Below are 57,671 nucleotides of genomic sequence, written 5' to 3' on the forward strand. Positions count from 1 at the left end.
ACCGTCAGTTCGCGCCCGGTCGCCGGTATGCCGGGCAGGTCCCTGGTGTGACGCCCGTACGCGGTCAGCCGCGTGACGACCCGGTCGCCTTCCGCGACTTGGTCCTCGATCTCGTGCCGCCCTGGAGTGGCGGCCCAGAACATGCGAAAGGCCTGCTTCAGGCCTTCTCGGCCGGGGCCGATGCCGGGAAACGGCGGCGGCGAGTGATCAATGTAGTCCTCCGCGACGAGGTCGTCCATGGCGTCGATGTTTCCCTCGTCGATCTCCCGATAGAACCTGCGGACCAGTGCCTTGTTGGTTTCCAGCGACATGATCGGGCCTCCTCCTCGCGGGTCGAGCGAACCGTCGAGGCGGTTCGCCGAGTCTCGCGTCGCGTGGCAGCAACCTGTCTCATTCGAGATGGGCATACCCAACAAGATTTATTGCGAACTATCAGCAAATGTAGTGCGCCGCGTCAGACCACCAGCCCGTGGCGGTCGAGGAAGCGCTGTTCGAACGCGGCGACGAATTGCCCATGATCGATGGTCGACGACGAGTGCACGAATTCGCCGTCGTCGGCGATATAGAACACCGCTCGGTGGGCTGGTGTGTTCTCGGGAGCGGGCACGTGCACCATCCAGCCGAAGCGCAAGCGGTCGGCGGTCAGCTGCGCCAGCGGGTATCCGGTGGTGTCCAGCTGCCGACCGGTGACGTAGTCCCGTACCCGGCTGATCGCCTGTTCGGCGGGCATCGGCTCGGGCGCCGTGGACAGCAGCCCGGCGGCCGAGAATTGATAGAGCGCGCCGTCGATGTCGAAACGGCTGTCATCGCCGAAGACAGCGATCAGCGCCGCTCGCGTCACCCCTCCCGTCTCGGCGGCGGACAGTAAGGCTCCGATGGCCTCCGACGCGTCCTGGTTCGGGACCAGGCCCGCCACGATCTTGATGGTCGTTTCCCGCGTCCACACGCCCGGCACCGCGGGCGCGCATTCCTGCGCGGACGGTGACTGCCCGCGGTACCAGCGCCCCGCTTCCCACCAGTAGCAGAAGGACAGCAGGCCCGAAGCAGCCCGCGGATTCAAAACCGGGTCGGCGACCCAATCCGGCGCGCCGCCGTACAGCTCCGGCATCGGTGCGCCCGCGTTGTACACGGCGTCCAAGATCGGCGCATTCCATACTCCGCCGGACAACACGGCTCGCCCGGCCGGAAGCGCGTGCAACGTCGACCCACCGCGTGCGGTGCCTTCGAACACGCCGACCCAGGGCAGCATCCGCGGACCCCATTCCGACTTCGCGGCCACGAAGGCCGCCGCGATGGTCGTCCATCGGGCCCACATCTGCGGGAACGGCGGGAACTCGTTCTCCGCGAGCACCGCCCACACCTGTTCGGCCCGGTCGGCACGCGCTTGGGCGGCGGCCTGCTGTGGAGTGCGCCGCTGCCGGTCGCCGTGGCCGATATAGGCGGCCAACCACACAGGTACTTTCCGGCGCGGATACGCCTCGAGATCGGCCCGATATGCCTCCGGGACGAACAGCTGACCGTCCGGGAAGGGCTCGTCGCCGTAGTCGTATTCGACGTCGATCTCGCCGGAAATCCGCAGCGCGATCGTCATCCGCCACCACGGTTCCCGACCGGAGCTTGCGGCGACCGCACGATGCTCTCGCACCAGGGCAAGCGTCGGCTCCGGCGGGTCCACCGGCATCACTTGCTCGCCGACTGTGTACACGAGCTGGGCGAGCTCACCCGCCACCGTGACCGCGAACACCGCGTCCACCCGCTGCCAGCCCGTCGGCGCGTGCGCCGCCAGCGCACGAGCAAGCGGGTGTTCGGCGGTCAGCCCACCGGGTTCGTCTGGCACATCGTCCTCCGTATCGATACCGAGCTACTGGTCGCGCCGCACACGGCCGGGTAAGCAGTATCCGTCTGTGCCGGCGACGCGAACGTCGAAGATAGCCGGGCGCGACGGGTGTCCTCCGCCTTTCTTCACGGTCGCCATGAACGGAGAATCTCGAGGTCCGCGCGTGGCGGCAGTAAGTTGGTGTGGCCGGACAGCTGACGCATCTGGATCACGGCCTCACTGAATTCGGTGTCTATGAATTCGATCAATTCGGTGTCTATGAATTCGATCAGTTGCGGGGTGAGTTGTCCGGCGGCAGCGAGCGGCGCCAGTTCGACGGTGTCGTTCATGACCCGCTTGAATTTTTCGACCTGGGCGAATCTGACCATGTCTTGGGTTAGTGTGCGGCGGGTGGCTTCTGTGGGCCGGTGGCATGCGCATCCGCGTCCGGGGGCAGGTCCGGATCGATGGCGAACCAGGTACCCGGCCCCCGGTTCCGGCCGGGACGCTTCGGCTGCCGTGGCTTGCGCCACGGGAGGCCGAGTGAGTAACCGCGCACATCCCGGGGTGGTTCAGGCTGTTCGCGCGCTTCGTCCTGGGCCGCCTGTTCGGCCTCGAGCGCACGATCGATACGTCCGGTGAACTGTTCGTGAGACTCGCCGCGCCGCCGCTGCGGCCACGCTGCCTCGATCGGCACCGGGGATTCGACCGGGTTGCCGTCGGTGGCGGTCTTGATGTCGTCGGGAATGTAGCCCAGATCTCGAATCCTGACGAACCTGGCCACGGCGCCGTCGGCGCTACTGGGGTGCATACCGGCGTCTTCGAACGCTGCACGCAGGTGGTTTGTGTCCACATTTCGCATGGCCTCGAGAACCTCTGGTTCGAGTGGGTGTTGCTCGCCCTTGTGGGCGGCGACGAAGGGGGAATCGATCTCGATATCGAATGGATCGGTGGAAGCGGGAAACGACCAAGCGTGGTCGATGAGGACCAGGTCGCGGTGGTCGCCGCGCTTGACGGTGCGCCAGTTGCCCCGGCGGTCCATCATGCCGATGGTGGCATCGATGACAGCCGCTTGCTGCTGCTGGACGACCGAATACTTGTCGATTGCCTCGCCTGGTGTGGAATCGATGAACTGCTGGATCATTCCCGGCCCTGAGCGATCTTTCGGGCCGCTGACTCCCTCGGTGCGCGCGGTCGCAGGGATTCGGCCGAAGCCGACAATTTCGCTGAAACGGTAGGCTGCAACCTCGTTGGCGGTGTACGTGTCCAGTTCGGGGTTGGCGCTCTCGGCCTCCTTGTCCGCCCCCGCTTCGGGCTTGTAGATGTTGATCTTCCCGTCGCTCGAAAGCATCTTGCGGACCACCGAGCTGGTGTAGCCCTTCTCGGGGAAGTCGACATCGGTGATCAAGTGCCGGGCCGCCATGGTTGCTTCGGCATCGCTTGGGTTGTAAATGCCGCGCGGTGCTGGGGTGCTCGGGGATCGTGTCGTTGTCGCGGGGTCGATCTCGTTCGGTGCGTCCGGCCCGGTTCGGTCGACTGAAGGGTTTGCGTCGGCCGAATTTCCGGCCTGTGGTTCGGCTTGCCGGTCAGGTCGGCCTCCGATTCCCCATCCCTCCGGGTTCGGGCCTTTCACATGGATGGGGCCGAATGGTTGCTCGGGTGGCTGTGGCACCACATCCAGCTGGTTTTCCCATGCTCCAGGGCCGAGCGCATCGAGTCCGAATGCTGCGCGGTTCTCCGGTATCCCTCCCGGTGGCAGTTGCTTCGCCGGCGCTCGGTCGGCGACCGGGTTGCGGGCAGGTCCGGCGGAGCTGTCACCTCCGGGCGTCTGCGCCGACGGCGCCGGTCCGGCCGGTGGCTGGTCTGTGGAGTCATGCGATCGCATGGACATGGAGCGGTCTTCGGACCGGATCGCGGTGTCGGGCGCGTGGCGACGCAGCCAATCTTGGAGTTCGGCTTCATAGCGCTGGCCTCCGCGCCCCCACGGCCCGGGTCCGAACTCGACGTGGACCGCGTCATCGTTCGGCGCGGTCGGATTGTCGGTCAGCTGGGCGATCTCGGCGTCGACGGTTGACACTCGGACGGTTTCCAGCATCGGCCAGGAGTGGTATGGCCAGAACGTGAACAACTCGGGCGATCCGTCGACGCCCAGTTGCCCGGTTGCCACGGCCACATGGCCCAGCCCGTTGAAAAACACCAGATCACCACGCTGCGGCAGCGAGATGTTCGAACCGTCGGCGTGATACTCACGCAAACCGTGCGGGGCCAAGAACAGCAACGACAAGTTACCGTGCTGGCTACTCTCGTCCGGGGTGATCTCCGAACCGTCCTGCCACAGCATCTGCGTGCCGCCTGGCTCCGGGACGACCCTGCCGTTCCACCACTCGAATCGGATGTACGACCGGAGATAGTCGCGGTCGAGAACGTGGCCGAGGACGCCACCGTACAGCGCCAATTTGATGCAGTTCATCGTGGTGTTCACGGTGAGTCCCGGCGGCCTGGAATCGGGTGTGGCCGTGAGTGCCCAGCGATCGAATCCATGGAACTCTATGGGGAGCTTTCCGCTGGCCCAGATCGCTTGCCTACCGAGCAACTGTGTTTCTATGACGTCCGCGACGATCGCTCCCGCCTCCGCCGGAGTGAAATCTTCGGGCCGGGCGAGGATCGGCATCTCGCGCATGACGAGAGGGCCGGTACCGACGTTTATCGGCAAACCCGCTGCGTGATGCTTGGCCGCCGCCTGTTCCAGGGTCGCGATCAGCGACATACGATCCGTGGCAGTCGACCCGGATGTCGACGCCTCGAACTCTCGCCACTTGACCGGGTCATCGAGATAGCGCCGATACGACCCGGAAAGCACGTCTTCGGGACCGAACGGCAAACCGTTGGTCCTCTCCTGCAACGTATTCCACGCTCGCTCGCGGGCTTGGCCCGCAGCCTTCTTCAGTTGCTCGGTGAGCCATTCAGCCCGTGTGTCGCGCTCGTCTCCGCCATCCGCGGCGGCCTTGCCCGGGCTGAGTTGCGGGGCGGTTCCGGACGGTTGTCCTTCGCCGGTAAGGGCGTCGCCCAGAACGGCACCGGTAGCCTCCTTCGCCGGGTCGGATTGCCCGCCGCCCCGGGGCCACCCACCGCCATCAGCGTGGGGTTCCGCGAGCCGCGCCATTCGTTTGTGTCTTGGCACCGGGCCGCCGCGATCCCAGGGTGCGCCGCGGTCGTCGAAGGGGTTCATCAGGTCGGGGACGCCACCGATCAGACCTTTGGGCCGGGCAGTGGCGGGTTTGCGTCTCCGGTCCGCGTCATCGGACGCCCCGGTCCGTCGTCCGGTAGACGGTCCGCCCTCGACCCGCTGTTGCGGTTGTGGGGCGGAATCATCGGTCGAAGCGGTGTGGTCGGCCGGTGATGCAGTTCCGTCGATCGGCGCGTTCTGCGTCGCGGGCGTCCGCGTAGGCGACGTAGATCGGTGCCAGGGTGTCGGCCTGCTGGGCTTGTACTGGACACGCGGCGAACTACCCGGCTGGGGCGAAGGCGCATCGCCGCTCCACGGGGTCTGTCGGCGTACAATCTTCGAGTTCTCGGGCCGACCTGAGCGAGATTCCGTCGGTGCGGCATCCTGGGCCGCAAGCCTGCGGCATTGAGCCTCGAAGATGTCCCGCAGCAGCCCCGTGTTTCGGGTCGGTAGCCCCCAAAGTCGGCGAGCTACGGTATAACTCGCCGCGTATTCCGCGATTCTATTGGGGTCCGGTTCGCGCTGTGCGGCAAGTTCCATCGCGCCGTGGATGACATGACGGACATCCAGCAAGCTCTCATAAATGGTCGTATTCGGTGGTCTGAGGCGCGATGGCACATAATCACCAGTCCCTCGGTGATTCAGCCCCGCCCAATCGAACGCCGGATCTCCGATCAAGGCTCCCGCCCAGCCCGTTATCCCGGTTATTCGGCCTCGGTCGATCCAAATGTTCTCTCTGCCGAGACGCCCGTGGAGCACCTCGAACCGTGCCGGAATCATGAAGATCGCGGTCTCGAGTACCGCGGCGAATGGGTCTCGGCCAGGAATCTCGAGATCGGTGAACATCTCGGCCCAACCTGCTTGCCGATTCAGTGCGAACTGGTCCGTCCATTCAGCGGCGAGAAACCGTAGGAATCCTTCGGTGTCTCGATCCTCCGGAAATTCGGGAAGCCACTGTCGCAGCGGTTCCACCGGTACCTCGCCCAGCGCCCGCCGCAGCCCTTCCACACTCCGCAGCACCATGGCCCGCAGCCGATCGAACTGGAAATCGGACGGAACCGCGCCAGGCGGTCGCTGCTCGACGAACACCGGCGTCGACGAATCCAGAACCCGGCCATCCGGTAGGCGGACGTCCGTCAGCAGATGCAGAACCTTGCGGAACCGCTGAACGTGCGGCGGCATCATCTGCCACAGCCGATGCTCCGGAAGGAACGGTCTGCCATCGGCTGCGGTCGCATCCGGGATGCGCACGACGAAATCGCCGACCGTTGGATTTCCACTGCGCACTGCCGATTCGAACAGCACGTGGGCCTCGTATCGAGTCATTCGGTACCCGGAATCGCCACCCAGATACCGGTACTGGTCCGCCGGCCCGACAACGCGCAGCGGCGGCGCAACTCCCTCGCGCTGCGCGAAAGTGACCCCCTGCCGGTCCGCGGCTTCGAGCACGCGACGTCTGGTTTCCGGCGCGAAAATCCCTGCGCCTCGCAGCACCTTCTCGGCAGTACTCTGACTGACCCCTGCCTCGCGAGCGACGTCGCGCGCCGTGGCCGCTTGGAGCAGTCCTCGACTCACATAACTTTCGCGCAGCTCACCGGGAACCTTCTGCGCCATGAACTGCGCCACCCGGTACACCCGCATGTAGATCGTCTTCGGCTTGATGCCTCGCGTTGCGGCCATCTCGTTGACGGTCCGTCGCCGCATGAAGAACTGCTCGAAGGTTTCCCTGTGAATTGGGTCGAGTCCCGACACGTATGGTGCCAATACGGCTGGATCGTGCCGCTGCGCTGCTCGGGTGAGCATCACCGCCTCATGGTCGGTGAGCAGCACCCCACCCGTCAGTAATGTTGCCAAGGCGGGGACGATTTGTTGGTACAAGGTGTCCCTGAGTTGTCTGGGTGAAATGCCGAGCGCCTTCGCCGCCTTTCGATGTGACGCCGTCCGCAGCAGGAGGCCCGCGATCTCGCGCTGTCGCTCGGGAAGCATGTGGATATGCCGCTCGAGTTCGCCAGGATTCGCCTCCTGGACCGTCCGCCATTGCTGCTGGCGCTCGGCACTCCGTCCGCCCACGACCACACCGAGTTCGGCGGCGACCACCTCGACCACGCGCTGCGCGGCCCTGCGCTCTACGCTCCGAACCGTGCGCGATCCCCAAGAGGACGGCATCGATGCGGCGATCTGCGTCGCCGTCTTGTCCTGCTCGAACCGCCAGACGAGGACCTTACGATGATCCGACGGCAATCGGTGCACTGCACGTAATACCGTCGCGCGATCGGCTTCTGCGAGGAGGCCGCCCCGCGGGCCCGATTCGGCGTTTCGAGGGCCCGCGTAGGAGGCCCATATCCCGTCCCGTAGTCGCTCGTATCTTCGGTGCTCGACGAGGATATTGCGAGCGATGACACCGAGCCACTGCTCGATGTCCTGTCCTTCACGCAACTGTCCGATTCCGGTGGCGGCACGGGCGAAGACCTCGTCGGTCAATCTTTCTGCCGCCGCTCGGTCACCGTCCGTCTTGGTCGACATCCACCGGACGATCGGATCCGCCAAATCCGCGCGCAGCCGGTCGAACGCCACACCGTCGCCATTTCGAGCCGCGCGTACCAGCGCTGGCCTGGCGGGCGCTTCCTGGCCATGGTCGCTCGACGTCGTCTCCGATTCGTTCTCTCGAATCCCCTCCTTGTCCGGTGCTCGGTTCGGTGCGCCACCTTGCCCTGGCTTCTTGAAGGCCCACGCCTCCGGGCCCACCTTGTCACCGAAGGCGTTCATCATGCCGGGATCGGTCCGCTGCCCACCGGTTCGGTTCGGGCGGTGGACGTCGAGTGCGTCCTCCGGACGGACCGGATCGTGCCGGACCGGTGTGGCCGTGGGCTGTGTGCCGGGGCCGCCGATGGTCGGCGGCCGCGCTGTTTCGTCACCCTGGCGCAGCGCTTCTCGACGCTGAAACTCCGCTTCGGACAGGGCGACGAGATTTTGGTGCATCACGCGCTCGGGCTCGGTCGGAGGCGGACCTGGGTCCTCAACGGCGACGACCGCTTCCGCCTCCGCTTCCTCCGGAGCCAGCGTGTTGTCTCCGGTGAAGCTGTAAGAGCTGAGCAGAGCTCGCAGTACTCGGATCAGCTCGTCGAAGTTCGTCAAGCCGTAGATGTCCGCGTAGTGCGCGCTCACCGCGGAATAGGCGTCCGACCCCGAACCCGGTAGTAGCCGTCGAAGCAGATGCGTCATCTCGTGGATACCGATGCTGTAGAACCAGCGATGCGGGTGGCCGCGCATTCGTCCGCTGGCCACTTGCCGCACCGCATCGGCGTACGCCGCGGCCGGGGCGGTGGCCCAAACCTCGTTGAAGACGACGCCTCCGTCGGCGGACTCTTGGGCGAGGGTGTCCACGTCCAAGGGCGCCATTTCGATCTGCGACACGTCGAGCACCCGGAACTTGGCGTTCATATGGAGCGCGGCCGCGACGATCTGAAGCATGGTATCCAGGCTCAGGCCTGGGTTGTCGAACCCGACGAGCCGGATACCGTGTTCGGCTTGCGTCGCGGCGATGCCGTCCAGCTTGGCTTGTTGCTCCGCCGGAGATACCGGGTGGTACTCCATCGCGAGATTGTGCCGTTTGCGGTGCTCTTCGGCGCTCTTCTCGGCGGTGCGTATCAACAGATCGTGCAGCATCTGCTCCGTGACCTCGGCGGTGGAACGGTTGTACGCAGTGGCTGCGAACGCGCCGCTGATCGACTTCGCCGAGTCGAATTGCCCTTCTTGATCCTGGCCATAGGCCCGGAATTGCTGGTCGCGCCATGCGACCATCTGCTCGACCGTGGACCCGTAATGCTTCGCGAGCACCGATGGTGCCTGGCGTTGCGCGGCTAGACCGCCCGTCACGTTCAGCGCATAGGCGAATTCTCTGAGCAGCAATCCACGCACCGGCTGATCGGGTGCCCCGACGGCCTTTCCAGCGTTGATCATCGAGGTCCACGCCGGATAGAGCATCTCAGGATAGGTGAGTAGCGCCTCGCTCAACATGAGCGACCGCGTATGCGGGTATATCGTGTCGCTTCCGACGACGTTGTCGCTCATCGCGAACAAGCGATCTCTGGAGGAAGTGGGCCCGATGCCGACCTGCTGCAATTGCACGTGCGGATATTTCGTCAGCAGTTCATCGATCGTGCGTGCGAACTCCCGAAGTAGCTCGATCGGAACGTCCGGCAGGCCGAATCCGACCACGTCGACGTGCTGTCTGCGTCGCAACACCGCGGCGATTTCCGGGCCGGTGGTGCAGAGCTCGTACGGATCGATTTCGGAGCCGTCGGTGGAGTCCGCGCGCGCCCGTTCCGAGAGTACGAACTCGCGCGCCACGCGCACGACGTCGCGATGAGGTTCTCGCTGTTCCGCGGGGAACCCGGGGTCGTCGTACGGTAGTCGCTGTTGTGGCGTGGCTTCGTGCCAATTGCGCCGAAGCCAGTCGTCGTGCATCTTGCTGCTCGCGCGTTCGAGAAAGTCGTCGTCGCGAATGTCGGCGCCTGAGCGCAGCGCGCCGAACACCACGGTGAGCGCGACCTCGGCATCGTGGACGTAGCCCGCCTGAGCCTCGCTCGGCAGGGCATAGAAGGACGGCGAATCGGCGGTGGATGTGGTGCCGTTGCCGTGAGCCTCGTACAACCGCGCCGCCAAACCGACGATCACCGAACGGGGAAGCGCTGATGCATCGCTGTCCCGGATCGCAGATGACCCGATCTTGGAACTTTCTGCCGGCTGGCCGGGTACTTCCTCGACGGGTTCGGGATGCCCTGAGCTCTCCGATGCGTCGCCCCACTCCGCCCCGGTGTCGGGGTTGCGGTTGAATCCCATCGCCCAGCGCGGCACGTCGCGGGGGACGTACGATGCGGCGCCCGGATAGCCTCTGGGCGATAGTCCGAGTGCGGCCGCCGGATCGGCGTCGTAATAGCTGTCGACTGCACCATGCGGTCGGGTCGGACGTCGTCCGCCATGGGAACCGCCACCCGCCGTTTTCTCGGCGGGGACGACTGGCGCGGTATCCGTCAGTGGAAGGTTGCCTGTGCGTAGCGCGAAAGCCGCCATCCCCGCGCGGTGATGGGTACCGAACTTCTGGTTGATGTTGAAGACGTAAGTTTTCGCGCTCTGCCGGGTCAGACCCAGCGCAGCGGCTATCTCGGTGTCGTTCTCGCCTTTCGCTACCAGCTCGAGCACTTCTCGTTCCCGAGGCGTCAGCTCGGGCCGGGCGGTGCCACCTGACGCAGTCGCTTCGATCGGGGGGATGACGCCGGTGCGGATGACGATCGCCACCGAGCCGGCTCGGGTGTTTGCTCCTAGTTTTCGGTTGATCCTCGACGCATAGGACTCCACAGTCTGCGAGGTCAGTCCGAGGTCGTCGGCTATCTCAGCGCTGGTCTTGCCTTTCGCGATGAGGGTGACCACCTCGATCTCGCGTTGGGTGAGCCCAGGAAGACTCTGGCCCGAATCGCCTCCCGGTGCGGTGCGAGGAAGGACGCCGGTGCTTACGGCCACCGCAACCGTTCCCGCTCGGGTGGAGGAGCCGAGCTTCTCACCGGCCCGCTCCACGAGCGAATCCACTGCGGCCACCGAAATGTCGAGTTGCGTGGCTATCTCGGGGCTCGATGCGCCCTCCGCGACGAGGGCGAGGACCTCGGTCTCGCGCTGGGTCAGCACAGGCAAGGGGGAGCGAGTTCGATCCGCGCGCTCGTCGAGCGTCTGCCGCAAAATGCCCTTGCGGATCGCCAGCACCACCGCCGTTACCCGGTCCTCCGCTCCCAGTTTGTGTTCGATGCGGACGAGGTGGGCCCGGACGGTGGTTTCCTTCAATCCGATCAGAACGCCGATTTCCCGGAGGGATTTATCCTCCGCGACCAGCCGAAGTTCGGTGAACTCTAGGTCGGTCAGCGTGCCGGTGCTGTCGAGTGGCTCCATGGGCAGCAAACGGACGAATGCTTTGATCGCGTCGCTCTGCAGGGGTGAGAGCTCTTGGCCCTTCTCGACGGCGGATACGACGTCGATGACACGTCTGCGTACCAGCGGACTCAACTGGCTGAGTATGGCCAGATCTCGTGGATGCATCCGCCCCAGCGCCTGGCTCACCGGGTGCAGCTCCCCAGTACCCTCGATTTGCCGGTAGGCGGCGGTGATTCCATCCCGTACGCGAGTGAAGTCGCGAGGAGGGCTGGCTTTTTTCTGGTTCGTGTTCTGCCCCGGCTGGTTCGTGTCGCGCGGGTGACCGGCACCATTGCCGGGATTCTTCGCATCAGACCGTACGTCCGGCGTCGGCACCATGGCAGGCGTCTTCTTCGCGTCTTCCAACGGCGGTGGGGGTGAGGGCGGTGGTTGTTTCTTGGGTCGTTCAGATTTGCCGCCTGGCACGCCACCCATACGGGTGACCAGGCGCTTTCCTTCCCTCTTTTCCGGTTGCGGGGCAGGTAGAAGGTGGGGCACTCCGCCTATGGTGGGAAGGCGGCTGGGGTCCTCGCTGTATTCGAGGGAGTGCGGGTTCAGTTGTGGGGCGACAGGTTTCTGCGGAGTGCCCGGGGTTTCGGGGTTTGGTTCGGTCGCGTAGCGGGACGGCATCGCGAGTGAGTCGGGCGTTTTCCCCAGGCCGGCGTCCAGACCGGTTTCCGGTGCGGCGAAATGGCGATCCGACAGGGGGTTGGTGATGTCCGGGGCGCGCGGCGATGTGGGGCCAGGGGGGTTCTCGGGGTCGTCGGGGATTTGGAAGAGGCGGCCCAAGCCGACGGAATCGTTGGGCAGGGGAGTCAGAGAGGGCGTGCGCGGGATGACCGGTATCGCGTCGGCGGGTGGTTCGTTGTCCAGCGGGTAGGAGACGCCGGGGATGGTTACGTAATCCCCGGCGGGCATCTTCTGAACGCTGTGCTCCCGGGGGTCTTGTTGAACGCTGTACTCTCGGGGGTCTTTCTGGATGTTGTGCTCGCGGGGGTCGTCGACGACGGTTCCCGGTGGGGTGGGGAACTCCTCTGGGGCGGCTTCGGGTTCGTCGTCATCGCCGGGCTGGCTGGTTGCGGCAGTGGGCGCAAGTGGTGGTGTCGTTGTGTCGGGATCGGTCGACGCGAATCCCGTGTACGGGGCGGTGCTGTCCGAGCCGTGCGCGCCGTCGGGCGGCGTGGGCCCCGGCGGTGGTTTCGGCACGCTGGTGTGTGCGGTGCCGCTCGTCGTCGCCTGTGCGGCGGCTGCGGGCGGTGTGGCGGCTGCGGAAGGCGGTGCCGATTTCGACGCGCTCGCCTGGGCGACGGGATTTCGGGCTTCCGGCATGGCGGAGGCATGCGGCGGCGCGGGGTCGGCCTTCGGGCTCTGAGTACTGGTCTGGGCGGCGGGATTGTGCGTATCGGACCCGGCGGACACCGCGGGTAGGGCGTCCGGAACCGACTGCGCGTGCCCCGCGACGGCGTCGTCCGTTCCGGTGTGAGCCGCGGGCGACGGTGTGACGTCCGCCGCTGGAATCGGCATCTCCACCGATGGCGCGGTGGTATCCGCACTCGCTGACGGGGAGTTCTGCGCCAGTTCCGCTTCCAGCTTGGCGAACTCCGCGTCGAAATCGACTTTGTGAAGTGGTTGTCCCTCTTGGGTGGTCGTTCCCTCGTCCAGTGTTTCACCGGCCGGTCGGGGTCCCGTGGTCTCCGGGGACGCGTTTCCGGCCGTCCCCTCCGGCGCGAGCAAGCGCATGTCTCCGGCCCGTCCGTGCTCGATCATGTACGGACTGGTGCCGTCGACGAGGACTTCGGTGCCGAATGCGGGGGTGCCCGCTCGGGTGCCGGTCCCTACATCGATGCCCCGCTGCTCCGGACGCACCTGAGGATCGCTGATCTGATGTTGACGGGCCGTAATGGGTGCGGCCGGACCGCCTTCGGAAGGTGCGGCCACGGCGACCGAGCTGCGCGCGACGCCGGTGTCGCCCCAGGCGGGCCATGCGCCGCCGCGTCCGGAAGATGACGGTGACCAGGGGTGCGACGGTCCACCGGACGGGTGGTCCGGCGCACTCCATGTGGTTCCGCCGCTGCCGTCCGGCAGTTGCCCGGGACCGTCGCCTCGCATGAAACTTACGAGGGCGTCGCGATCCGCTCCCTCCGCGTTGTCGAACAGGTCGCGGAAGATCTGCTCACCCTCTGCCATCATCTCGGGGGTCAGCTCGGGTGGTCGGCGGACGGAACCATCGCCTGTCTCGGAGTTGGGACGCCGCGGCGCGTCCACCTCGCTGGTCGTGGAGACGTGTTCTGGAGTCGCTGTATGCGTCTGGGGCGGCTGACCATCCCCGGGCGCGGAGATCCTGGCTGCCGGTGCGGCGTCAGGAGGACGGCCCGAGTCCCCGGACGCCACCTGTTCGGGCGGACCTGTATACGCCCCGGCCCGCGCGGCTCGCACCGATGCACCGACCGAACCGACGAGTCCCGAGCCGAACCCGGTCCACACCATGGTGGCCAGGTCTCTGCCGCGCAGTTCGCCGCCCGTCAACCCCCATGCGGTCAGACCACCCGCCAGACCACCGGCCATACCGCCCACGCCGCCCGCCGCCACGGTGCCGAGCACACGCCCGCCTGCTTTGATCGCCATGGGTGCGAAGCGACGGCCGACCTCGACGCCGACCAGACCACCAACGGCGCCCGCCGCCGCTCCGATCCGGACTTTCTGCCAATCCACCGTCTCCCGGTGGCCCTGCGCGATCTGTACACGTTGCGCGACATAGGGAACTCCGCCGCCGACCGCGGTCCCGAGGAACACACCCTTGGTGGCCAGCATCAGTCGTGGATGCTCCGCGACGAACCGCGCGGCCCTGCCCAGCATGGTCAGCACCAGGTCGCGTTGGGCGAGTTCCATCCCCACCTTTGCCTCGGCGCGGTCGGAGATCGCCTTCACGATGCTGCCGGGCGGCGGCATCGCCATATCGATGATCACTTGGGCGAGCAGCGCACCCGCGATGCCGATGATGACGTACTGCTGGTACTCGATGGCCGTCGCGTTGTCGTACAACTGCCGGGCGGTGGCGTTGTTGAACTCGATCTGGGCCCGGATCTGGTCGATGATCTTCCGGTACTGCTGCTGCATCGCCGTACCGGTCTCGCCCTCGACCGCCTTCTCCAACCGCTCCGCTGCCGCCTGAACCCGATGCAGCACCGGGACGAGCGCGTTCGCGGCGTCCGACCACGCGTCGGCGTCACGCCGCATCGCCTCCGGGTCACCCTCCGGAAAGTGCCCCAGCACGATGGCGGTCAGCCAGTCGGGGAAATAGTCCGGGATCTGCACCATCAGGCTCTCGACTGTCCGCGGGCGTGCTCGACGACCAGCCGGTGCAACACTTTCGCGGGTCCGCAGGCGCCGTCGCCGCGCAGCTCGACTTCGGTGAAGGCTTCCACCACCGCCACTCGGGGATCCAAGCGAGCACCGGAGAAGCAAGCGCGGGTCAGTTGGGCGCGCCACTCCCGGTAACCGCAGACGATCGAGGCCAAGGTGTCCCCGCGATCCCACGGCCCGCTGATGCGTTGGTACTCCATGAGCAACGATCGATGCGCCGACTGCCGGACATGGGGACCGGCCCCCGCTTCGAGGATCCGGCCGAGGTCGCGCACGATGGTCGAATACATCGGCCGCTCCTCGGATCCCGCCACCCGCTCGCCGAAGCGGATCGCGGTCTCGACTTTTTCGGCGAGCAGCGCCGGATTCGCCGCCGTGACCCGGTCGAGCAGGATCCATCCGCCGGTGGCGGGATCCTTACCTTCGTCTGCCCCGCGGTCCAGCACCACATGCGACACCGCGCCGTCGGTGAGGTCGGTGATCTCGATTCCGGCCGGCTCGATGAAGGGATATTTGCCGAGGATGCCGTCGACGGCCGCCGCGATCTCATCGACCGTACGTCTCGACACACCGGAGGTGTCGAACCCCTTGATCCGGAGGCCATGGCGGGCGGCGAGCGCCTGCACGGCGGCCACCGCACCGGGATCGGTCCGTACGCGCGATCGCTTCGCTTCCTTCGCTTCCTGCTTCGGCTTGCGCGGTTTCGCTTCCTTGCCAGGTTTCCCCGGCTCGACTCCGCCGGGCCGGGGACCCTTGCGGCGCGGTGGAAAGACCTGGCCCGGTGACGAACCGGGACCACGCGACCACGGCGTACCGGGTGAGTTTCGCATCCAAGGCGAATCGGCCGGTGGTCTCGTCCATCGGTTTTCCGGTGGCCGCTGGACGGCCGGTTCGGATCCGCCGGATTTGGGTGTCGCCCCGGCAGGGGCCGCGTCGGCGGCGGAAGGTGTCGCGGGGGCGGGCGACGTCGGGGTTCGCGCGGTCGGCGTGGCGCCTCGCGCGGTCGGCGTCGCGCGGTCCTGGACCCATGGCGTCGAGGCGGAGTTGGGGTACGGTTCCTGGCCGGACGAGTCGGGGCTGCCGGTCGTGCCGTAGTCGCCGGGGTTCGTGGAGCCGGGGACGGTCGGTTGATATCCGGGTTGGCCGGTTCCCTGCGCGGCAGTCGGGTCATTCGCCGAGGCGGTGGGATCGTATGCCTGAGCGGTGGGGTCGTTCGCCGAAGTGGGCGCAGTGGTGTCGCCTGTGGAATTCGGCTCGGCGGCATTCGGCGTGGAGACCGGCCGATACGGCGCCGGATTCTGCCATTTGTCGTACGGAGCGCTGCTGACCGGATCGGAGTCGAATGGGTTCTGCTTCCGGAGCTGGGAACCGATGTTCTGGTCTTGGTCTTGCAGGACGTCGCCGGCGTCGGCGACGCTGGTGCTCATCCCGTGCAGATTGTGGACCAGGTTCTCGAAGCCGGTGATCCCCTTGTCGGCCGCGGGTTCGTAGCTGTCGCCGAAGATCCGGCCCGGCTCGTCGTCGCCCCAGCATCTACCCTCGGCGGCGAGCCTCTCCTTCAGACGTGTGAGTTCTTCCTGTGCCGCGTCGGCGATGGCGGCGAGTTCCGGGTTGATGGCTCGCAGCAGGTCCGTGTCCACCCGCAACGATCGACCCATGTCCCGGCAAACCCTTCACCTGTGTCTACGACACCGAGAGAGAACATTGTCCTCTGGAATCCTCCTCGTCACCGTGTCTTCTGTTCTCTGAGCTGGGAATTGACCGGAGGACGGAATCAGTTGTCGCCGGAAGCGATCAGGCGGGCAGGGGCGTGTGCGCGCGGCAGGAAGCTTCGGCGTCGCGTTCGGTGATGCGGATGTACAACCGGATCAGCACGTCACGCAGAGTGACGCCCAGTTCGGCCGCGTGGATGGCGGCCAGTTCGAGTGCGAGGTCGTTGGTGAGCGTGCCGGGATCGCTGAGCATCTCGTCGAGCACCATCCCGCTCATGGCCTGCTCGCGGGTGAGGCTGACGGAGGGCAGCCAACTGAGTTCCCAGGCGGCGCCGGAGGGCAAGGGAAGCAGCCACGCTTTTTCCGGAGTGATGTCGCTGGTGATGATCGAATCGGTGATGTCGAGTGCCATGATTCGCTCTCATTCACTCTGTTTCGGGAGGACGCGGAGGCGCCGCTCGCTTGAAGGGCGGTGACCGTGCTCGGCCACGGCCCGAACGCGGTGGTTTCCTCCGTGCCTGAATGACTAAATGCCCGATTGCTTTCGGAGAACAGGCGCGAGCGCTGCGGGCGGGGTGGTCATGTCTGGCCACGGGTGCGGCCTGCTCGAATCGGCCCGCGCGGTAACGAGGTATCCGTATCCGGCACCTCCTAGAGTTGTCGAGCCGCCGAGCCGGGCCGGTGGGAAAACCGTTGCGCCGATGTCGAATTGCGGTGGCTTCGAGAACCAGGCTAGGTAGTGACACGTCGTGCTGTCAACGAAGCTTTAGCGCTTCGTGATGATATTTGATACGCGTTGATGCCTTGAAGCAGATGTGTAGCCCAATATGTGTCGAAGATCGACGGAAATGTTCCTAATCTCTGCTGGCTGGAGCCCGAAAAGCCTGTTTCTGAGCGCATGTGGCAACCTTCGATCGCGCGGCGGCGGGCGAATGAGCGCGCGGCCGGATTGCTGGTTGACAACGAAATTCGGCGAACGCGATACATCCGACACCGCTTGACACTTGGTGACTAAAATGTCGCATCGTGATACTCCGTGAGCATGCGTATGCAAGGCGCAGAATGGGAGGCGCGGAATGGCTGACTCGGGCTCGGACGAGCAGGTCGGCAACCTGGTCCGCAGGCTACGACTGGAGCGCGGTTACACCCAAGCGTCGCTCGCCACCAGAGCGGGCTGCTCCCGCAGCCTGATTCAGCAGATCGAGAACGGCAGCAGGATTCCGCCGCTGGCGCTGCGCGAACGTCTGAGTCTGGCGCTCGGCGCGGAGTTGCCGACCGATGGCAGCGCCGATCCCGCGACCGATCCGACCAGCAGCGCCTACTACGACCTGCGGATGCGATTCAACGTCCTGCTCGGCAAGGACCCTCAATTGGTCTCGCGCGCACTGAGTATCGCGCAGAGCCTGATCGATGCCTCCGGAGCGCGGGCGGAGATCGAGCCGCTGCGCCTGGTCGCCGATCGGCAATTGGAGCGCGCCGAGGAGATCCTCGCGCAGATTCCCTCGCGCAGCGCGACGGTATGGGAATGGAATACCGTCACCGACTGGCTGACGATCCTGGAGCAGGCCACCACGTCGGTGCGCGCGATTCACACCGCGGACCTGGGCACGATCGGCGGCGACGTCGGCGACGACTATCACGCGGCGATTCTGCGCCTGGCCGACACGACCCACCCACCGAAGATCGATGTGCGGCGGATGTATGTGCTCGACGACATCTCGGACGTCTGGCCCTACGACGACAAACTGTGGAAGCAGGCCCGATCGGGCGTGGAAAGCGTGCTGGTCAAGCGCGAGTATGCGCGCAACGCGCAGAGCATGCTCGTAGTCGATGATCGCTACGTCGCGGTGGGCGAGTACGACTACTCGCGTCAGGCCCGGGTCGCGACGCGCTTCTCCGCGCTGAAACACGATGTCGCGTTCGCGGTCCGGCGGTTCGAGAAACTCTACGACCTCCGGCGCGCCGGTTCGGCCATCGTGGTGGACCAGATCGTCGCGCAGCCGCCGCTGGCGGAGTTCGAACGACTCACCGAAGGCAACTGCCGCAGCCTGTTCCGCGCCGCACTCCAGGAGAAATGGAACACCATGCCCGCACCGGGAGACTCTTCAGAAGGCGAGGTCCCGTGACTCAGAGCCAGGTGCTCATCGATCCGCTCGCCGACCTGGCGAGGCTGACCAATCGCTCCGAGGCCAGGAAACGTGAAGTGCGCGGCCTCCTTTCGAGAGACACCTGGTTCGCCGGGACCGCTGGCCGCCGCTACTCGGGCGTCATCGACGCCTACCACGGCGAAACCGGCCGGGCTCCGGACGCGCACGCGGTCGCGGCGCTGGACCGGGCATGGCGCGAAAGCCTGCACATCGCACCCCCGGCGGAGTACCTCGACGGCAGGCTCTACGACAAGCGGCAGCCGTTGATTCTGCGGGAACTCGCGGCCCGCAAGCTGTTCGAGCGCCTGTCGCATCCGGTGGAAGGGGTGCCCGGCGTCCGGGTGCGCCCGGAGGAGGTGATCGTCTGCCCGTACTCGAGCACGATGTTGCTCGAGGAGGCGGTGGCCACCCTCGCCAGGCCGGGCGGGGTGATCGTGTGCCCGGAGGGCTTCTACAAGAGTTCCAGCATCCACGTGGAGAAATTCGGCTTGCGAATCGTCTCGTGCCCGGTGGCTCCGGACGACGCGTTCAAGATCGATCCGGCACGGCTGGCCCGCTGCCTCGCGGAACTGCGGGCGGCGGGCGAACTGTGCGGCGTGCTGCTCACGCTGCCGGGCAACCCCGTCGTCGCGGATTACACGGCCACGGAGCTGGCGGAACTCGGGCGGGTGCTGCTCGACTGCGGTGTTCCGGTGATCTGCGACATGGCCTTCGACCGGCTGGTGGCCTCGCACATCCCGATCGCGGCACTGCACGTGGAGACCGAGCAGGGCATCCGGCGGCTGTACGACGTGGTGCTGACCATCACGGGGAACTCGAAGGGCTACAACGCCTTCGGCCCGTGCAAAATGGGCGCCGCCTGCACCGGCGACGGCGCGTGGCTGGCGCGGATCAGGGAACGGCTCACGATTTCGTTCCAGCGCGAGACCACCCATCTGGCCCGCGCCATCCTGGAGCACACCTCTGAGGACTACTTCGACCGCAATCACGCGCTGATGCGCGCGCAGATCGATCGGACATGCGGCCGGATCGCCGCGATCAACACCCGGCTGGGAACCGACGTGCTGCGACCGTTGGGCAACCCGGAAGGCATGTTCGTCTCGGTGGTGTTCGACCCCGCGCTGCTCGACAAGGCGGGCGTGCACACGAGTGCGCAGGTGGAGGACTTGTTGCTCGCCGTGGCCGGCGTCGACAGCGTCGCGCTGGACCGGACCGGCTCGCTGCGTCCCGGTGTCCGGCTGAACGTCCTCGCTCCGCGCAAGGCGCCGCGGCACGAGTCGCCCGCTTTGATCGAGGAACTCTTCGACCGGCTGGAGCAATTGATTCGCGACATCGTCGGCGGGCTCACCTATCGCGACGCGCTCGCCGATCGCGGCCTGACCGCTCTGGTGGCGGAGCCCGGGGCCGCACGATGATCGTCGGAGTGCTGCGCGAGACCGCGTCGCGGGAGACTCGCGTGGCGCTCACCCCGGACCAGGTGCGCACGCTGTCGGCAGCGGGACTCCGCGTTCTCGTGCAGGAAGGCGCGGGACAAGGCGCGGGTTTCGCGGACGAGGACTACAGCGCGTCCGGGGCGGTCGTCCTCGAGGATCGCGCGGCGGTGTTCGAGCGCGCGGGCATCGTCGTCTGGGTGAAACCGCCCGCGTTCGAACTCGACTCGATGCCGCTGCGCGCGGGAACGACGCTGCTCGGCTTCCAGGATCCGCACCACCGGCGCGACGAGATCGACCGGTTGCGCCGCCGCGGCATCGAATCGGTCGCCTTCGACGCGGTGCCACGCGACGACACGACCACCGAGTTCGACGCGCTGTCCACCATGAGCCGGATCGCGGGCGCGGTGGGTTACGCCGAAGGCAGGCGGCTGCTCGCTCCCGGGCGGCTCGCCCGCCCGGTCCGTGCCTTCGTGCTGGGGTGCGGGGCCGCCGGTCTCGCCGCCATCGCGGCCGCGCGCACGTTCGGCGACGAGCGGCCGACGGCGGTCGGCAACCGCATCGAACAACGAGCGGCCGCGATCGGCGCGGGCGCGGGGAAATTCGTGCCGAACCGGGACGACAACGCGGCACTGCTGGACACGCTCGCCGCGACGCCGCCCGATCTGGTCGTCTGCACGGCCGTGCACCGCGGATCCCCGGCGCCTCGCCTGCTCGGACCGGCGGCGCTGGAGCTGCTCGGCTCGGGAACCGTGATCGTCGACCTGGTGGCCAAGGCGGGCGGCAACTGCGTCGCGACCGTGCCGGACAAGACGGTCACCCTGCCCAACGGCGTCGTCGTCACGCATCGCTCCAACTATCCGGCGGATCGGCCGGGCTCGGCCAGCCGTGCCTACGGCGCCGCGACGGCGGCGATGGTGCTGCGAATAGCCGGGCAGCGCGGCGAAGTCCCTTGACGCTCGATGAGAACGTGTTCTAATTTTTGGCATGCGCAGATTTGACGGCCGCCGCGTGGTGGTGACGGGAGCGGGATCCGGCATCGGTCAGGGCATCGCCCTGCGGCTGCTGGACGAAGGGGCGCAGTTGGTCGCCGCCGACATCGACGCGGCGGGCCTGGCGGCCACCGCGGAGAAGGCGGGCGACGGCGCGGAACGACTGCGAACGGCAGCGGTCGACACCGCCGACCCGGAGTCGGTGCGCACCGCGACCGCAGCGGCGCTGGAGTTCCTCGGCGGACTGGACGTGCTGGTCAACGCGGCGGGCATCCTGCGGCCCGCGCGCACCCACGAGATGCCGCTCGAGGTGTGGGACCAGGTGATCCGGGTGAATCTCACCGGCACCTTCCTGATGACCCAGGCCGCGCTGCCCGCTCTGCTCGATACCGGACGCGGCGTGGTGGTCAACATCTCCTCTACCGCGGCCTTCAGCGCGGCGCCCTACCTCGCCTCCTACGCGGCGTCCAAGGGCGGCGTGAACGCCTTCACACACGCGATCGCCCTGGAGTACGCCAAGCAGGGCTTGCGCGCGGTGAACATCGTTCCGGCCGGCATCACCAGCGGTATCACGACGAAGTCCATCCTGGATCAGCCCGAGGGTTTCGATCCGCAGCTGTTCTCCCGGATGACCGGATGGCTCAACGGGGGAGCGCTGGGCAGCCCGGAGGACATCGCCGGGGTGGTCGCGATGGTCGCCTCCGACGACGGCAAATACATGACCGGCACCGAGATCCGGGTCGACGGCGGCGCGCTGATGTAGTCAGCGGGGCGTCGCCACCAGCAAATGGTGTGGAATCGGCGTGCTCGCGAGCCTTCGTTGCTCGACGGTGCAGCCCGCCTGTTCCAGCGCCGCGACCACCTCCGGGACCGGGCGCAGGGTGAACCCGTACGACGTGAACGGAAGCTTCGCCATCGCGTCCGGATCGCCGATGCCGATCACCAGACGGCCGCCCGGCCGGACCACCCTGGCGAGTTCGGCGCAGGCCGCAGCCAGGTCCGGCACGAAGTACACGGTGTTGACGGTGATCGCGGCATCGAGGCTGTCGTCCGGCAGCGGCAGCGCGGTGAGCGAGCCCTCCGCCAGCCGCAGGCGACCGGCATCGATGTCGCTGCCGTGACTCGAGCGCGCGCGTGCCAGCATGTCGGCGGAGATCTCCACGCCGTGCACCACGCCTCCCGCGCCGACCCGCTCGAGCAACCGGGAAAGCCCCGCTCCACCACCGAACCCGACGTCGGCCACGGTGCCGCCCGGCGCGACGGCGGCGGCCTCCACCGCCCCCGTAATGGCGGGCTTGTTGCTGCGATTGAGCACGAAGGCGACACCTTTGCCGAGCACGCCGTGGGGATTCCCGAGTTGACCGGCGAGTGTGGACAACAGACGGCCCCGAACCGAGTTCATGCGCGTCATCGTATCGACCCCCGCTGTGCCGGGGGGCGCGGCGAATACCCGAATACTGTTCTCTCCGGTATCCGTTCGGATACCGCGTTGCCCAGCGAAAGAGGACCGCGATGCGTCGGCCGATGACCCTCCTCGCCGCGTGCGTGCTGGCATTGCTGCCCGCTCAGCCCGCGTCGGCGGCCGGGCCATGGGGTCCGCTCGCGCCGCCGAATCCTTTCATCGGGCCGACCGGCACCGCCACCATGCACGGTGACGCGGGGTCATCGGACGCGACACCGCTCGCCGGTCCGGACGCCCGCGCCGCGGCGATCGGCGGGTACCCGCTGGCCTCGGCGTGCCCCACTCTGCTGGAGGGATCGGACCGACTCGTGGTCGCCCTGTGCACCGCGATCGCGGGACAGACCCCGACGGTGCATTTGCTCGATCCGGCGGCGCCGGGCCTGTTGGCGCCATCGCTCGCCGCGCTGCCGTTGACCAAGGGCAGTCTGCTCGGCGGTGTGTACGCCTACCTCGATCAGGACGACCGTCTGGTGGTCGTGGACGGCACCGACCGGTTGCTCCGGGTGCGGCACGAGCGTGACGCGGCGGGAGCGTGGCGGCTGATCAGCGAAGAGTCCGCCGACCTCGGGTCGGTGATCCCGTCGGGGGACAACGTGACGGGACTCGTTCCGGACTGGTCGGGCAACGTGTGGTTCGCGACCGGCCGGGGAGTGGTCGGATTCGTCACCCCGGCCGGGCTGGTCACCGCGTTGACGCTGCCCGCGGGGGAGCAGGTGGCGAACAGCATCTCGGCGGCTCCGCGTGGACAGGTCGCGGTGGCGACGACGCACGCGCTGTACGAACTGCGCGTCGGCCCTGCCGGCGCTCCGGAGATCGCGTGGCGCGCGGCCTACGACCGGGGATCGGCGCGCAAGCCGGGACAGCTCAGCTGGGGCACCGGGTCGACGCCCACCTACTTCGGTCCCGAGACCGGTGCGGACTATCTGACCATCGTCGACAACGCCGACGGGCAGGTGCATGCCTTGGTATTCCGTTCCGGAACAGGCGAATTGATGTGCACGGTTCCGGTGCTCGGCGAAGGTGGGGCCGGAAGCGAGAATTCACCCGTCGGCATCGGCCGCTCGATCTTCGTGGCGAGCACATACGGCTACCCGTATCCGGCGCTGCCCGAGGGGGCGGGGCCCGCGTCGCCGCCGAATGCTCCGTTCACCGGGGGGATGACGCGAGTCGACGTCTCCGCTGACGGATGCCACGTGATGTGGGAGAACAAGGTTCGGAGTGCCGCCGTTCCGCGGCTGTCCACCGCCGACGGCGCGCTCTACACGGTCGCGCGCGTCGGCTCCGATCACACCACGCCCGTGGACGGGTACGCGTTCACCGTGCTCGACCCCGAAACCGGTGCGGTCACCGCATCGCATCCGCTGCCCGGCACCATCGTCGACGATCCGCTGGAGACCGCACCGTTGATCACACACGACGGCCGTCTGTTGCAAGGCACGGTCACCGGGATACTGCGCGTCGGTTGAGTCCCCTATCACCTTGAAGGTGATTCGGGTCACTTTCGCGGAGGAATTCGTGTCGCGGACTGTCGTTGCGACGGTCCGGTTCGGGCGTTGGAGTGCGGCATGGCCGTGCGTCGACGGTGACGTGGGTCACTCCAAGTCGGGTGTCACGGCGTCGATTTCGCGCGGTTCGACGCTCGGTAACGGCAGGTGAGGCGAAGATCACATGCCTCGTTATGGTTGCGGCTCCGGTGCTGAATCGGACGTGCCGAGTGGGTGAACTGGATCCTTTTCACTCACTGGTTAATGCCGAGCCTGTCGGGGAACTGCCCGGTCTTCCCGGCGTGCCGCTATGTCTTTACCCGGTTTATTACCGCGTAAACAAACTTCTGGTCTCTTTCCATTGGACGGTGACCAGCAACTGTCCTTTCGTGCAAATGAACGTGCAGGTGGGAAGGGGTGTCAGCAACCATGGAGGGGTCTATCGAAACGCTCCGCTAATGCCCGAGGCGAGTTCCGATTCATTGCCGTGACCTATTCCCCGTGACTATTCCGGCGGAGTCGCCGGAGCGGTGCCCGGTCGCCGAAATCATGGTCGCCCGGGTCGCATGCGGTTAGCTGGCACGGGGCGAAAAGCTGCTGCCGCAAGGGTTTGCTGGGGTGCTGCTTTATACGCTTGACCTCGACAGGCAGGGTTGCGTAGGGATAACGGTTGTGTAGAGTTGACGGTAACGCTGGCCGCAGCTAGAGCAGCGACTCGCTGCGGCCAGCGGAACTCAAATGGGGGACTTCCGAACCGATCTGGCGCCGCTTAGCTGCCGATTGTCCCAGTCACTTCACCTAGCGTGTGCTGAATGTTGGCTGCGTCACAGTGGTCAGATGATCGCCCGATGACTCGGCGCCCGGCTTCGCCTGCTCCGTGACCGCGCGGCGTCCCACCCCGAACACGTACACCAGGAACAACGCCTCGGCAGTGAATCCGATCGCGATGCGAATCGGTGTGGGCAACGGGCTCGGCGTCACGAAACCTTCGATGAAGCCACAGACCAGCAACACTCCGACCAAGCCGAGCGCTACGGTCGCGGTCGCCCGGCCCTGCCTGGCCACCGCCTCCACCCGGCTGAGCCGACCCGGATCGATCAGCGTCCAACCGAGTTTCAGGCCGACGCCGCCCGCGACGAACACCGCGGTCAGCTCCAGCGTGCCGTGCGGAAGGATGAAGCCGAAGAACGAATCCAGCCGCCCCGCATCAGCCATCAGGCCCGCGCTGACACCCAGGTTGAGCGCGTTCATGAACAGCAGGTAGACCGCGGGCAGGATCAAGACGCCGGTGAACAAGGCGATCGCCGTCACCCATGCGTTGTTCGTCCATACCTGCGCGGCGAAGGCCTCCTGCGGATGCTCCGAGTAGTACGTCTCGAACGCGCCGCCCGGCGCGGTGAGGCTCCTTGTGTCCTCGGGAATTCCGAGCACCTCGCGGGCCGAATCGAACCGGTCCACCCAGACTGCCAACCCGGCCGACACCGACAGGAACACCGCGGCGACGCCGACCCACCACGGCCATGCCCGATAGAGCGCCGCCGGGAAACGGTGGCTGAAGAACCGTCCGATCTCCTGCCAAGTGTCGGCTCGCGTGCCCAGCACCCGACCGCGCGCACGTGCCAGCAGCGCGCTCAGCCCGGCGATCAGCTCCGGGTCCGGGCTGTGTGACTGCAGCCGCGCCAGCTGCTGGGAGGTGCGGCGGTAGAGCATGACGAGTTCGTCCGCCTCCGCGCCGGTGAGCTTGCTCCGGTTGGACAGGTAGTCGAGCCGGTCCCACGCCCTGCGGTGCGCCAGGCTGTATGCGTCCACGTCCATTCGGTTGCCTCCCACTCCCGCCGGTCGCAAGAATGCTATCGACATGGCTGAGTTCACCACCGGCGAAGCAGTGGCCCTGGAACTGCCGATCGCCCGCATCCCCACCAGGGCCACCGCGTTCCTGATCGACGTGCTGGCCCAGTGCACGCTCGGGTTCGTGCTGTTGTTCGCGATCGTCACGTTGCTGCTGCCCGCGGGCGTCGACTCGGCCTGGTTGGACGTGGTCGCACTGGTGACCATCGTGACCGTGCTGGTCGGATACCCCGTGACCTGTGAGACCGCTTGGCGGGGACGAACGCTGGGCAAGCTGATGCTCGGGCTGCGGGTGGTGCGCGAGGACGGCGGGCCGATCGATTTCCGGCACGCGCTCACCCGCGGCCTGGCGGGCGCGATCGTCGATTTCTGGATGCTGGGCGGGTTCGGCGCTATCGCGGTGCTCACCTCGATGTGCTCGCCGCATGCGCGGCGGATCGGTGACGTGCTCGCTGGCACCGTGGTCGTGCACGCGCAGCGCCCGCTGCCGCCGCCCGCGCTCGCGATCGCGCCGCCGTGGCTGACCGGCTGGAGCGCGCAGCTCGAGCTGTCCGGACTACCGGAAGATCTGGCGCTGGCGGTGCGGCAGTACCTGACCCGCTTGCGCACCCTCACGCCCGCGGCGCAACACCAGCTGGGGACGGCGCTCGTGGCCGAGGTGTGCGGCCGGCTGCGCGTCGCGCCACCGGCCGGTTGTCCGCCGTCGCAGATTCTCGGCGCGGTCATCGCCGAACGGCAGCGCCGGGTGCTGCCGTGGCCGCTGTACCCGGTATTCCCGCCGCGCGCCGGTCAGCCGTTCGCCGCCACGTAGTCGTCGATCTCGCGCAGATAGGCGTCCTGCCGGGCGGGCGTGATCCACGAGGCACGGAAGGAGTTCCGGGCCAACTCGACCACCTGATCGGTCCCGAGACCACCTTGCTCGGCGAGCGCGAGGTAGTTGTCGGCAACGTAGGCGCCGAAGTACGCGGGGTCGTCGCTGTTGACCGTCACCGTCAGCCCACGGCTCAGTAGACCGACGATCTCCTCGGCCTTCATCTGCGCCGTGACGAAGGAGTTCGACACCGGACAGCAGGTGAGCGCGATGCCCTTGGACCCGGCCAGTTCGACCAGACGGTCGTCCTCCACGATGTTGGTGCCGTGGTCGAGGCGGTCGACGGCGATGTCCTCCAGCGCCTGGCGGATGTGCTCGATCGAATCCGGCTGGTCGATGTCGCAGTGCATCGTCAGCAGGAACCCTTCCGCGCGGGCGCGCTCGAAGACGGCGGCGAACTTGCTCGGCGGGTTGCCCCGCTCGTCGGAATCCAGCCCCACACCGAGGATCCAGCTCTTGTACGGCAGCGCTTCCAGCAGCGTCGCCATGGCGTACTCCGCGGAATGGTCGCGCAGGAAGCACAAAATCAGTTCGGCGGATATCCCCAGCTCTCGCCGCGCCCGTGCGATCGCCGACCGGTATCCGCTGATCACCGTGGGGAACGGGACTCCGCGCCCAGTGTGCGCCTGCGGATCGAAGAACAACTCGGCGTGACGCACGCCTTGGCCGTGCGCTCGGCGCAGATAGTCGAAGGCGAGGTCGTGGAAGTCCTCCGGGCGCTGTAGCACGCGCATCGCGGGGTAGTAGACCTGGAGGAATGACGTCAGGTCATGGAATCGGTAGGTCTGCTCGACCTCTTCCACGCTCTTCTCCGGCAGTTCGATGCCGTTGCGCCGGGCGAGGCGGAACTTCAGCTCCGGCTCCAGCGTCCCTTCCAGATGCAGATGCAGTTCCGCTTTGGGCAATCCGCGGACGAAGGCGGCGAGATCTGAGGCCATGGGGTCATGATCCTCCTCGGCGGGCGCGCGAGGACGCGCTTCGACGAGACCGCGGGGCCCGGCGGAAAAGACTCAAAGGGCTCCGGATTGTTTCAGCTCCAGATATTCGTCCGCCAGGGCCTCCGGCAGTCGTTCCGGAGACGCCGCGACGACCGCGATCCCGGTGCGCCGCAGCGATTCCTGTACCAGCGCGCGTTCGGCGAGCACGGATTCGGCCGCGGCCGCGGCGTAGAGGTCGGACAGGCCGTCGCGCCGGGTGGCCGCCGCGGCGACATCGGGGTCGGTCACCGAGACGATGAGCACGCGGTGCCGTTGCGCCAGGACCGGCAGCACAGGCAACAGGTTCTCCTCCACCGCGGCGCCGTCCAAGCTGGTGAACCAGACGACCAGGCTGCGCCTGCGAGTGCGCTGAATGGCCGCTCGCACCAGTCCGGCGCTGTCGGTGTCGACGAGGGCGGGAGTGATTCCGGCCATCGCGTGCATCAACTTCAGCTGGAGACCCTTTCCGCCGACACCTCGGACCTCGGCGCGCGCTCGGCGGTCGAAGGCGAGCAGGTCGACCGAATCCCCCGCAGCGGCGGCGAGACCGCCGAGCAGCAGGGCCGCCTCGATGCTCGCGTCCAAGCGCGTACCGTCGCCGACCCGGCCCGCGCTGACCCGGCCGGTGTCCAGCAGCATCAGCACGTGCCGGTTGCGCTCCGGCCGCCAAGTGCGGACCAGGACGTCGGTGGCGCGGGCGGTGGCGCGCCAGTCGATCGCGCGCACGTCGTCACCGGCGACGTACTCGCGGAACGAGTCGAATTCGGTGCCCTGCCCGCGCAGGTTGGCCAGATTGCGGCCGTCGAGGTGCTGCAACCTTTTGACTTTCGACCGCAGCAGCCGTTCGGCGCGGAACGCGGGCAGCGCCCGCACCCGGGCGGGCACGTCCCGCCTCGTCTGCCTGCCCGCCAGTCCGAGCGGGCCGAGCAGCCGCACCGTGATCCGGCCCGCGACCCGATCGCCGCGGTAGGTGGGCGTGAGCGTGGTGCGGAGACGGACCTTGGTACCAGGGGCGAGATCCAATACGTGCGCGCCGTTCTCGGCGCGTGCGCTGTCGGGCCAGTCGTCCCACACCGTCCCGCGCAGCCTGCGGCCTCCGGTGTTGACCGCGACGAGTTCCACCTCGGCGGAGCGGCCGAGCCGCACCGTGGTCAATGCCTCGCGGGACAGCGACAGGTCGCGCGCCCGCCCCACAGCGCCGAGATCGACGAGCAGCCCGGCGGCCAGGACGCAGGTCACCACGACCACGCCGACCACCGAGGGCAGGACCAGGGTGACGAACAGGGCCGCCACGCCTGCCGCGGCGGCCAGCCGACCGGTGACGACCATCGGCTACACCGGGACCGGGACCGACAGCAGCAGCGACGACAGCACGCCTTCGGCGGTCACACCGTCCAGTTCGGCCTCCGGGCGCAGGTGCAGGCGGTGCCGCAGCACGGCGACGGCGACGGTCTTCACATCGTCCGGCGTGACGAACCCGCGCCCGTTGAGCCAGGCGAACGCGCGGGCGGCCGCCATCAGGGCCGTCGCGCCACGGGTCGACGCGCCGTGCTGTACGGCGGGCGAGATGCGGGTGGCCCGGCACACGTCGACGGTGTAGGCGAGCACCTCGGGGCTGATCGTGGTCTGCGCGATCGCGGCGCGGGCGGCGGCGATGTGCGCCGGGCCTGCGACCGGACGCAGTCCCGCGGCGGTGAGGTCGCGCGGATCGAAACCCGAGGCGTGGCGTTGCAGGATGCGGAACTCGTCGTCGCGACCGGGCAGGTGGATGTCCACCTTGAACAGGAACCGGTCCAGCTGCGCCTCCGGCAGCGGATAGGTGCCCTCCTGTTCGATCGGATTCTGGGTGGCGACGACGACGAACGGATCGGGCAGCGGCCGTGGTTTCCCGTCCACCGAGACCTGGCGCTCCTCCATCGACTCGAGCAGGGCCGACTGGGTCTTCGGCGGCGTGCGGTTGATCTCGTCGGCGAGCAGCAGGTTGGTGAACACCGGTCCGTGCCGGAAGGTGAACTCGGCGGAGTGCGGATCGTAGATCTGCGACCCGGTGACGTCGCCGGGCATCAGGTCGGGGGTGAACTGCACCCGCGCGTGCTCCAGGTCCAGCGCCGTGGCCAGCGCCCGCACCAGCAGCGTCTTGGCCACCCCCGGCACGCCTTCGAGCAGGACGTGGCCGCGGCACAGCAGCGCGAGCACCAGGTACATGACCGCGTTGTCGTTGCCGACCACCGCCTTGCCGATCTCGGCGCGCAGAGCGTGGAACGCGGCGCTCGCCTGCTCGGCCGTCGGGGTGGTCTCGGTGCTGGTCATTCCATCTCCTGTGGTTCGCGGGCGTTCCCGCGGGCGGTGAGCCGGGCGAGGACCGGGCGAGGGCTTCTCATCCGACCTCCGATTCGATCCATTCGAGCTGAGCGGCGACCACCCGGAGGGTCTCGGGATCGGGAACCGGGCCGAACAGGGCGGCGCCGATCTGGGCCGGGTCGGCGCCGACGCGCGCGGCGATCACGGCGACGATCCGGTCCGGCGGGGTGTCGGCCGTGACGCCGAGAGGGGTGCGGATGCGGCGCAGCGCGGCCGCCCGCAGCTTTCCGGCGACGTGATCGTGATCCTTCGAGCGGCGATACAGCGCGGCCTGGCCGCCGAGCAGTTCGTTCGCGGCCACTTCGACGGGGCGGGGTTCGCGCACCAGAGCGCCCCGTCTGCGGGCACGCCACCACACCACCAGCGCGGCGGCGATCAGGAACTGCACGCCGCCGTAGAAGACCGGTGCGGGCAACCGGTCCCAGATCGCGTCGTCGCCCGCCCCGAAGCCGGGGCGGTCCGGCGGAGGGACGTCGGGCAGATCCGGCGGCGGTTGCGGCGGCGGGGCGGTAGGCGCGATCGGCGCGCCGCAGGACTGCGCGACGCCGTAGACCAGCAGCAACAACGCGGCCGTCGCGGCGAGCACCGCCCAGAACCTGGGATCGCGCACCAGGTTCGGCAGCGGCGGCAGTTTTCGCCTGGTGCGCGGCGTCTGCTCGACCGCCTCGATCTCGACCGGTTCCGATGCGGGGGGCGGCGCGGACCCGGAGAACCGGTCGGCGTGTTCCAGCCTGCGGTATTCGTCCTCGGTGGCGCGGCGTCCGCCGTAGACCACCTCGTCGAAGCTTCGTGCGGCGGGCTGGAACTCGGTGGCGGTCTCGAGCGGCAACGCGGTCGTCACGTCGTCGGCGGTCTCCCGCGCGGTCCGCGACCGCCGGACCTCCAGCACGCCGCCTTGTTCCAGGCCGCGCAGCACGGCGCGAAAACGTTCCCGCAGGGCGCGGTCGAAATCCCGCTGCGCGGCGGCTGTTTCGGCGGCGGCGCGATGATCGGCGGCGGCGCCGAGCCGCGGGGCGCCGGGCGCGGGGTCGGCCGTTCGCGGCTCCATCGGCACGGGATCGCTCATCGCGCCTCCCGCCTCGGAATGCGAATGTCCAAACCCTCTCTGCGGCAGCGGCGATCGACGTAGCACACCACCCGCGACGAAGCCTCGACCACTTCGCCGAATGCCGTCAGCAGCAGCACCGCCGACGTGGTCAGCACGATCACCGGCCACCGATGGGTGCCGGAGAAGTCCGAGACGAACAGCGGGATGCCGAGCAGTGGGACGGCGAGCAGCGTGAACAGGGCCCGCTGGGCGATCCAGAGCCCGGTGGTCGGCCACTCCGCGCCTTCGGCGAGCAGTTTCGCGCGCGCGACGCCGTCGCGATGCGTCGTGCGTTCGACCAACAGCACCGGCACCGCGACCCAGCGGCGGGCGCGCAGCCGGCCCAGCCAGATCGCCGCGAGCGGCAGCGTCACGATCAGCAGGCCGCCCACCGCGAGCACGCCGACGCCCACCATGGTGAACAGCAGTTGGAAGACCAGCAACGGACCGAGCGTCCCACCGAATCGGCGCAGCGCGGTCCGCCAGCCGATCGGGGTTCCGTCGACGGTCGCGAGCCCCAGGGCCACGGTCGTGCCGCGTAACGCGAACCGCAGCAGCCACGCGCAGGCCGCGGTGGACAGGATCGCCGCCCACGCGGTGCCGGGGTCGGAGCCGTCGGTGAGCGCGGAGGCGCCCGCGGTCACCGCGACGACCACGGCTTCGGCGAGCAGTAGGCCCGTCACGCTCAACCCGGCCAGGGCGCGGATGTTCGCCTGGATCAGCGCGAACGGCACATCGAGCAGTTCGCGGAAACTCAGCGGTCGGATCGGCACCGTCGCTCCAGGAGACCCCGGTACCGGATCTGTTCCCGCCCCGACGGCGCCGGCCGGTTCGGCGGCTGGCAGCACGGGCCGAGTCTAACCGTCAGCGCCGCAGTAAGCGGTCCACCACGTGCCGGTAGCGAACGGGATCGATGGGCGGAAGACCGAGCAGCGCGCGCAGGTACACGCCGTCGCCGACCAGTCGGATGAGGTCGGCCTGAACCGGGTCGGCGACCTCCTCGTCCAGACCGTCCGACCAGGAATTCATCAGGTCCACCAACGCCTGCTGCACCTCGTCCGGCTCGGGCGTGGCGTCGATGGTGCGCATGGTCGCGAGCATGGACCGGTAGAGCTCCAGCTCCACCGCCTCCGCCTCGACGGCCGGGTTCGGCGTCTGCAGGTACCACTCGGCTACCGAGCCGCCTTTGGCGACCGAGTTGTCCAACTGCTGGCCCGCACGGTCGGCCAGTCTGCGGACCAAGCCCGCGAGCAGCGCGTCCTTGCTCTTGAAGTGATAGAGCAAGCCGCCTTTGGAGACGCCCGCGGTGGCCGCGACATTCTCCAGGGTCACGTGCGACATGCCTTTTTCCAGGAGCAAGGTCTCGAGCGCATCCAGGATTCGGTCGCGGGTGTCAGCCGTCACCCGGCCGACTATACCGTCCGGACGGTTATGTGAGTAGTATACCGTCTGGACGGTAAGAAAACGGACGACGGAAGTCGAGAAAGTCATGACCACCCAGACCGCGCAACCCGCCGAACGATCGACCAATGCCCCACCTCGAGCGGGGACACGCGAGTGGGTGGGGTTGTCCGTGCTGGCGCTCGCGCTACTGCTGCTGGCCGTCGACGCGACGGTGCTCGATCTGGCCGTGCCCGCGATCAGCGCCGATCTCGCGCCGAGCACGCCGCAACTGCTGTGGATCATCGACGTCTACTCGTTCGTGCTCGCCGGACTGCTCGTCGTCATGGGCAACCTGGGCGACCGGATCGGGCGGCGCAAGTTACTGCTGCTCGGCGCGGCGGGATTCGGTGTCGCCTCGATACTCGCGGCGTGGTCCCTGACGCCGGAAATGCTCATCGCGGCGCGCGTACTGCAGGGTGTCGCCGGTGCGACGCTGATGCCCGCGACGCTGGCACTGATCAGGTCGATGTTCCTCGATCCGCGGCAGCGAACCGGCGCGATCGCGGTGTGGAGCGCGATGGCCGGCGGTGGCGCCGCGGCGGGACCGCTGCTGGGCGGCTGGCTGCTGGAGCACTACTGGTGGGGTTCGGTCTTCCTGGTGAACCTGCCGGTCATGCTGGTGCTGATCGGGCTCGGTCCGCTGCTGCTCCCGGAGTCGCGTGATCCGCGGCCCGGTCGTTTCGACCTGCTCAGCGCCGTGCTGTCGATGCTCGCGCTGGTGCCGGTGGTGTACGCGGTGAAGGAATTCGCGGCGCACGGGCCGAGTGTCCGGGTCGCGGTGATCAGTCTGATCGGCTTGCTTGCCGGGCTGTGGTTCGTGCGCAGGCAGCGACGACTGGAGCAACCGATGCTGGACCTGGCGCTGTTCGCGCTGCCGAAGTTCCGTACGGCGGTGCTGACCAATCTGCTCGCGGTGTTCGCGCTGGCCGGTGTGCTCTTCTTCGGCTCGCAGTACCTCCAGTTGGTGCTGGGACGCTCCCCACTGCAAGCGGGATTGCTGCTGCTGCCCGGTTTGTCGGCCGGGATGATCGCCTCGCTCGCCGCGGCCTGGCTGGTGCGGCGGCTGCGGCCGGGCACGGTGCTGGGCGGCGCGCTGATCACGGCGGCGGTGGGCGCGGCGCTGTTCGGCCTGCTCGGCCCCGACGCGGCCACCAGTACCACGCCGTTCGTACTCGGTTTCCTGTTCATCGGGGCAGGCGTGGGCGTCGCGCTCACCGTGTCCTCCGACCTGGTGGTCGGCTCGGCGCCGCCGGAGCGCGCGGGCGCGGCCGCCGCCGTGTCGGAGACCGCGTACGAGACCGGCGTCGCGCTGGGCGTCGCGATCCTCGGCAGCGTGGTCATGGCGATCTTCCGCAACGGTCTCGATCCGACGCACGTGCCGGGCGACCGGATGGCTGCCGCCTCGGAATCCCTGGGCGCCGCCACGGCTTTCGCACGTGAATTGCCGGAGGCCGCCGGGCGCGCGTTCCTCGCCTCGGTGCACGAGTCCTTCGTCTCGGGCATCCACTTCGCGGCCCTCGGTACCACCGCGATCTTGTTGATCGCGGCCGCGGTGGCGTTCCGGTTGCGCCATGCGCCCGGGTGATTTCGCGGGCCGGATTGCGCGGCGCTGCCCACGCCGGTGTTCGAGGCCGCGGCCGAACCGCCGGTTGCGGAACCCCGCTACTTCCCGGTCGGCGGCGGTGAGCCCGCTGCAAACGACCATGAGGGTTCACCGCGCGACATCGGACCGACTGCGGTGCCGATCCGCCGGCCGTCGCCGTGATGCGCGTGAGGCGCGGGATGCGCTGCGCCCGTGCAATACCCGGGTGGGTGTCGGGTGCGTCCGCTCGTCTGAAGTCGAGGTAGTCGCGGCGTTCGAACCGAACAACATTTGGTTGTGGATCATCGCTGGTTCGGTTGTTTGATCACACCTCCGCGCCTTGCTTTGATCCATGGCGATCAACAGTGAGTTGTGCGATCGAGAGGTGCGAAGCTTGGGGACCGGACGATCTCTCGGTCGGCAGTTCGGATGGTTGTGGGCGGCCTACGCGGTCAGCGCCTACGGGTCGGGTCTTGGGTTCGGTGCGTTGCCGCTGATCGCCGTGCTGGTGCTGCACGCAGGCCCCGGACAAGTGTCCGCGCTGTCGGCGGTGGGGCCTGCGGTGGGCGCGCTGATCGCGTTGCCGCTCGGGCCGTGGGTGGAATATCGCCGCAAGCGACCGGTGATGATCGCGATGGACCTCACCCGGTTCGCGGTCATGACGACGATCCCGCTCGCCTATGCCTTCGGCCGACTCGGTTTCGTCCAGCTGCTGGTCGTCTCGGCCGTGGTCGCCGCGGCCAAGATCGCCTTCAACGCGGCGAGCGGCGCCTATCTCAAAGCCCTTGTGCGGCCCGAGGACCTGCTCGTGGCCAACGCGCGATTCGAGTCGACGACGTGGAGTTCCACCGCCGTAGGGCCGCCGCTGGGCGGAGCGGCGATCGGTTTGTTCGGGCCGGTCACCACCGTGGTGGCCGACGCGCTGAGTTACCTGCTCTCAGCGCTGGCGGTCACGGCGATTCGCGGCAGGGAAGAACCCCCGCGGCGGACCGGCAAGCCCCGGCTGCGGGCCGGTGAGTTGCTCGAAGGCTGGCGGTACCTGCTGGCTCATCCTGGATTACGGGCGCTTTATCTCAACCAGCTGCTCGTGGGCGGACTGATCATGGCCACCGAGCCGCTCCTGGCCGTACTACTGCTCCGCGAGCTCGGATTCCCACCCTGGCAGTACGGCCTCGCCTTCGCCGCCCCCTGCGTCGGCGGACTCATCGGCTCACGCCTTGCCGGCCGTGTCGTGGAGCGATACGGCAGGCACCGGGTCCTGCGCACCGTCGGCACGCTGCGCGCGATCTGGCTGATCTGCCTCGCGTTCGTCCAGCCCGGTGTCGCAGGCCTCGCGACGGTGATCGCTGTCGAACTCGCGATCATCATCAGCATGAGCCTGTACAACCCGGTACTGGCCACCTATCGACTCGAGCACACACCCGAAGACCGCGTCGCCCGCACCCTGTCGGCCTGGTCGATCAGCAGCAGCGCTTCCATCGCAGTGCTCAGCGCGCTCGGCGGACTGCTCGCCGACGTGACCAGCCCGCGCACGGCTATCACGGTCGCGGGACTGCTGATCCTCGTCAGCCCGCTGCTGCTACCCCGTCGCCAGGAACCCGCACCCGCACCCGACCTTGCGGTGGCGACAACCCTTCGACCACGAACGGCAAGCGTTTCGCAGGAAGCCAGGCAAAATTCATGACTGTCACCGCACTCGACCCGTCCAGCGCGCTGGTCCTCGTCGACTTGCAGAACGCCCTCATCGACGCGCCGACCGTCCCCTATACCGGTCGAGAAGTGGTCGCCCGGGCGGTCGAGCTGGCCCGTGCTTTCCACGAGCACAGCGCCCCGGTCGTCCTGGTGCGGGTGACGGCCCGTGCGGACGGAGCGGATGCCGCTCCAGGTCGCAGCGACATCTCGAGCCCACCAGGTTCATTGCCCGACGGCTGGGATGTCATCGTCGACGACCTCGCCGGTCACCCTGACGACATCACGGTGACCAAGCGCACTTGGGGTGCCTTCCACGGAACCGACCTCGATCTGCAACTGCGCCGCCGCCGCGTCACACAGATCGTGCTGGCCGGGCTCACCACCAGCATCGGCGTGGAGTCGACCGCTCGCGCCGCCTTCGAACACGGCTACCACGTCACCCTCGCGACGGACGCCATGGCCGATCTGAACGTGGAGGCGCACCGCAACAGCATCGAACGGATCTTCCCCCTCCTCGGCGAAACCGGTTGCACCGCCGAGATCGTCGAAACGCTTGCCAAGACCCGCGCCTGACCCCGGCAGAAGGTGGATCCGGCCTCGGTGGTGGCGCCGGTCGCAGCTCAGCTCGTCCCGATGCAAGGTCGGGCCGTGTCCGGCGATCGAGTGCGGAGTCGGGGCGCGCGAACAGCGGGCGGTAGCGAGGAGCGTCAGGCCGGGCGGGCGAGCCGGGTCGGCGCGAGGCGGCCGCGAAGGGTGACGGATTCACCGAGCCGCCAGTGTCCGGCTTCGGACTCGGCGGACGCCGCGACGGTTGCGCCGGAGGCGAGCAGCAGGCCCTGCTGCTTGGCGAGTTCGCACAGGCGAGCGGCTTCGTTGACGGCGTCGCCGATGACGGTGAACTCGTAGCGCTGATGCGCGCCGACATTGCCCGCGACCACCCGGCCCGCGGCGACGCCGATGGCCGCGACGAAATCGGTCGCGGTGCTGTCGAGCCGAGCCAGGATCGCGCGGGCGGTGGCCAGCGCCGCGCCAGGGGCGTCGGCCAGCGGAGCGGGCGTGCCGAAGACGGCCAGGGCCGCGTCACCCTCGAACTTGTTGACCAACCCGCCGTGGCGCTCCACCTCGTCGACCACGATGCCGAAGAACCGATTGAGAATGGCGACCATCTCCGGCGCGGGAATGGTCGCGGCCATGGTCGTCGAGCCGACGATGTCGATGAACAGGGCCGCGGCGTCGGTCTCCACGCCGCCGAGCGCCGGGTCGCCCGCCAACGCGGCCGCGGCGACCTCACGGCCGACATGCCTGCCGAACAGGTCCCTGATCTGCTCGCGCTCGCGCAGTCCCTCCACCATGTGGTTGAAACCGCTCTGCAGCTCACCCAGCTCGGTGCCGTCGTAAACGGCCAGCGCGACATCGAGATCGCCGTCCTCCACCTGACGCATCGCGCGGCGCACGCCGAGGATGGGCGCGACGGTCGCGGCCAAGGTCTGCGTCATCAGCAGGAGACCGAAGACCAGTGTCGCGCCGCCGAGCGACAGCACGCAGACCGCCAGTCGCGCCTTGGTGACGTCATCCATCGTGAGCGCCAGCACCGCGAGCACCATCATTCCGGCCACCGGCACGCCGGAGCCGACCACCCAGACGACGAGCGAGCGTCCGAAGACGCCGATGCCGCGGCGCCGACCGGAATCCGCGGCTTCCAGCACCCGGGCGGTGACGGGCCGCAGCGCGAACTCGATGATCAGGTAGCTGTTCGCGCACACCACGATGGCGCTGATCGCGATGCCGAAAGCCACCTTCGGGATCAGTTGGGGTTCGGCCAGCCCGTACAACGTGGTCAGCAGCACGAGCCCGCCGAACCACAGCAGCGCTTGGTCGCGCACCAGCCTGCGCGGCACCGCCGTGGCCGCGGCCATCTCCTCCTCGGTCGGCACGCGGTCCGGATCGGTGGCCCACCGCAGCGCGCGCAATTCGCGGGTAGTGCCCCACCACAGGCCGAGCAACAGCGCGCAGGTCGCGTACAGCGGTGCGGCGAGTACGTCGAGCAGCAGCAGATCCCGGGTGAACACCGACGGGCCCGGCAAGACGAAGCCGACCAGGACGATCGACACGACCATGCCCGTCAGATTGCCCAACAGCGTGGGCACGGTGAGCAACAGCTGGACGCGAATGCGTCGTAGCCCTGACGACTCCTCGGCGGACCCGAGCAATCGCGACCCCCACGGCGCCGCGGCGAGCGTCACCTCCCTGTGTTGCATGGGTGCAGCGTAAGCCGCGGAGCGCCCCAGCGCCGTAGGCCGCACTCGGCCGGATCCGGCGCCGGGTGGGCCGTGGGTGGCAGTGGTGCGGTCAGCGACCCGGCGGCAGTTCGCGGCGGCCGGGCTCGGGGAGTTCGGGGCGGTGGTGGCCCGGCAGTTCGTCACGGTGGGCGCCGGTGGGCAGACCGTAGCCCGCTGCGCCGGTGGGCGGAAGCGAGGAATAGCGCGGGGCGTGCGGCGCGGAGTACGCGGCGTCCACGACGGTGGCGGCGATGTGCTGGGCGTGCGCGATCTCGGGCGCGCCGGGCGGCAACTGGTAGCCGACCGCCTGCGGATGCGAGGTCTGGCCGTCGACGGTGACCTTGCGGGTGCGCCGCAGCGTGAAGGTGATCTCCTCGACCTCCTCGAACGCCTGCCGCGCCGTGCGCAACGGATGCGTGGCGGTATCGATCGCGTTGGCGACGAAGGACGGAACGAGCGGCCGGATGAAACGCGCCGCGGTGTCGGTGAACGGGACAGTGCCGATCAGCGGCAGCTCGAGACCGCCGCCGCTCGGTGCCGCCGGTGCGGATGCGACGGCGGGCACCTGCGGGTGCACGCCGGTGGGCGCGGGTAGGTTCGGCGTCGCCTCGTCGGGCATGGCGCTGTCCTTTCGGTCGTCCGCCGTGGCGGCGGGAAGTTCGGGGCGGCGCGGCGGCTCGGTGATGCCGATCTCGATCCCGCCGATGGCCGCGATGATGCGGGTGCGCTGCCGTTCCCGGTCGATGGCGGTGTCCGCCTCGACGGCGAGGCGGGCGGCGGTGAGCTGCTGCTCGGCGCGCAGGGTCTCGGCCTCGGCGCGTACCTCGGCCTGTTTGACCGCGATCACCGCGTCGGCTTCCCGCTCGGCGCGGTCGTGCACGGTGCGCGCCGCGTTGTGCCGGTCGAACGAGGTCTCGCCACGCCACCAGCGCAGCACCAGCGGCAGCAGCGCGAAGGCGACGAACGCCAGGATGGTGAGAATGCGCAGCGGCAGCGCGTCGTGCACGGTGTAGTCGTTCATCGCCTGCCAGCGCGCGCCGAGCCCACGGTCGGCGTCGTCGAAGGCGGCGGTGCGCGCGGCCGACAGGGCGGCCTGGTCGGCGTCGATCCGGCGATCGGCCGCGTCCACTCGGTCCTGCGCGGTGGCGAGATGCTTGCGGGCGTCGTCGAGCATGGCGTTGGCCGTCTGCGCTTCCGGCCCACGGCCCGGCACGCCGGTGATCCTGGTCCGCGGGCACTCCGGGGTCGGATTGAATTCGCAGCGTGCGATCACCAGGGCGTGGTCGATATCGTTCTGGGCCATCGCGATCGCCTGTTCGAGCGCGGCCCGGTCGGCTTTCGCCCGGTCCAGTTCCGCCTGCGCCGCGACGACCCGCGGCGCGGAATCGAGCGAGCGCTGCGCCTTCTCCGCCAGCACCCGGTCGACGGACCCGCTGAACAGCACGATCGCGGCCAGTTCCGCGAGTAGCCCACCGGCCAACACGGCGACCGCGATGCGCGCGACCAGCCCGAGCCGATCCGGTCCGCCGCTCGGCCGCGCGGTGGCCAGTGCCCTGGCGAGCGCGCCGGTGAGCGCGGCGACCACGATGCCCGAGGCCAGCGCGGCCGACCACGGCCACGCCGAGGCCGCGGCCAGGGCGGCGACCACACCGGAGATCGTGGCGAACAACAGCACCACAGCACCGGTGACGGCGTATCCGGCACGCTCGTGACGATCGCTGATCGCGCTGGTCCGGCCGCCGCCGAGCCAGGTGAACAAGCCGGTGACGGTCATCGGAATGCACATCCTCTACGTCCCAGGCGCTTTCACGGGCGCGACGAAACTGTCACGGATTCGTTGTGACAGCGTGACAGGCTCGCCCGGTTCGCAGCGAGCAGGGACGGTCGGATGTGGCAAGGCTCACAGATCATCCGGTGCTTCGTATCCGGGGTGGGCGATTCCAGGAGGTCACAACGTGCGCGGAGTCTGGTTGACGCTGTTGGCGGCGGCGCTTCTGATCTGGCCGGTCAGCGCGGGGGCCGCTCCGGCCGACCGGTCGCTCGACCGGCTGGTCGCCCTCGTGGTCGAGCGCTTGGACACCGCCGACGCGGTGGCCGCCGCGAAGTGGTCGACCGCGGGTGAGCGCGGCATCGAGCCGACCATCGACGATCCGGTCCGTGAGGCGGAGGTCTACGAGGTCATGATCCGGCTCGGCCACGACCGTGAGCTGTCGGAGAACTGGGTGCGGCAGGTTTTCCTCGGGCAGATCGAGGCCAGCAAGACGGTGCAGCGGGGGCTGATGACGAGGTGGCGCTTCGACCCGGCCGCGGCGCCCACCGCGCCGGTGGGACTCGACACGGTGCGCCCGGTCATCGACCGGGTGAACGTCGAGATCCTCGATCAGCTCGCCGGGCACCGAGCGGAGCTGACCGCGCCGGATTGCGCGGAACAGTTGGCGCGCAGCGTCTTCGGCGTGGTTGTCGCGGACCGCGCCGATGTCCTGCACCGAGCGGCGCTGGTGCGGGCCGCCGTGTCGCTCTGCGCGGCGTAGGCCGCGGCCGGGCCCGCCGGGCGACCCGCGCGGAAAGATGTGTCCAACACCACTTCCTGATATTTGCTGGTTATGTGCTGAACCCCACAGTGGGCAAAAGAGTCCGGACGGTCGGATCATATTCATTGCTTGTCACGCAGCTGTCGGAAATCTCTCATCGGTCACAGCGCCGAGTTAGCCGCCGCCACTTGGTTTGCCGGGCATCCCGCGGGGGAAATCCATTTCGACGCAGGTGAGGGCGGTTTCCGGGTCTCGTGAGGAAGGTCTCGGGTAGGTGTCGCGCGTCGGTTTTCCCAGCTGGCACCGGGTGCCATGGGGATCGATCGCATGGCGCTCGCTGCTTTACACTGGACGGCGCGCACACGTGGAGGACCCAATGCAGAAGCCCAGCTAAACCTGGTTATTAGCGCAACCTAAGTTGGTTGGGCCCTGGACCTGACTTATCGTTTGCTCTTACGCCGAACACAGAACGTTCGGCTACCTCGCCCGCTCGGGCAGCCCTAGCCAGGTGCTCAGCGTAGCGGTCGAGCACCCGCTCGGAGGTAAGGATCTTGTTAGGGATCCGTTACCGAAGGGCACCCACTACGTCACAGAAGCGGGTGGAAAAAACTGCAGACCTGACTGCACGCCGAAGACCATCAGCGCGGCTGGCTTCGGAACGTACGGGCGCAGTCTTGTACGGAGGCGTTCGACGAAAGGCCGTTTTCTTCGAAGGCCGACTTTCCTGAAGGCAGAGGCATGACGCAACTTCCTGGCCACCGGTCACCTGGACCCATCGGGCTCTACGACCCGGCGAACGAGCACGACGCCTGCGGCGTCGCATTCGTCGTCGACATGCACGGCCGCCGCAGCCGCGACATCGTCGACAAGGCTATTACGGCTCTGTTGAACCTGGAGCACCGTGGCGCCGCGGGCGCCGAGCCCAACAGCGGCGACGGTGCGGGCATCCTGATCCAGGTCCCGGACCGCTTCTTCCGCGCCATCGTGGACTTCGAGTTGCCGCCGGTGGGTTCCTACGCCACCGGTATCGCCTTCCTGCCGCAGGCCCGCCGCGAAGCCGCGCGCGCCGCCTACGGCGTGGAGAAGATCGTCAAGGAAGAGGGCCTCGACGTCCTCGGCTGGCGCGAGGTGCCGATCGACGAGTCGTCGCTGGGCGCGCTGGCGCGCGACGCCATGCCGAGCTTCCGGCAGATCTTCATCGCGTCGCCGAAGAACGCCGCCGATCCGCTGTCGGACATGGATCTGGAGCGTCGCGCCTACGTGGTGCGCAAGCGCGTCGAGCGTGAGCTGGGGTCGGCCGGAGCCGGTGAGGGTGCGGTCGGCAGGGAGTCGGTCTACTTCCCGAGCCTGTCGGGGCAGACCTTCGTCTACAAGGGCATGTTCACCACGCCGCAGCTGCGCGCGTTCTACCTGGATCTGCAGGATTCCCGGGTGGAGAGCGCGCTCGGCATCGTGCACTCCCGGTTCTCCACCAACACCTTCCCGTCCTGGCCGCTGGCGCACCCGTTCCGCCGGGTGGCGCACAACGGTGAGATCAACACCGTCACCGGCAACGAGAACTGGATGCGCGCCCGCGAGGCGCTGCTGCGCAGCGACGTCTTCGGCGTCGACTCGGCGGGCAAGAACCGGCTGGAGAAGATCTTCCCCGTCTGTACCCCGGGGGCGAGCGACACCGCCCGGTTCGACGAGGTGCTGGAACTGCTGCACCTCGGCGGCCGCAGCTTGCCCCACGCCGTGCTGATGATGATTCCCGAGGCCTGGGAACGCAACGAGAACATGAACCCGCAGCAGCGGGCCTTCTACGAGTACCACTCGATGCTGATGGAGCCGTGGGACGGCCCCGCGTCGGTGTGCTTCACCGACGGCACCGTCGTCGGCGCCGTGCTCGACCGCAACGGCCTGCGGCCGAGCCGCATCTGGGTGACCGACGACGGCCTGGTCGTGATGGCCTCCGAGGTCGGCGTCCTGGACATCGACCCGTCCAAGGTGGTCAAGAAGGCGCGCTTGCAGCCGGGCCGCATGTTCCTGGTCGACACCGCCCAGGGCCGCATCGTCGGTGACGAAGAGGTCAAGTCCCTGCTCGCCGCCGAGCAGCCCTACCAGGAGTGGCTGGACGCGGGCGTCTCCCGCCTGGCCGACCTGCCCGACCGCCCGCACGTGCACATGTCGCACGACCGCGTGCTGATCCGCCAGCAGATCTTCGGATACACCACCGAGGAGCTAAACCTGCTGATCTCGCCGATGGCCAAGACCGGAGGCGAAGCGCTCGGCTCGATGGGCACCGACACCCCGATCGCCGTGCTCTCGGCCCGTCCGCGCCTGCTGTTCGACTACTTCTCCCAGCTGTTCGCGCAGGTCACCAACCCGCCGCTGGACGCGATCCGGGAAGAGGTGGTCACCAGCCTCAAGCGCAACATCGGCCCGGAGGCCGACCTGCTGCACCCGGGACCGGAGTCCTGCAACATGATCGCGCTCGAGCAACCGATCCTGGACAACGACGAGCTGGCCAAGCTCGTGCACATCAACGACGACGGATCGCACCCCGAGCTGCGCTCGGTGGTCGTGCGCGGCCTGTACCCCGTGAAGAAGGGCGGCAAGGGCCTGCGCAGGGCGCTGGAGGCGATCAACACCCAGGTGTCGGCCGCCATCGACGGCGGCGCGCGGATCATCGTGCTGTCCGACCGCGAGTCCAACGAGAAGCTGGCGCCGATCCCCTCGCTGCTGCTGACCTCGTCGGTGCACCACCACCTGGTGCGCGAGCGCACCCGCACCAAGGTCGGCCTGGTCGTGGAGGCCGGTGACGCCCGCGAGGTGCACCACATGGCCACCCTGGTCGGCTTCGGCGCCGCCGCGATCAACCCCTACATGGCCTTCGAGAGCATCGAGGACATGCTCGAGCGCGGCGCGCTCGAGGTACCGGGCAGCACCGGCGACCTGGCCGCCGACTACCGCAAGGCGGTCGCGAACTACAACAAGGCCGCGGGCAAGGGTGTGCTGAAGGTGATGTCCAAGATGGGCATCTCCACGCTGGCCTCCTACAACGGCGCCCAGCTGTTCCAGGTGATCGGCCTGTCGCAGGACCTGGTGGACGAGTACTTCACCGGCCTGCGCTCGCACTTGGACGGCATCGGCCTGGACGAGATCGCCGACGACGTCGCGCAGCGGCACCGCATCGCGTTCCTGGAGAACCGCAACGAGCGCGCGCACCGCGAGCTCGAGGTCGGCGGCGAGTACCAGTGGCGGCGCGAGGGCGAATACCACCTGTTCAACCCGGACACGGTGTTCAAACTGCAGCACGCCACCCGGTCCGGTCAGTACTCGATCTTCAAGGAGTACACCAAGCTGGTCGACGACCAGTCCGAGCGGCTGGCATCGCTGCGCGGTCTGTTCAAGTTCAAGCACAACGCGCGTTCCCCGATCTCCATCGACGAGGTCGAGCCGGTATCGGCGATCGTGAAGCGGTTCTCCACCGGCGCGATGAGCTACGGCTCCATCTCGGCGGAGGCGCACGAAACCCTGGCGATCGCGATGAACCGTCTCGGCGGCCGGTCGAACTCGGGCGAGGGCGGCGAGTCCCCCGCGCGCTTCGAGCCGGAGGAGAACGGCGACTGGCGGCGCAGCGCGATCAAGCAGGTGGCCTCCGGCCGCTTCGGCGTGACCGCGCACTACCTGACCAACTGCACCGACATCCAGATCAAGATGGCCCAGGGCGCGAAGCCCGGTGAGGGCGGCCAGCTTCCGGCGCACAAGGTGTACCCGTGGGTCGCCGAGGTGCGGCACTCGACGCCGGGCGTCGGCCTGATCTCGCCGCCGCCGCACCACGACATCTACTCGATCGAGGATCTGGCGCAGCTGATCCACGACCTGAAGAACGCGAACCCGCAGGCGCGCATCCACGTGAAGCTGGTCGCCGAGCCGGGCGTCGGCACCGTCGCGGCGGGCGTCTCCAAGGCGCACGCCGATGTCGTGCTGATCTCGGGCCACGACGGCGGTACCGGCGCTTCGCCGCTGACCTCGCTGAAGCACGCGGGCGGCCCCTGGGAGCTCGGCTTGGCCGAGACCCAGCAGACGCTGCTGCTCAACGGGCTGCGTGACCGCATCGTCGTGCAGGTCGACGGCCAGATGAAGACCGGCCGTGACGTGATGATCGCCGCGCTGCTCGGCGCCGAGGAGTACGGCTTCGCCACCGCGCCGCTGGTGGTGTCGGGCTGCATCATGATGCGCGTCTGCCACCTGGACACCTGCCCGGTCGGCGTCGCGACGCAGAACCCGGTGCTGCGCGAGCGGTTCACCGGCAAGCCGGAATTCGTCGAGAACTTCTTCCGGTTCATCGCCGAGGAGGTCAGGGAACTGCTGGCGCAGTTGGGCTTCCGCTCGCTGGACGAGGCGATCGGCCGGGTGGACCTGCTCGACACCTCGCGCGCCAAGCAGCACTGGAAGGCCAGCAAGCTGGACCTCTCGCCGATCCTGGACGACGTCGAGACGGCGTTCATGTACCAGGACCGCCGCTGCACCAAGGCGCAGGACCACGGCCTGGACAAGGCGCTGGACCAGCAGCTGATCGTGCAGAGCCGCGACGCGCTCGAGCGCGGTCAGGCGGTGAAGTTCGAGACCAAGATCACGAACGTGAACCGCACCGTCGGCACCATGCTCGGCCACGAGGTGACCAAGCTCTACGGTGGCGCGGGCCTGCCCGACGACACCATCGACATCACCTTCACCGGGTCGGCGGGCAACAGCTTCGGCGCCTTCGTGCCCGCCGGCATCACGCTGCGCGTGCAGGGTGACGCGAACGACTATGTCGGCAAGGGTCTTTCCGGTGGCCGCCTGGTGGTGCGCCCGTCGCTGAACGCGCCCGGCGAGTTCGTCGCCGAGCAGAACATCATCGCGGGCAACGTGATCCTGTTCGGCGCCACCAGCGGCCAGGTCTTCCTCAGCGGTGTGGTCGGCGAGCGGTTCGCCGTGCGCAACTCCGGCGCCACCGCGGTGGTCGAGGGCGTCGGCGACCACGGCTGCGAGTACATGACCGGCGGCCGGGTGGTCATCCTGGGTGAGACCGGACGCAACTTCGGCGCCGGTATGTCCGGCGGCGTGGCGTTCGTCTTCGACCCGAACGGCACCTTCGCGTCCAAGCTCAACCCCGAGCAGGCCGACGCCGTCGAGCAGCTGGCCGGTGACGATTTCACCTGGCTGCACGACATCATCACCCAGCACCGTGACCAGACCGGTTCCCCGGTGGCCGAGCGCATTCTGAGCGACTGGTCGCAGCAGGTGAACCATTTCGTGAAGGTCATGCCGCGCGAATACAAGAAGGTTTTGCTCGCCATCTCCGAAGCTGAGAAGAGCGGCAAGGACGTGGACGAGGCGATTATGGAGGCCGCTCGTGGCTAAGGAAGTTCTAGAGATGACGTGGACGAGGCGCTGTGACCATTCGGGGGCCGCTCGTGGCTGACCCCCAGGGTTTTCTGAAGCACACCGCACGGGAACTGCCCAAGCGGCGCCCGGTGCCACTGCGCCTGATGGACTGGAAAGAGGTCTACGAGGAGAACTTCTCCCACCAGACCTTGCAGACCCAGGCCAGCCGGTGCATGGACTGCGGTATCCCGTTCTGCCACAACGGCTGTCCGCTGGGAAACCTGATCCCCGAATGGAACGACCTGGTCTACAAGGACCGCTGGCGCGAAGGCATCGACCGGCTGCACGCGACCAACAACTTCCCGGAGTTCACCGGGCGGTTGTGTCCCGCGCCGTGTGAGGCGTCCTGCGTGCTCGGCATCAACCAGGATCCGGTCACGATCAAGCAGGTCGAGGTCGAGATCATCGAGAACGCCTTCGACGAGGGCTGGGTGACCCCGGTCTACCCGACCCGCCTCACCGGCAAGAAGGTCGCCGTCGTCGGTTCCGGTCCGGCCGGTCTGGCCGCGGCGCAGCAGCTGACCCGCGCCGGGCACACCGTGACCGTGTTCGAGCGGGCCGACCGCATCGGCGGTCTGCTGCGTTACGGCATCCCGGAATTCAAGATGGAGAAGCGCTTCATCGATCGCCGTCTCGCGCAGATGGAGGCCGAGGGCACCATCTTCAAGACCGGTGTGAACGTGGGCGTCGACATCACCGCCGAGCAGTTGCGCGAGCGGTACGACGCGATCGTGCTGGCCGGCGGCGCCACGCTGGCGCGTGACCTGCCGATCCCGGGCCGCGATCTGGACGGCATCCACCAGGCCATGGAGTTCCTGCCCTGGGCCAACCGGGTGCAGCTCGGCGACGACGTCACCGACGAAGCGGGCCTGCCGCCCATCCACGCGAAGGACAAGAAGGTCGTCATCATCGGCGGTGGCGACACCGGCGCCGACTGCCTCGGCACCTCGCACCGGCAGGGCGCGGCGAGCATCCACCAGTTCGAGATCATGCCGCGTCCCCCGGAGGAGCGGGCCGCGTCCACCCCGTGGCCGACCTACCCGCTGATGTACCGGGTCTCCTCGGCGCACGAGGAGGGCGGCGAGCGCGTGTTCTCGGTGAACACCGAGCGCTTCGTCGGCGCGGACGGCAAGGTGACCGGCCTGGAGGCGCACGAGGTCAAGATGGTCAACGGCCGGTTCGAGAAGGTGGAGGGCACCGACTTCACGCTCGAGGCCGACCTGGTGCTGCTGGCCATGGGCTTCGTCGGTCCCGAGAAGCCGGGCCTGCTCACCGATCTCGGCGTCGGCTACGACCAGCGCGGCAACGTGCAGCGCGACAAGAACTGGGCGACCAACGTTCCCGGCGTCTTCGTCGCGGGTGACATGGGCCGTGGCCAGTCACTCATCGTCTGGGCCATCGCCGAAGGCCGCGCCGCGGCCGCGGGCGTGGACCGGTACCTGGAAGGCGAGACCGCCCTCCCGGCGCCGATCACCCCCACCATGGTGGCTCAGCGCTAGGTCCCCTCTCTTACCGGAGCGGAAACGAAAGGCGTCTGTGGACAACTCGTCCACAGGCGCCTTTTCGCGTGCGATTTCCCGGCTTCGAGTCGCCCCGGCAACGGAAATCCGACACACTGCGGGGTTCGAATGGCATTGCGGCGGGCGTGGCCTTATTGTGATCTCCGGCGTACTGCTGATCTTGGGATGTGGTTATGAGCGCACCTCATCCGGCCGGGTGACTTCTGTTCACCCGGCGTGCACTGGAACGACATCCAGTGCGTTCAGCATTGACGCGGCAACTCGGCGGGAAGTCGACGAGGGCGAGGTTTGGAGCGGTATGCAGTGGAAGAAGGTCGTCGCGGCTCTGGGTGCGTCCGCGACCGTGATGTCCGGATTGGTTCTCGGTAGCGGTTCGGCGAACGCCGCACCCGGCTGCCCGAGCCTGTACGTGGTGGCGATCCCGGGTACCTGGGAGACCGGGCACGAAAAGAACCCGCAGCCGGGCATGCTTTCCGGCGTCACCCGTGGCCTACCGTCCTCCGCGGAGGTCGACTACGTGACCTATGCCGCGACCGCCTTCCCCTGGGAGGGCGAGGTTTACGGCAACTCCAAGAAGGAAGCGGTCGACAACGCGCGTGGCCTGATCGCGAACATGGCGCAGCAGTGCGGTGCGACCAAGATCGCTCTGGTCGGCTACAGCCAGGGCGCGGACGCCGCCGGTGACCTCGCCGCCGAGATCGGCACCGGCCTCGGTGTCGTGCCGCCCGATCGTGTCGCCGGTGTGGGCCTGATCTCCGATCCGCGTCGTTCGCCCACCGACATCCAGGTCGGCCCGGTCGCGCCGGGAGCGGGCGCCGGTGGTCCCCGTGTCGGCGGCTTCGGCTGGATCAGTGACCGCACCCGCACCATCTGCGCGCTCGACGACCTCTACTGCGCCACCGCGACCGAGGACTTCGTCACACGGTTCGCCGGTTTCCTCGCGCAGGCGTCGGATGCCAATCCGGCCAACATGTGGCGCTACCAGATCGAGGCGGGCAACATCTTCGGCGATCTGATGAGTTCGGGCGGTGTCCCGGTCCTGCAGGCGCAGCTGACCGACTCGGCCAACGAGCAGCGAGTCAAGGACCTGGAGCGTTTCTACAAGTCGCAGGCGCACACCCTGTACGGCAGCTACCCGGTGGGTGGCGGCCAGACGGCCATCTCCTGGATGCACAACTGGATCGCGGGCATGGCCTGACCTGGCACCGAAACCACAGGGCCCACCTCCGAACTCGGAAGTGGGCCCTTTTCGATGCGGCCGGAGGGTCTAGCTGGACCCGGTGGGCGGAAGCACGTGGAAGAAGTGCTTCTGCCGCGGGCCATCCCGCCACGGGCCGTTGTCCGGCTCACAGTCCGGGCCGTCGTGCCGTTCGAAATGTTCGAAAAGACGCGGCCCGTTGTCCGGCCCGTCATGCCGTTCGAAACGTTCGAAATGACGGGGGCCGCCGTCGATGTCGGTGCCCTGCTGCGGCGCGTCCACCAGCTGGATCTGCGCCTGGTCGGCGGTGGTTTCGGCGGACGCGGTCGCCGCGAGGGCCGCGAGCGGGACGGTGATCAGCGCACCGGCCGCGGCGACCCCGGCCAGACGCCGCAGCGGCGTAGCGGTTTTGGAGAGCGACACGGAATTCCTTTCTCTCGAACCGTGAGTCGCCGTTCGGCAGCGGCTCACCGGTCCTATCGAAGGTTCGGTCACTGGGACATCGGTGCGACGCGCCTGGCAATCGGCTGTGAATAACTCAGCGCGTGGCGATCAGCGGATCGCCGGCATGGTCTGAGCAGGCACCGAAAACGTAGGGGCCTCTCGTGACTGGGACACCGGTGCGGTCGGCCTGGCAATCCTCTGTGCGTGCTCAGCTCGAGGCGATATTGCGGGGCAACAGGTCCCAGACGTGCCCGTTCTCGTTGACGGTGGCGGCCGTGCGGCGCCCCGTGCGGGAGAACAGGATGCGGGTGATCGAGCAGTAGTCGATGGGGAAGGTCAGCGGCCTCTCCAGCTCGAGGACCTCTTGCAGCAGCACGTTGATCACACCGCCGTGCGCGAACGCGACGACAGTGTCGGCCGGATCGGTGGCCGCGACGATATCGGCGACCGCGGCGTACACCCTGGCCTTGAATGCCGCACCGTCCACCTGCACCGGAAGATGTCCGGCCTTGATCCGGTCATAGGCGTCGCGGAATTCGACCTTCGCGTCCTCGATGGGAATGTAGGCCGGTAGATCGCGATCGTATTCGGCGAGGTCGTCGACGACATCGACGCCGAGACCCAGTTTCGTGGCGGTCGGCGCCGCCGTCTCCCGAGCCCGGCGCTGCGGGCTGCTCACCACCCGGGAGATCCGGTGATGGCCGAGAGCCGCAGGCACCCGCTCGGCCTGCTCCAGCCCTACCGGGGCCAACTCCGGATCGGCGGGCCCACCCGAAGTCAGCATCCGGACCGGCTGGGCATGGCGAACGAGAATCAACTGCACCCCCCCACTCTGCCGGATGCCTCTGGACCATTCGATCCAGCCCCATCGACCCTTCGTCCGACCCATCGGGGGTGACATACTCGAACCATGACCGTCGAGCCGTTTCCGCAGTGGCTGCGCCCGCCGCCGGGCGGGTTCGTCGCCGAGGATCTCGATCGCCTGCCAGACCTTCCCCCACACACCGAGCTGATCGACGGGAGTCTCGTCTTCGTGAGTCCGCAGGCGCAGTTCCATATGTTGGTCATTACATTGCTCGACTCCGCTCTGCGCCGCCTCGCCCCTCCGCAGCTACGCGTGCGACGGGAAATGACCGTGACTCTCGGGCGGGACCAACGCCCGGAACCGGACATTATCGTGATACACGCCGAAAGCGTCGGCGGCCCCGAACTGACTACTTACCGCGCCGATGATCTCGTGTTGGCAGCCGAGGTGGTGTCCGCCGAATCGCGTACTCGTGATCGGGAGCGCAAACCGCAGCTTTATGCTCGCGCAGGCATCGCTCACTTCTGGCGAGTGGAGAACGTAGATGGCCGTCCGGTCGTCTACGTCTACGAACTCGATCCGGCCACGAAGACGTACGCACTTACCGGTATTCACCACGATCGCCTGAAGCTCACCGTGCCGTTCGATCTGGATATCGATCTCACCGAGATCGATCGGCTTTAGACACGATCGGTTCAGCTTCGGCCGAGCACTCCAGGGCATTCATTCGGTTGAACCAAGGGCGCCCGCACGGACGGGTCGCGGTGCTGTGGAGACGGCGTACGAGCGTGCTTCAGACCACGGTAACGATGGTGCGAATCGACGGCCCGGTTCGCATCGGTCCGGGCCGTCGAAGTCTGCCGTTAGTTGTTCTTCCTGCGCTTGGTCAGCAGGTAGATGCCGCCGATGATCAGGGCGACCACCAGCAGGCAGCAGAGTGCGCCGATGATCAGCCCGCCGCCGCCTCTGCTCTTCTTCTTTTTGGCGGCCAGCTCGAGCGCGGAGTTCCAGGTGTCGGGGCTGGCCCATACGGTGTGGTCCAGCAAACTCGCGTTCGTCAGCAGATCAAGGTACATATCCGAACCCCTTTGGTGTCGCGGCCTCCTCCCGGGGCCGAATCTCCAAGGGTAGCGGTCCGATTCGTTCGATGAGGATTCTTCCAGGACGAAGGCTCGGTCAGCGTGGTTTCACCAAGGGGAACGGCAGTGTCTCGCGGATGCTGCGTCCGGTGATCAGCATGACGATCCGGTCCACGCCCATGCCGAGCCCGCCGGTCGGCGGCATGGCGTGCTCGAGCGCCTGCAAGAAGTCCTCGTCGAGTTCCATCGCCTCGGGATCACCGTTGGCCGCGAGCAGTGACTGCTCGGTGAGCCTGCGGCGCTGCTCCACGGGATCGGTGAGTTCGCTGTAGGCGGTGCCGAGTTCGACACCCCAGGCGACCAGGTCCCAGCGCTCGGTCACGCCCGGGATGCTGCGGTGCTGTCTGGTCAACGGGGACACCGAAGTCGGGAAGTTTATGTAGAAAGTCGGCTCCTGGGTGTGGGATTCGACCAAGTGCTCGTACATCTCCAGCACCACCTGACCGGCGTCCCAGCCGTGCTGACAGGGCACCTCGGCCTTTTCGCAGAGTTGGCGCAACTCCTCGACCTCGGTCTCCGGCGTGATCTCCGTACCGATCGCCTCCGACACCGCGCCGTGCACCGTCCGCACCCGCCACTCGCCGGAGATGTCCACCTCCTCGAAGGTCCCGTCGCCACGGGGCCGCAGGGCCACCATGGCGCCGTTGGCGGCGATCGCGGCGTTCTGGATGAGCCGTCGGCAGGTGTGCATCATGCGCTCGTAGTCGCTGTGCGCCTCATAGGCTTCGAGAATGGTGAACTCGGGATTGTGGCTGAAGTCGACGCCCTCGTTGCGGAAGGTGCGCCCGATCTCGAACACCTTCTCCATTCCGCCGACGCACAGCCGCTTGAGATACAGCTCGGGGGCGATGCGCAGGTACAGGTCGAGGTCGTAGGCGTTGATGTGGGTGAGGAACGGCGTGGCGTTGGCGCCGCCGTGCACCTGTTGCAGGATCGGCGTCTCCACTTCCAGGTAACCCAGGGAGTTCAGCGAGTCCCGCAGTGAGCGCATCACCGCGCTCCGTTTGGCCAGCACCTCGCGGATCTCGGTGTTGATCGCCATGTCGACGTAGCGCTGCCGCACCCTGGCCTCGGGATCGGCCAGCCCCTTCCACTTGTCCGGTAGCGGGTGCAGGCATTTGCCCAGCATCCGCCAGTCCGCCGCGAGCAGCGACAGCTCACCGCGCCTGCTGGCCCCGATCTGACCGCTCACTTCGATCAGGTCGCCCAGATCGAAGAACTCGCCGAACTCGGCGCTTCGGGCGGCGCCGACCCGGTCGCGATCGATGACGAGTTGGATGTCGTCGGTCCAGTCGCGGACCACCGCGAAGATCACGCCGCCGTAGTCGCGGATGCGCAGCAACCTGCCGCAGACCCGAACCGTGGTGCCGCGCGGGGAACGCCGCGCATCGGCGACGGTGTGCGTCGGCGGGTAGGCGACGGGATAGGGATCAATGCCGGAATCCGTCAGCCGCGCCAGTTTGTCCATGCGCACGCGAACCTGTTCGGGCCTGCGTGGCAACTGCTCCGCACTCTCGTGCTCGGGGATTTCCGGCGCGCTGCCGTCGGCGTGCAGGCCCGTCACGGTGGCGGGCACCGCGACATGTTCGCCGGTGTGGATCGCGGTGTCCGGCTCCTTGCCGAACCGGGGCAGGAAGCCCTCCGCCAGCGCGCTGGCCATCGCGACGCGGGGGAGGTGCCTGCGATCTTCGAACAGGAAGAACCGGGGCACCCAGTGCGGCTGATACTTCACATTCGAGCGATACAGCGCCTCCAACTGCCACCAGCGGGAGAAGAACAGCAGCACGCCACGCCACAAGCGCAGCACGGGACCGGCTCCGATCCGGCCGCCTTCCTCGAACACCGAGCGGAACACCGCGAAGTTCAGCGACACCTTGGTGATGCCGTACAGCTCGGAATGCAGCGCGAGCTGCGAGATCATCAGCTCCATCACGCCGTTGGGACCCCCGGGGTCGCGGCGCATCAGCTCCAGCGAGACGCCGGTGCGGCCCCACGGCACCAGCGACAGCATGCCGAGCACCCGGTCCTGCGGATTGACGGCCTCGACCAGCAAGCAGTCGCCGTCCAGCGCATCGCCCAGCCTGCCCAGCGCCATGGAGAACCCGCGCTCGGTCTCGGTGTCGCGCCAGGCATCGGCGCGGGCGATGATCCTGCGGAACTCTTCGGCGGGGATATCGCGATGCCTGCGGATGCGGACCACGACACCGTGCTTGCGCAGCCGGTTGGCGGCCTGACGCACCGGCTTCATCTCGGGTCCGGCCAGCGAGAAGTTCCTGGTATCCAGAATGGCTTCGTCACCGAGGCGCAGCGCGGAAAGACCCGCCCGCCGGTACGCCGTCGCCCCGACTTCGCTCGCGCCCATCACCGCGGGCGCCCAACCGAACTGATCGGCCTCCCGCAGCCAGGCATCGATGGCCTGCGGCCATGCCTCGCGGATGCCGATCGGGTCACCACTGGCCAGGGAGACGCCCAGTTCCACCCGATAGGTCACCGCCGCCTTGCCGCTCGGCGCGAATACCACCCCCTTGTCCCGGCGGGTGGCGAAGTAGCCGAGCGAATCCTCCACATCCGAGCGCTCCAGCAGTCCGCGCAGCGCCGACTCGTCGGTGCCGGTCATCGCGTTCGCCGCCCGCTGCGAGCGCAGCAGGATGACTACCGCGGCCAGCAGCGCGACAGCGCCGAACAGGCCGAGCAGGAAGTTGACGAACGGTCGCGGATGTCCGTCGAAGTGCTCGTTGTCCGCCAGCACCGCCGCGGTCACCCGGTAGACCGCCCACCCAGGCCGCTGCAGGCCCGGCGGAAGACTGCCGGGGAACAATTCCACGAGTCCCCAGCCCAGCAGCGCGCCGATCGCCAGTCCACCGACCAGCACGCCGAGCGCTTTCCACCCGGCGCCGCGGCGCACCTTGGTGTAGAACTCCGGCCATGCCGCGATGAGCACGCCGATCACGGCCAGGTGCACCACCATCGCCACCAGCGCGTGAATACTGCCGCGCTCGGCGAAGGCCATGCCGTTGACCACCGTGTAGATCGCGAGATAGCCGATCAGCAACCACCAGGCGATCCGTTTGCGGCTGGTAATCGCGCCGGCGGTCAACCCGACCACCAGCGCCCACATCAGGTTCGTGTCCGGCGCGTCGAAGTAATAGGTATCGATATAGCGGCGCGGCACCTGGGTCAGGAAACGCAGCGCGGGCGAGAGGCTCCACAGGAAGCACAGCACCGCGAATACACCGAGCGTCAACCCCGCGATATGCGGCACTTCCGAAAGTCGGCCATGACCACGGTGTGGAACCGGCGGAGTCGGTTTATCCACCGCCGGTGTTGCGGTGTCGAGGTGTTGCTGGGCTTGCGTGGAGGTCACGGAACCAGTGTGTACGTTAGTGTGTCGGATTTGCCAAGCCTGCGGCGCGCGTGTTTGTGCGGTGTTTGTACGGTCCGGACTCGAGCGCGGCGTGTTCGCCGCCGAGAAGGCTCGACGACGAACTTTTGTGATTCCGCGCTGACCTGGGCGGAGCGGCCGACCAAATCGGTGTGAATTCGTTGCATACGGTAGAGACGTTCCGATTTCTGCGCGGAGCGGGAGTGCGGCATAGTTGCCCGGAGATCGCTGGGGACCTGGGGCGGTGTTCGGCGAGTTCGGATGGGGTAGTAAGTATTTACCCCATGTCGGAACCAGTCGAAGTACCGATCGATGACGACGTTATTCGGCTCGGCCAGTTTCTGAAGCTGGCCAACCTGATCGATTCGGGTTCGGAGGCGAAGACGGTGATCGCCGCCGGATTGGTGCGGGTGAACGACGAGGTGGAACTGCGGCGCGGGCGGCAACTGCACATCGGTGATGTGGTCGCGCTCGCCGGTCACAAGGCGATCGTGTCCGCCTGATCGCCGCCGGGTCGCGGCGAACGGGCGGATTCGGGCGCGCCGCCGCACCGGCTCAATCCTCGGCGCGTACCACGATGCCGTCGTGGTCGCTGTAGAGCATGTCGCCGTGGACGAAGGTGACCCCGCCGAACTCGACCGGTACATCGCGGTCGCCGCTACCGGTTTGGGTGCTCTTGCGCGGGTTGGTGCCCAGCGCCTTGATACCGATGTCCAGGGTGCGCAGGATGGCGGAGTCGCGAACGGCGCCGTTGACGATGACGCCCGCCCAGCCGTTCTCCACGCCGCGCCCGGCGATGATGTCGCCGACCAGCGCCGTGTGCACGCTCGCACCGCCGTCCACCACCAGCACCTTACCCTCGCCCGGCTCGCCGAGCGTCTGCTTGACCAGCAGATTGTCCTGGAAGCAACGGATCGTGGTGATGCGTCCGGAGAATGTCGCCCGCCCGCCGAACTGGATGAACTGCGTGTCGCAGCTGCGGATTTCCGGGCCGATCTCGTCGGCCAGATCTGCGGTGGCGATTACATTCTGCGATTCCGTCATGGCGTTTATTTTCCAGCGCCCGCGGCGCTGGGTGTTCGCGGCCCCCTATGGCTCGCGTCCGAGCGTCAGGCTTCGCTCGATGGCGCGTCGGCTGTCCTCGCGCGTGGTCGATGGCGCGTTACTTCTCGGGGGCGGCGGCGTTATCTGTGGCCGTAGCGCAGTTCGTACAGGTCGCGGTCGTGTTCGGTGCACTTTCCGTGGTCGACCAGGTCGGGGTTCAGGCCGTGCTGGACCAAGCGGAAGCGGCGCCAGACGTAACTCAGCGCGACCGTGAAGACGATCAGCGGAACGATCATCATCACGATCAAGCCGATCTTCAGCGGCATCGGCCCGGGGAACAGCAGCACCAGGGCGAAGAACGGGATGATCGGCCCGATGAAGCGGACGAGATAGCGTTCCATGGCCCCGTGTCCGACGAGGTCGTGGGTAACCCACTCGTGCAGCTCCTCGGGGAGCTCGCGGCCGAGATCGTAGGCGATCCGCTGCGTGAACGTGGGGGTTTTCATGCCTCCAGGCTATGCCTGTGATATAAGGCACCGCCAGGTCTCGACGCGGGTCATCCACGTCCGTGTCGGCGCTCGTACTCCAGCCGCTCACGCTCGCCCCGGCGGCGGGCGTCGGCATCCGCGAGCGCGGGGTCGAGACCGTGCTTGATCAGCCGATGGCGCCGGTAGACGTACAGCAGCGCCACGGTGAAGTAGATCAGCGGGATGTACAACAGCGCCATCATCGCCAGACCCATCCACAGGGGGCCGGGCAGCAACAGGAACAGCATGAGCACCGGAAGCACCGGCACCAGAAACCGCAGCAGGTAACGCCGCGTAGCGCCCGGCCCGACCAGATCCTCCCGCACCCAATCGGACATCGATTCCGGCAGGGTCCGACCGAAGATATAACCGATCCGCTGTCCGACCGAGGGTGTAGCACTCACCCCTCCAGCATGACAGCCCGAGCCTCACCTACGGTCTGACGGCCGGTGGCAGCCCGAGCCGAAGTCGCGGCAAATCAAACAGAGCGCGCGTGGAACGCCGCTATCTGGGTGACGAGGTTGTGGGTGGTGTGCTGCACGGCGATCTTGACGAACGGCTCGATGGTCTTGCCGAGGGCCCGTCCCGCCAAGCCGCCGGGCACCCGGAAGTCCACGATCGCGTCGACCGTGCACAACCTGTCGCCCTTGGCGTGGAACAAGAAGGTGGATTCGACGTCGAAACCCTTGATGGACTCGACGCCGATGGCGAAGTCCCTCTCCCAGCGGATCACGCGGATCCGCGACTTCAGCGAGGCGGGCCCCAGCTTCATGTGCCCGTCGAAGGTGGCGCCGACGCCTTCGGTCTGCTCGCCGACCGGGGTGAAGGACTGGATACCGTGCAGGAACCGCGACAGGTTCCGGTAGTCGTTCACGTAGGCGAACGCGGACTCCGCCGAGGCCACGCAATCCTCGACGATCTTCACTTCGGTCATGCGCAGACCTTAACGGGTGCGCTCGGACATAGCCCGTCCTCAGCCCGCGCATGGCCGGAGCGAAGGCGGAGGTACGCACAACCGGGACGCGGAGCCGCGGCTCAGGCTGTTACCGCGAGGGTCGCGGCGAGGCCGAAGGCGAGCGCCATCACGACCACCTCGGCTACCGCGCGGCGCAGCGAGTCCTTCGCGTCCATCCGGTGGTCGGCCGCCTTCGGCACCCAGCTGCGCCGCCACCACCAGCCGAGCGCGAGCAAGCCGAGCAGCACCACGGTCTTGGCGAGCAGAATCCGGCCGTAACCGGTGCTGACGAACGGAGCCACCCCACCGACCCGGATCAGCCCGTTGAGCACCCCCGTCACCGCAACGACCGCCACCAGGGGCAACGCCACCGCCGAATACCTGGGCAGCACGGCCGCCCACTCGCCCCGGGTCCGCACGACCAGCGTCAGCGCGACCAGCAACCCGAACCAGGCGCCCGCCGCCAACGCGTGCACCGCGGCGAGAACCGACCCGAACGCCTGTTGCGACATGTGCCCGGTGATCGGCCGCAACGCCAGCGCGACCGCCGCGAACACCAGCACCAGATCGGCGGAGGCGGACTCGGGCCGCCGGAAGGCCAGCGCCGATCCACCGGCCACCGTCGCGACGCCGACCAGGATCGCGATCCCGACCTGCCCGCCGCTGACGTCGACCAGATAGGTGCCGAACTCTCCGGCGCCGAGTCGGCTCACCGGAACGCCGACCACCTCAGCGGCCTCGAAGACCAGCACGGCGAATTCGGCCACCGCCCAGATGCCGGCGAGCACCGCGAGCAGCCGCCACGGTGTCCGCGCGCGCGGCGCCACTCTGGGCAGCGCGGCCAACCCGAGCGCGGTGGCCCCGACACCGTCGGCGACCACCCGGACCACGGCCTCCCCCGGCAGCGGTCCGGGAAGGATCAGGACCCAGGCGAGTACGACGCCCAGCAGCCCGGCCGGGAAGGTCAGCAACACCGCG

At 67.9% G+C, this 57,671-nt stretch carries 40 protein-coding genes (2 of these 40 cut by a window edge); 15 read left to right on the forward strand and 25 right to left on the reverse strand.

Translation table 11 applies throughout. The features are described from left to right. From ACIA5H_RS18960 to ACIA5H_RS18985, 6 genes are all read right to left on the reverse strand, one after another. Positions 1–311, reverse strand: partial view of an ester cyclase gene (locus ACIA5H_RS18960; protein WP_397076926.1) — the 5' portion only. 118 nt of this gene lie to the left of the window's left edge; 311 of the gene's 429 nt are visible here — the first part of the coding sequence; it begins with the start codon at positions 309–311; its stop codon lies beyond the left edge, outside the window. Between the two features lie 143 nt (positions 312–454). Then, entirely contained in the window at positions 455–1,837 is a 1,383-nt protein-coding gene (locus ACIA5H_RS18965; RefSeq protein WP_397076927.1) for a hypothetical protein, read from the reverse strand. Between the two features lie 125 nt (positions 1,838–1,962). Further along, on the reverse strand, positions 1,963–2,205 hold the full coding sequence (locus ACIA5H_RS18970) for a hypothetical protein (RefSeq protein ID WP_397076928.1): 243 nt from the start codon (positions 2,203–2,205) through the stop codon (positions 1,963–1,965). Between the two features lie 8 nt (positions 2,206–2,213). Then, positions 2,214–14,321, reverse strand: a complete 12,108-nt coding sequence (locus tag ACIA5H_RS18975; RefSeq protein WP_397076929.1) for a LuxR C-terminal-related transcriptional regulator — start codon at positions 14,319–14,321, stop codon at positions 2,214–2,216. After that, positions 14,321–16,024: a hypothetical protein gene (locus ACIA5H_RS18980; RefSeq protein ID WP_397076930.1), complete on the reverse strand. Its 1,704-nt coding sequence runs from the start codon at positions 16,022–16,024 to the stop codon at positions 14,321–14,323. The genes ACIA5H_RS18975 and ACIA5H_RS18980 overlap by 1 nt, the downstream gene beginning before the upstream one ends. 136 nt (positions 16,025–16,160) lie before the next feature. Next, positions 16,161–16,490 carry a hypothetical protein gene (locus ACIA5H_RS18985; RefSeq protein WP_397076931.1) on the reverse strand — a complete coding sequence of 110 codons (330 nt, stop codon included), beginning with the start codon at positions 16,488–16,490 and terminating at the stop codon, positions 16,161–16,163. A gap of 664 nt (positions 16,491–17,154) precedes the next feature. On the opposite strand from ACIA5H_RS18985, the gene ACIA5H_RS18990 reads away from it, so the two are divergent. From ACIA5H_RS18990 to ACIA5H_RS19005, 4 genes are read left to right on the forward strand one after another with little or no spacing between them, the layout of a single operon-like run. Further along, positions 17,155–18,204, forward strand: coding sequence for a helix-turn-helix transcriptional regulator (locus ACIA5H_RS18990; protein ID WP_355073368.1), 1,050 nt, complete (start codon positions 17,155–17,157; stop codon positions 18,202–18,204). Further along, on the forward strand, positions 18,201–19,640 hold the full coding sequence (locus ACIA5H_RS18995) for a pyridoxal phosphate-dependent aminotransferase (RefSeq protein WP_397076932.1): 1,440 nt from the start codon (positions 18,201–18,203) through the stop codon (positions 19,638–19,640). Before ACIA5H_RS18990 ends, ACIA5H_RS18995 begins: the two co-directional genes overlap by 4 nt. Next, positions 19,637–20,611, forward strand: coding sequence for a hypothetical protein (locus tag ACIA5H_RS19000; protein WP_397076933.1), 975 nt, complete (start codon positions 19,637–19,639; stop codon positions 20,609–20,611). The genes ACIA5H_RS18995 and ACIA5H_RS19000 overlap by 4 nt, the downstream gene beginning before the upstream one ends. Positions 20,612–20,642: 31 nt before the next feature. Further along, the gene (locus tag ACIA5H_RS19005) at positions 20,643–21,410 is read left to right on the forward strand and encodes an SDR family NAD(P)-dependent oxidoreductase (RefSeq protein ID WP_397076934.1); all 768 of its coding nucleotides are present in this window, start codon (positions 20,643–20,645) and stop codon (positions 21,408–21,410) included. On the opposite strand, the gene ACIA5H_RS19010 is transcribed toward ACIA5H_RS19005, so the two are convergent. Next, positions 21,411–22,049 carry a class I SAM-dependent methyltransferase gene (locus tag ACIA5H_RS19010; RefSeq protein ID WP_397076935.1) on the reverse strand — a complete coding sequence of 213 codons (639 nt, stop codon included), beginning with the start codon at positions 22,047–22,049 and terminating at the stop codon, positions 21,411–21,413. A gap of 110 nt (positions 22,050–22,159) precedes the next feature. On the opposite strand from ACIA5H_RS19010, the gene ACIA5H_RS19015 reads away from it, so the two are divergent. Further along, on the forward strand, positions 22,160–23,575 hold the full coding sequence (locus ACIA5H_RS19015) for a hypothetical protein (RefSeq protein ID WP_397076936.1): 1,416 nt from the start codon (positions 22,160–22,162) through the stop codon (positions 23,573–23,575). Between the two features lie 816 nt (positions 23,576–24,391). Here the strand turns inward: ACIA5H_RS19015 and ACIA5H_RS19020 are convergent. Beyond that, positions 24,392–25,408 carry a stage II sporulation protein M gene (locus tag ACIA5H_RS19020; RefSeq protein WP_379249697.1) on the reverse strand — a complete coding sequence of 339 codons (1,017 nt, stop codon included), beginning with the start codon at positions 25,406–25,408 and terminating at the stop codon, positions 24,392–24,394. 43 nt (positions 25,409–25,451) lie between these two features. Here ACIA5H_RS19020 and ACIA5H_RS19025 point away from each other — a divergent pair, with 43 nt between their 5' ends. Next, positions 25,452–26,252, forward strand: a complete 801-nt coding sequence (locus ACIA5H_RS19025) for an RDD family protein (protein ID WP_379249699.1) — start codon at positions 25,452–25,454, stop codon at positions 26,250–26,252. Here the strand turns inward: ACIA5H_RS19025 and add are convergent. The 6 genes from add to ACIA5H_RS19055 all read right to left on the reverse strand — a co-directional run bounded on the left by add (position 26,231) and on the right by ACIA5H_RS19055 (position 32,141). Beyond that, on the reverse strand, positions 26,231–27,250 hold the full coding sequence (gene add, locus ACIA5H_RS19030) for an adenosine deaminase (RefSeq protein WP_397076937.1): 1,020 nt from the start codon (positions 27,248–27,250) through the stop codon (positions 26,231–26,233). The genes ACIA5H_RS19025 and add overlap by 22 nt on opposite strands. Positions 27,251–27,322: 72 nt before the next feature. After that, positions 27,323–28,618, reverse strand: a complete 1,296-nt coding sequence (locus ACIA5H_RS19035; protein ID WP_397076938.1) for a DUF58 domain-containing protein — start codon at positions 28,616–28,618, stop codon at positions 27,323–27,325. A gap of 3 nt (positions 28,619–28,621) precedes the next feature. Next, a complete protein-coding gene (locus ACIA5H_RS19040; RefSeq protein WP_397076939.1) occupies positions 28,622–29,599 on the reverse strand; it encodes an AAA family ATPase in 978 nt (325 codons plus the stop codon). A gap of 67 nt (positions 29,600–29,666) precedes the next feature. After that, positions 29,667–30,716, reverse strand: a complete 1,050-nt coding sequence (locus ACIA5H_RS19045; RefSeq protein ID WP_397076940.1) for a DUF4129 domain-containing protein — start codon at positions 30,714–30,716, stop codon at positions 29,667–29,669. Then, positions 30,713–31,510 carry a hypothetical protein gene (locus ACIA5H_RS19050; protein ID WP_397076941.1) on the reverse strand — a complete coding sequence of 266 codons (798 nt, stop codon included), beginning with the start codon at positions 31,508–31,510 and terminating at the stop codon, positions 30,713–30,715. The genes ACIA5H_RS19045 and ACIA5H_RS19050 overlap by 4 nt, the downstream gene beginning before the upstream one ends. Positions 31,511–31,601: 91 nt before the next feature. After that, positions 31,602–32,141 carry a TetR/AcrR family transcriptional regulator gene (locus ACIA5H_RS19055; RefSeq protein ID WP_355073346.1) on the reverse strand — a complete coding sequence of 180 codons (540 nt, stop codon included), beginning with the start codon at positions 32,139–32,141 and terminating at the stop codon, positions 31,602–31,604. A gap of 85 nt (positions 32,142–32,226) precedes the next feature. Between ACIA5H_RS19055 and ACIA5H_RS19060 the strand changes: the two genes are divergently transcribed. From ACIA5H_RS19060 to ACIA5H_RS19070, 3 genes are all read left to right on the forward strand, one after another. Further along, the gene (locus ACIA5H_RS19060; RefSeq protein WP_397076942.1) at positions 32,227–33,765 is read left to right on the forward strand and encodes an MFS transporter; all 1,539 of its coding nucleotides are present in this window, start codon (positions 32,227–32,229) and stop codon (positions 33,763–33,765) included. A gap of 391 nt (positions 33,766–34,156) precedes the next feature. Then, positions 34,157–35,446 (forward strand): MFS transporter, encoded by a 1,290-nt coding sequence (locus ACIA5H_RS19065; protein WP_397076943.1) that lies wholly within the window; start codon positions 34,157–34,159, stop codon positions 35,444–35,446. Continuing rightward, entirely contained in the window at positions 35,443–36,027 is a 585-nt protein-coding gene (locus ACIA5H_RS19070) for an isochorismatase family protein (RefSeq protein WP_397076944.1), read from the forward strand. The genes ACIA5H_RS19065 and ACIA5H_RS19070 overlap by 4 nt, the downstream gene beginning before the upstream one ends. Positions 36,028–36,161: 134 nt before the next feature. Here the strand turns inward: ACIA5H_RS19070 and ACIA5H_RS19075 are convergent, their stop codons facing one another. Beyond that, a complete protein-coding gene (locus ACIA5H_RS19075) occupies positions 36,162–37,712 on the reverse strand; it encodes an adenylate/guanylate cyclase domain-containing protein (protein WP_397076945.1) in 1,551 nt (516 codons plus the stop codon). A 91-nt stretch (positions 37,713–37,803) separates the two neighbouring features. Continuing rightward, positions 37,804–39,507 carry a DUF4407 domain-containing protein gene (locus ACIA5H_RS19080; RefSeq protein WP_355073337.1) on the reverse strand — a complete coding sequence of 568 codons (1,704 nt, stop codon included), beginning with the start codon at positions 39,505–39,507 and terminating at the stop codon, positions 37,804–37,806. 181 nt (positions 39,508–39,688) lie between these two features. Between ACIA5H_RS19080 and aroQ the strand changes: the two genes are divergently transcribed. The 4 genes from aroQ to ACIA5H_RS19100 all read left to right on the forward strand — a co-directional run bounded on the left by aroQ (position 39,689) and on the right by ACIA5H_RS19100 (position 48,397). Next, positions 39,689–40,264, forward strand: a complete 576-nt coding sequence (gene aroQ, locus ACIA5H_RS19085; protein WP_397076946.1) for a gamma subclass chorismate mutase AroQ — start codon at positions 39,689–39,691, stop codon at positions 40,262–40,264. A 738-nt stretch (positions 40,265–41,002) separates the two neighbouring features. Further along, positions 41,003–45,655 (forward strand): glutamate synthase large subunit, encoded by a 4,653-nt coding sequence (gene gltB, locus ACIA5H_RS19090; RefSeq protein WP_397076947.1) that lies wholly within the window; start codon positions 41,003–41,005, stop codon positions 45,653–45,655. Between the two features lie 53 nt (positions 45,656–45,708). Next, positions 45,709–47,178 carry a glutamate synthase subunit beta gene (locus ACIA5H_RS19095; protein ID WP_379249727.1) on the forward strand — a complete coding sequence of 490 codons (1,470 nt, stop codon included), beginning with the start codon at positions 45,709–45,711 and terminating at the stop codon, positions 47,176–47,178. Between the two features lie 319 nt (positions 47,179–47,497). Beyond that, positions 47,498–48,397, forward strand: coding sequence for a cutinase family protein (locus ACIA5H_RS19100; protein ID WP_379249729.1), 900 nt, complete (start codon positions 47,498–47,500; stop codon positions 48,395–48,397). 69 nt (positions 48,398–48,466) lie between these two features. On the opposite strand, the gene ACIA5H_RS19105 is transcribed toward ACIA5H_RS19100, so the two are convergent. Together ACIA5H_RS19105 and ACIA5H_RS19110 are read right to left on the reverse strand one after the other, a co-directional pair. Next, positions 48,467–48,820, reverse strand: coding sequence for a hypothetical protein (locus ACIA5H_RS19105; RefSeq protein WP_379249731.1), 354 nt, complete (start codon positions 48,818–48,820; stop codon positions 48,467–48,469). 229 nt (positions 48,821–49,049) lie between these two features. Continuing rightward, positions 49,050–49,664, reverse strand: coding sequence for a histidine phosphatase family protein (locus ACIA5H_RS19110; RefSeq protein ID WP_364434063.1), 615 nt, complete (start codon positions 49,662–49,664; stop codon positions 49,050–49,052). An 87-nt stretch (positions 49,665–49,751) separates the two neighbouring features. Between ACIA5H_RS19110 and ACIA5H_RS19115 the strand changes: the two genes are divergently transcribed. Next, positions 49,752–50,330, forward strand: a complete 579-nt coding sequence (locus ACIA5H_RS19115; protein WP_397076948.1) for a Uma2 family endonuclease — start codon at positions 49,752–49,754, stop codon at positions 50,328–50,330. 179 nt (positions 50,331–50,509) lie between these two features. Here ACIA5H_RS19115 and ACIA5H_RS19120 read toward each other — a convergent pair whose 3' ends face one another. Together ACIA5H_RS19120 and lysX are read right to left on the reverse strand one after the other, a co-directional pair. Continuing rightward, the gene (locus ACIA5H_RS19120; protein ID WP_355073325.1) at positions 50,510–50,722 is read right to left on the reverse strand and encodes a hypothetical protein; all 213 of its coding nucleotides are present in this window, start codon (positions 50,720–50,722) and stop codon (positions 50,510–50,512) included. A gap of 100 nt (positions 50,723–50,822) precedes the next feature. Continuing rightward, positions 50,823–54,149: a bifunctional lysylphosphatidylglycerol synthetase/lysine--tRNA ligase LysX gene (lysX, locus tag ACIA5H_RS19125; protein ID WP_397076949.1), complete on the reverse strand. Its 3,327-nt coding sequence runs from the start codon at positions 54,147–54,149 to the stop codon at positions 50,823–50,825. A gap of 302 nt (positions 54,150–54,451) precedes the next feature. On the opposite strand from lysX, the gene ACIA5H_RS19130 reads away from it, so the two are divergent. Next, a complete protein-coding gene (locus ACIA5H_RS19130; protein ID WP_039794186.1) occupies positions 54,452–54,670 on the forward strand; it encodes an RNA-binding S4 domain-containing protein in 219 nt (72 codons plus the stop codon). 52 nt (positions 54,671–54,722) lie between these two features. Here the strand turns inward: ACIA5H_RS19130 and rraA are convergent, their stop codons facing one another. From rraA to ACIA5H_RS19155, 5 genes are all read right to left on the reverse strand, one after another. Next, positions 54,723–55,211 carry a ribonuclease E activity regulator RraA gene (gene rraA / locus ACIA5H_RS19135; RefSeq protein ID WP_397076950.1) on the reverse strand — a complete coding sequence of 163 codons (489 nt, stop codon included), beginning with the start codon at positions 55,209–55,211 and terminating at the stop codon, positions 54,723–54,725. A gap of 140 nt (positions 55,212–55,351) precedes the next feature. Further along, the gene (locus ACIA5H_RS19140; RefSeq protein WP_379249737.1) at positions 55,352–55,717 is read right to left on the reverse strand and encodes a DUF5313 family protein; all 366 of its coding nucleotides are present in this window, start codon (positions 55,715–55,717) and stop codon (positions 55,352–55,354) included. Between the two features lie 50 nt (positions 55,718–55,767). Next, positions 55,768–56,142 carry a DUF5313 family protein gene (locus tag ACIA5H_RS19145; RefSeq protein WP_355073318.1) on the reverse strand — a complete coding sequence of 125 codons (375 nt, stop codon included), beginning with the start codon at positions 56,140–56,142 and terminating at the stop codon, positions 55,768–55,770. Positions 56,143–56,216: 74 nt separating this feature from the next. After that, positions 56,217–56,672: an SRPBCC family protein gene (locus tag ACIA5H_RS19150; RefSeq protein WP_355073317.1), complete on the reverse strand. Its 456-nt coding sequence runs from the start codon at positions 56,670–56,672 to the stop codon at positions 56,217–56,219. A gap of 101 nt (positions 56,673–56,773) precedes the next feature. Then, a protein-coding gene (locus ACIA5H_RS19155; protein WP_397077021.1) for a CopD family protein crosses the window boundary here: on the reverse strand, positions 56,774–57,671 show its 3' portion. 11 nt of this gene lie beyond the right edge of the window; the window shows 898 of its 909 coding nt (coding positions 12–909); its start codon lies beyond the right edge, outside the window; it ends in the stop codon at positions 56,774–56,776.

Source organism: Nocardia sp. NPDC051900, assembly GCF_044452545.1.
GTDB lineage: Bacteria > Actinomycetota > Actinomycetes > Mycobacteriales > Mycobacteriaceae > Nocardia > Nocardia sichangensis.

Excerpts from the sequence above, each read along its gene's own strand:
- ACIA5H_RS18970 (WP_397076928.1), bottom strand. The coding sequence starts at position 2,205 with ATGGTCAGATTCGCCCAGGTCGAAAAATTCAAGCGGGTCATGAACGAC.
- ACIA5H_RS18975 (WP_397076929.1), bottom strand. The coding sequence starts at position 14,321 with ATGGTGCAGATCCCGGACTATTTCCCCGACTGGCTGACCGCCATCGTG.
- ACIA5H_RS18980 (WP_397076930.1), bottom strand. The coding sequence starts at position 16,024 with ATGGGTCGATCGTTGCGGGTGGACACGGACCTGCTGCGAGCCATCAAC.
- ACIA5H_RS18985 (WP_397076931.1), bottom strand. The coding sequence starts at position 16,490 with ATGGCACTCGACATCACCGATTCGATCATCACCAGCGACATCACTCCG.
- ACIA5H_RS18990 (WP_355073368.1), top strand. The coding sequence starts at position 17,155 with ATGGCTGACTCGGGCTCGGACGAGCAGGTCGGCAACCTGGTCCGCAGG.
- ACIA5H_RS19000 (WP_397076933.1), top strand. The coding sequence starts at position 19,637 with ATGATCGTCGGAGTGCTGCGCGAGACCGCGTCGCGGGAGACTCGCGTG.
- ACIA5H_RS19005 (WP_397076934.1), top strand. The coding sequence starts at position 20,643 with ATGCGCAGATTTGACGGCCGCCGCGTGGTGGTGACGGGAGCGGGATCC.
- ACIA5H_RS19010 (WP_397076935.1), bottom strand. The coding sequence starts at position 22,049 with ATGAACTCGGTTCGGGGCCGTCTGTTGTCCACACTCGCCGGTCAACTC.
- ACIA5H_RS19015 (WP_397076936.1), top strand. The coding sequence starts at position 22,160 with ATGCGTCGGCCGATGACCCTCCTCGCCGCGTGCGTGCTGGCATTGCTG.
- ACIA5H_RS19020 (WP_379249697.1), bottom strand. The coding sequence starts at position 25,408 with ATGGACGTGGACGCATACAGCCTGGCGCACCGCAGGGCGTGGGACCGG.
- ACIA5H_RS19025 (WP_379249699.1), top strand. The coding sequence starts at position 25,452 with ATGGCTGAGTTCACCACCGGCGAAGCAGTGGCCCTGGAACTGCCGATC.
- add (WP_397076937.1), bottom strand. The coding sequence starts at position 27,250 with ATGGCCTCAGATCTCGCCGCCTTCGTCCGCGGATTGCCCAAAGCGGAA.
- ACIA5H_RS19035 (WP_397076938.1), bottom strand. The coding sequence starts at position 28,618 with ATGGTCGTCACCGGTCGGCTGGCCGCCGCGGCAGGCGTGGCGGCCCTG.
- ACIA5H_RS19040 (WP_397076939.1), bottom strand. The coding sequence starts at position 29,599 with ATGACCAGCACCGAGACCACCCCGACGGCCGAGCAGGCGAGCGCCGCG.
- ACIA5H_RS19045 (WP_397076940.1), bottom strand. The coding sequence starts at position 30,716 with ATGAGCGATCCCGTGCCGATGGAGCCGCGAACGGCCGACCCCGCGCCC.
- ACIA5H_RS19060 (WP_397076942.1), top strand. The coding sequence starts at position 32,227 with ATGACCACCCAGACCGCGCAACCCGCCGAACGATCGACCAATGCCCCA.
- ACIA5H_RS19070 (WP_397076944.1), top strand. The coding sequence starts at position 35,443 with ATGACTGTCACCGCACTCGACCCGTCCAGCGCGCTGGTCCTCGTCGAC.
- ACIA5H_RS19075 (WP_397076945.1), bottom strand. The coding sequence starts at position 37,712 with ATGCAACACAGGGAGGTGACGCTCGCCGCGGCGCCGTGGGGGTCGCGA.
- ACIA5H_RS19080 (WP_355073337.1), bottom strand. The coding sequence starts at position 39,507 with ATGACCGTCACCGGCTTGTTCACCTGGCTCGGCGGCGGCCGGACCAGC.
- gltB (WP_397076947.1), top strand. The coding sequence starts at position 41,003 with ATGACGCAACTTCCTGGCCACCGGTCACCTGGACCCATCGGGCTCTAC.
- ACIA5H_RS19100 (WP_379249729.1), top strand. The coding sequence starts at position 47,498 with ATGCAGTGGAAGAAGGTCGTCGCGGCTCTGGGTGCGTCCGCGACCGTG.
- ACIA5H_RS19115 (WP_397076948.1), top strand. The coding sequence starts at position 49,752 with ATGACCGTCGAGCCGTTTCCGCAGTGGCTGCGCCCGCCGCCGGGCGGG.
- ACIA5H_RS19120 (WP_355073325.1), bottom strand. The coding sequence starts at position 50,722 with ATGTACCTTGATCTGCTGACGAACGCGAGTTTGCTGGACCACACCGTA.
- ACIA5H_RS19130 (WP_039794186.1), top strand. The coding sequence starts at position 54,452 with ATGTCGGAACCAGTCGAAGTACCGATCGATGACGACGTTATTCGGCTC.
- rraA (WP_397076950.1), bottom strand. The coding sequence starts at position 55,211 with ATGACGGAATCGCAGAATGTAATCGCCACCGCAGATCTGGCCGACGAG.
- ACIA5H_RS19140 (WP_379249737.1), bottom strand. The coding sequence starts at position 55,717 with ATGAAAACCCCCACGTTCACGCAGCGGATCGCCTACGATCTCGGCCGC.
- ACIA5H_RS19150 (WP_355073317.1), bottom strand. The coding sequence starts at position 56,672 with ATGACCGAAGTGAAGATCGTCGAGGATTGCGTGGCCTCGGCGGAGTCC.